Below are 56,332 nucleotides of genomic sequence, written 5' to 3'. Positions count from 1 at the left end.
GGCCGAGGGTGATCGCCGGGTGTTTTTCCAGCGCCGGGTAGAACTTCAGCACTGGATCGTCGAGTTTGAACCGGCCTTCGCCGTAGGCCACGCCGAGGACGGCGGCCAGCAGGCTTTTGCTGATCGACCAGGTCAGGTGCGGGGTCTGTTCGGTGGTCGGAGCGGCGTAGCGTTCGTAGATGATCTGGCCGTCGTGGATGATCAGCAAGGCGTCGGTGCGGATGCCTTCGCGGGTGGCGTCGTTGCGGGGTGCGAAGGCGTAGCTTTCCAGCGCTTCGACAGCCGGGCCGCTGATTGGCGAGCCGATCGGCCACTGCTCGCCGGGCCATTGTTCGGCGCGGACGGTGAGGCTGATCAGCAGCAGGAACAGGGACAGGCCTTTGAACATGGTGGGGGCTCTGGGAATGAACCTGTCGAGACTAGTCGGGGTTTATGACAGATGTATGGTGATTTTGAGGCCGCCTTCGCGAGCAGGCTCGCTCCCACATTTCGACAGACGAAACACGATCTTTCTGTGGGAGCGAGCCTGCTCGCGAAGGGGCCGCTCAGATCACCGCCAAAGCCTTGGCCAAGCGCTTGGCCCTCGCCCCTGCCGCCAACTGCATCACGCCCTTGTCCCGCTGCCACATCTGCGCCCACTCCGCCGGGCCATTGCCCAGCGCCTCATCTACCTCCCGCCCCAGCGCTTCAAATTGCGCAAACAACCCGCCCAGCAGCACATGCCCGGCCGGACTGTTCGGCGCCTGCCGACTGGCCTCGGCGCACCCGGCCAGCAGCGCCAGCAAACGCAGTTGCAGGGTCTGCGGCCAGTCGCTGTCCTGGCCGACGCCATACAGCCATGCGGTCATGGCGCTCAAGACATAGACATCTTCAAGGCTGCGGAACGGTTTGACGTATGCGTCCCAGCCATCGCCAGCGAGCAGTTCGCACAGGGCGCCGTCGAGGTGCAGGCGACCGTGGCTGATGTCCGGCATCAACGGCAACGCCGGCAGTTTTTCCACCTTCACGCCGGGCTCACCGGGATAAATCACCGCCAGACTCAAACGCGGCGTTTCCCCGGGTTCCTCACTGCGTGCCGCCACTAGCAGCCAGTCGGCGGCGTCGCCTGCGGTGACGAAATCCTTGCGCCCACTCAAGCGCAAATCGCGCAGCCGCGTTTGCATATCGGCCGGGCGCGGGCTGCGTTGTTCGGTCGCGCACAAGGCGCCGAGGCTCAGCGGCGCGCTCGGCCACAACATGCGCAGCGCCGCCTGATAACCGACCAGAAATGCCAACCCCGGCGTGGCCATCCGCCGCCCGCCGGCCACCGCCAACTCGAACGGCGTGGCGTTGCCCAGCGTCTGCAATAGCGTCGCGAAACCCTCGGCCAGATCAGCAGCGGCGGGCAAGCGTTCACGGCGGTGCAGCAGTTCTAACCAGGGCATGGGCGCCTCCTTGTGGGCTGTCATATAAGCATCACCGAACGTTCATGGCGATGACACCGGGGCTACATAGCCTGACTTTGCACAACACGGCTGCATAAAGAAAGTCGATCGGCTGCAACCCACGACGGGTTCAAGGCCCGTACGGAGATTCACATGACGCAAATCGCCCGCATCAGCGACACCGGCAATGAACGCCGCCTGCAAGCCGAACGCCTGATCGGCGCCGAAGCCTTGCAGCAAGCCCAGGCCCTGCGCTTCGCCGTCTTCAGCGGCGAGTTCAACGCCAAACTGAAAGGCGCGGAACTGGGTCTGGACATGGATGACTATGATGTTCACTGCAGCCACATCGGCGTGCGTGATCTGAACACCGGGCGCCTGGTGGCGACCACGCGTCTGCTCGATCACACCGCCGCCAGCAGCCTCGGCAAGTTCTACAGCGAAGAAGAATTCAGCCTGCACGGCCTCGCCCACCTGCAAGGCCCGATCCTGGAAATCGGCCGCACCTGCGTCGATCCGGCGTACCGCAACGGCGGCACCATCGCCGTGCTCTGGGGCGAATTGGCCGAAGTGCTCAATCAGGGCGGCTACAGCTATCTGATGGGTTGCGCGAGCATCCCGATGCAGGACGGCGGCATCCAGGCCCACGCGATCATGCAGCGTCTGCGCGAGCGTTATCTGTGCACCGAACACCTGCGCGCCGAGCCGAAAAATCCGCTGCCGACGCTGGATATCCCGTCCAACGTCATCGCCGAAATGCCGCCGCTGCTCAAGGCCTACATGCGCCTCGGGGCGAAGATCTGCGGCGAGCCGTGCTGGGACGAAGACTTCCAGGTCGCCGACGTGTTCATCCTGCTCAAGCGCGACGAACTCTGCCCGCGCTACGCCAAGCACTTCAAGGCGGCGATGTGATGAGCCGGTTGCGGGTGTACGCGCGAATCGCGCGAGTGCTGCTGGTGGTGACGCTGGGACTGACCATGGCCAGCGTCTTCGGCGTGTTCGAACGCATCGGTCTGGCCCACTCGATGGAGCGGCGCCAGCGCTGGTCGCGCTTCTTCATGGCGCGGCTGAGCAATGCCCTGCCGTTTCGCGTGAGCGTCCAGGGCGAGCTGCCAAAACAGCCAATGCTGTGGGTCAGCAATCACGTGTCGTGGACCGACATTCCGCTGCTGGGCATGCTCACGCCGCTGTCGTTTCTGTCCAAGGCCGAAGTGCGCACCTGGCCGGTGGCCGGCTGGCTCGCGGCCAAGGCCGGCAGCCTGTTCATCCGCCGTGGGTCGGGCGACAGCCAGTTGATCCGCAAGCAGATGACCCGCCATCTGCAAACCGAACATGCGCTGCTGATGTTCCCCGAAGGCACCACCACCGATGGCCGTTCCCTGCGCACCTTTCATGGCCGCCTGCTGTCGGCGGCGATCGATTCCGAGGTGATGCTGCAACCGGTGGCGATCCGTTATCTGCGTGACGGCGAAATCGACACGCTCGCACCGTTCATTGGTGACGATGACCTGCTCTCGCACCTGATGCGCCTGTTCAGCCATGACTGTGGCGATGTAGAGGTGCATCTGCTCAAGCCAATAGAGTGTCAGGGCCGCGAGCGTGCGGCGCTGGCGTTCGAAGCGCAGCAGGCGGTGCAGAAGGTGTTGTTTGGCGAGGTCGCAAAACCTGCCGAACCGCGCCGCACAGGCAACCTGATAGCCGCCTGAGCCAATACAAATCCTCTGTGGGAGCGAGCCTGCTCGCGAAGGCAGCGTGCCATTCAGCATCTATATTGGCTGAGACACCGCATTCGCGAGCAGGCTCGCTCCCACATTCAGATCTTCAGTGGATCAGAGTTTTGCGCAAAATCCTGCAATTGCGGATAAAACAGGCTGAAGTCTTCACTCAGCGGCTCATACAACCGCCGCAACTCCGCCATGGCCCCGGCCAATTCCTCCGGCCTGGTCAGGCGCCGCGAGATCCCGCGCAGCACCTGTTCCAGCACCTCAAATTCGCGATACGAGCCCAGCCAGTCGTTGGCGACCATGTGCGGGGCGATCTTAGCCAGCCGTTCCGGCAACTGTCGTTCGCGGGACAGCACGTGATAGACGTCTGCGGTGAACTGCTCCAGCGGTCGGTCGGCATACAGCGTCCAGTCCCGCGCCAGGCAATGATCGAAAAACACATCAAGGACTATCCCCGCATAGCGCCGCCGCGTCTCGGTAAAGCGCCCCAAAGCAATGTCGACCAGTGGATGGCGATCGGTGAAGACGTCGATGCGCCGATGCAGCGCAATCGCCGCCTCCACTTCCGGGTCGAACTGGCCTTGCAGCCGACCTTTGACGAAGTCGCCATACAGGCTGCCGAGTAACTGACCGGGGCGCTGACCGCCGAGATGCAAATGCGCGAGATAGTTCATGAGCGCAGCTTAGCACTGCGTTCGCTGCTCCAGCACCCTCGTATCGTTATAACCCGATATAGCGATTTATGCGTTCGTCAGACCGAATTCATATTGGTATATCGCGATCCAACGATTTAAAGTTCGCTCCATCGCGATATATCGCCACTGCCACCACGAGCCCAAGCCATGAACCTCGACCTCGACGAAATAATAAAAGCCCTGGCGCACCCAGTACGGCGAGACATCCTCAACTGGCTGAAGGACCCGAAAGGCGAATTCCCCGAGCAGTTGCACAACCACGAGTACGGCATCTGTGCCGGGCAGATAGATCAGCGTTGCGGCCTGTCGCAATCGACCGTTTCCGCGCATCTGGCGACCCTGCAACGGGCCGGGCTGATCAGCAGCCAGAAGGCCGGGCAGTGGCATTTTTTCAAACGTAACGAGGACGTCATCCAGGCGTTTCTCAGCACCCTCAGTAAAGAGCTCTGACCCTTAACGTCAGCCAGCCGACAAGGAAACCTGCATGCCCCTTTCGCTTCTCATCCTCGCCCTGAGCGCTTTCGCCATCGGCACCACCGAGTTCGTCATCATGGGCCTGCTGCCCGACGTGGCGGCGGACCTCGGCGTGTCGATTCCCGGCGCCGGCTGGCTGGTCACCGGTTACGCCTTGGGCGTGGCCATCGGTGCGCCGTTCATGGCGCTGGCCACCGCCAGGCTGCCGCGCAAGGCCGCGCTGGTGGCGTTGATGGGCATCTTTATTGTCGGCAACCTGCTCTGCGCCATCGCCAGCGACTACAACGTGCTGATGTTTGCCCGGGTGGTCACGGCGCTGTGTCACGGTGCGTTCTTCGGCATCGGCTCGGTGGTGGCGGCCAATCTGGTCGCGCCGAACAAACGTGCCTCGGCGGTGGCGTTGATGTTCACCGGTCTGACCCTGGCCAACGTGCTTGGCGTGCCACTGGGCACCGCATTGGGTCAGGAAGCCGGCTGGCGTTCGACCTTCTGGGCCGTGACCGTCATCGGTGTGATCGCGCTGATCGGCCTGATCCGCTTCCTGCCGGCCAAGCGTGACGAAGAGAAACTCGACATGCGCGCCGAACTGGCCGCTCTCAAAGGTGCCGGCATCTGGCTGTCGCTGAGCATGACCGCGCTGTTCGCCGCTTCGGTGTTCACCCTGTTCACCTACGTTGCGCCGCTGCTCGGCGAAGTCACTGGCGTGTCGCCGCGTGGGGTGACCTGGACACTGATGCTCATCGGCCTCGGTCTGACAGTCGGCAATATCATCGGCGGCAAACTCGCCGACAAAGGCATGGCCGCCACGCTCATCGGCGTGTTCATCGCCATGGCCGTGGTTTCCACGGTGCTGAGCTGGACCAGCGTTGCGCTGATCCCGACCGAGATCACCCTGTTCCTCTGGGCCACCGCGTGTTTCGCCGCTGTGCCGGCGCTGCAAGTCAACGTGGTGACCTTCGGCAAGGCTGCGCCGAACCTGGTTTCGACCCTGAACATCGGCGCCTTCAACGTTGGCAACGCCCTCGGCGCCTGGGTCGGTGGCAGCGTCATCGCCCACGGCTACGGCCTGACCAGCGTGCCACTGGCTGCCGCCGCGCTGGCCGTGCTTGCCCTGCTGGTGACCCTGATTACTTTCCGCCAGAACGGCAATGCCGAGCTGGCGCCTGCTTCCAACTGATCAACTTCCTTAATTAAAGCGAGGCTTTTAGACATGGCGACTATTTTCGACCCGATCAAACTCGGCGACATCGAGCTGAACAACCGCATCATCATGGCCCCGCTCACCCGCTGCCGCGCCGACGAAGGTCGTGTGCCGAACGCGCTGATGGCCGAATACTACGTACAACGCGCCTCGGCCGGCCTGATCCTCAGTGAAGCCACTTCGGTAACGCCGATGGGCGTCGGCTACCCGGACACCCCGGGCATCTGGTCCAACGATCAAGTGCGTGGCTGGGCCAACGTCACCAAGGCGATTCACGGCGCCGGCGGCAAGATCTTCCTGCAACTGTGGCACGTTGGCCGCATTTCCCACCCTTCGTACCTGAACGGTGAAGCACCGGTCGCGCCAAGCGCCATCCAGCCCAAGGGTCACGTCAGCCTGGTGCGCCCACTGGCCGACTATCCAACGCCGCGCGCTCTGGAAACCGCTGAAATCGCCGACATCGTCGACGCCTACCGCACCGGCGCCGAGAACGCCAAGGCCGCCGGTTTCGACGGCGTGGAAATCCACGGCGCCAACGGTTACCTGCTCGACCAGTTCCTGCAAAGCAGCACCAACCAGCGCACCGACCAGTACGGCGGCTCGCTGGAAAACCGTGCGCGCCTGCTGCTGGAAGTGACCGACGCCGCGATCGAAGTCTGGGGCGCCGGCCGCGTGGGTGTGCACCTGGCACCGCGTGCAGATTCCCACGACATGGGCGATGACAACCTTGCCGAGACCTTCACCTACGTCGCCCGTGAACTGGGCAAGCGTGGCATCGCGTTCATCTGCTCGCGCGAAAAAGAAGGCGCCGACAGCCTCGGCCCGCAACTGAAAGAAGCGTTCGGTGGCCCATACATTGCCAACGAGAAGTTCACCAAGGAAAGCGCCAACGAGTGGCTGGCCAGCGGTAAGGCAGACGCCGTAGCGTTCGGCGTGCCGTTCATTGCCAACCCGGACCTGCCGGCACGTTTGCAGGCCGATGCGCCGTTGAACGAGCCGCATCCGGAAACTTTCTACGGCAAGGGTCCGGTCGGCTATATCGACTATCCGACCTTGTAATCACGCTGTAGCGCAGAAATGAAAAAGCCCCTGACTTGTGAGAGTCAGGGGCTTTTTGCTGTTGGCGCAGGGTAAGAGCCAGCGAACACCGTTTCACAACAGCGACACAATTTCCCTACAAAATCCACGGCTGGCTACGTTTAAACTCCCCACCGCAATAATCGGCCATAGCGGCTGATTGACATCCTGCCGGGCAATTGCGCATTTTGTTTCATTTGCGCAGGCTTGGGCTCAGGCGCAGCATGTCCAGCCCGGTGTCGACCCAGCGTTCAGCCTCGGCGTGCAGTTCGAAGCTGTCCGGGGCCAGCAGCCAGCCGTACAGTAGGCCGTCGATGTAGGCATGAATGCTGATGGCCGCGCGGGCAGTGTCGAGGTCTTCCGGCAACTGGCCGCGATTCACCGCGTTACGCAGGGTCAGGCCGATGCGCACGTTGCAATCGAGACTGGCCGTCCGGCGCTGCTGGCGCAGATCGCACATTTCATCGGTGAACTCGCACTTATGAAACAGAATTTCGTTGATGCGCCGGGTTTTCGGGTCCAGTGCAACTTGATGAAACAAATGAATCAGCAACTGCCGCATGCAGCCCAGCGGGTCCGGTTCGTCCTCGCTTTCGCTGGCCTTGGCCAGTTCATCCAGCGGTTCGTGCAGGCTGTCGAGCATGGCCTGGACCAGGTCGGCCTTGTTGCTGAAATGCCAGTAGATGGCGCCACGCGTCACGCCGGCGAGGGTCGCGATGTCCGCCAGGGTGGTGCGGGCAACCCCCCTTTCATAGAAGGCTTTCTCGGCCGCTTCCAGAATCTGGCTGCGGGTTTCCTGAGCTTCCTCTTTGGTACGACGGACCATGGCAGTAAAACCTCAAACAGGATGTTTCAGGGATGGCTGAATATCCGCTGAATAAAGAGGGGGCGATCTCTCGCGAATCGACTCCCCGGCCTACAATTTCAAACCTTGCGACGACTTTTGTATCAGGGTGGGTACACGGCGCAGGTGTTTACAAACAACCATGAACGTAAGTATATTACTTAGCAAGCTACTTATCCACCCGGTGCCCGATTTTTACTCTTTCACACTTCTTGTGCGCTTCTTGCGCGCCTGACCCGAGGATCTTCATGCAATTCAAGCCAGCTGTTACCGCTCTGGTCACTGCCGTCGCCCTGGCATCGCTGCTCAGCGGATGTAAAAAGGAAGAAGCGGCCCCAGCCGCTCCGCCTCCTCAGGTCGGCGTCGTCACCCTGCAACCACAAGCCTTTACCCTCACATCCGAGCTGCCGGGCCGCACCAGTGCGTTCCGCATCGCTGAAGTTCGCCCGCAGGTCAACGGCATCATTCTCAAGCGTCTGTTCAAGGAAGGTGCCGACGTCAAAGCCGGCCAGCAGCTGTATCAGATCGATCCGTCGGTCTATGAAGCTACGCTGAAAAGCGCCGAAGCCGAGCTGCGTTCGACCAAGTCGATTTCCGACCGCTACAAGCAACTGGTCGACGAACAGGCCGTGAGCCGTCAGGAATACGACACCGCACTGGCCAACCGCCTGCAATCGGAAGCATCGTTGCAGAGCGCGCAGATCAACGTGCGCTACACCAAAGTCTACGCGCCGATTTCCGGCCGTATCGGCCGCTCTTCGGTCACCGAAGGCGCACTGGTCAGCAATGGCCAGGCCGATGCAATGGCAGTGATTCAGCAGCTCGACCCGATCTACGTCGACGTGACCCAGTCGTCGGTGGAACTGCTGGAATTGCGCCGCGAACTGGAAAGCGGCCGTCTGCAGAAGGCCGGCGACAACGCCGCTGCGGTCAAGCTGACCCTGGAAGACGGCAGCCAGTACAAGCTCGACGGCAAGCTGGAATTCTCCGAAGTTTCGGTTGACCAGACCACCGGCTCGGTGACCCTGCGCGCGGTGTTCCCGAACCCGGATCACACCCTGCTGCCAGGCATGTTCGTTCACGCCCAGCTGCAAGCCGGCGTCAACAGCGCAGCGATCCTCGCGCCGCAACAAGGCGTGACCCGCGACCTCAAAGGCACCCCGACCGCACTGGTCGTCGGCGCCGACAACAAGGTCGAACTGCGTCAGCTCAAGGCCAGCCGCACCGTCGGCAGCCAGTGGCTGATCGAAGACGGCCTGAAAGCCGGCGATCGTCTGATCACCGAAGGGCTGCAGTACGTCAAACCGGGCGTCGAGGTCAAAGCGACCGAGGCGACTAACGTCGGCACCAAGAACCCGGCCCCCGCACAGGCAGCTGACAAAGCCGCCGGCGGCAAAGGGGAGTAACCCATGTCAAAATTCTTCATCGACCGTCCGATTTTCGCCTGGGTAATCGCCCTGGTGATCATGCTGGTCGGGGCACTTTCGATCCTGAAATTGCCGATCAACCAATACCCGAGCATTGCGCCACCGGCCATTGCGATTCAGGTGACCTACCCAGGCGCGTCCGCACAAACCGTGCAGGACACCGTGGTGCAGGTCATCGAGCAACAGCTCAACGGTATCGACAACCTGCGTTATGTGTCGTCGGAAAGTAACTCCGACGGCAGCATGACCATCACCGCGACCTTCGAGCAAGGCACCAACTCCGACACCGCGCAGGTCCAGGTCCAGAACAAGCTGAACCTGGCCACCCCGCTGCTGCCGCAGGAAGTGCAGCAACAGGGTATCCGCGTGACCAAGGCAGTGAAGAACTTCCTGCTGGTGATCGGCGTGGTGTCGCGCGACGGCAGCATGACCAAGGACGACCTGTCCAACTACATCGTGTCGAACATGCAGGACCCGATCTCGCGGACCGCCGGTGTCGGTGACTTCCAGGTCTTCGGTGCGCAGTACGCGATGCGTATCTGGCTCGACCCGGCCAAGTTGAACAACTTCAACCTGACCCCGGTCGACGTGAAGAATGCGATTGCCGCGCAGAACGTCCAGGTGTCGTCCGGTCAGCTCGGTGGCTTGCCTGCCGTGCAGGGCCAGCAACTGAACGCGACGATCATCGGCAAGACCCGTCTGCAGACTGCTGAGCAGTTCAAGGAAATCCTGCTCAAGGTCAACAAGGACGGTTCGCAGGTTCGCCTCAAAGACGTGGCTGAAGTCGGCCTCGGCGGCGAGAACTACGCGATCAGTGCCCAGTTCAACGGCAGCCCGGCGTCCGGTCTGGCGGTGAAACTGGCCAACGGCGCCAACGCCCTCGATACCGCCAAAGCGCTGCGCAACACCATCGACAGCCTCAAGCCGTTCTTCCCGCAAGGCATGGAAGTGGTGTTCCCGTACGACACCACTCCGGTGGTGACCGAGTCGATCAAAGGCGTGGTGCACACCCTGGTCGAAGCGATCGCGCTGGTGTTCCTGGTGATGTTCCTGTTCCTGCAGAACTTCCGCGCCACCGTCATCACCACGATGACCGTGCCGGTGGTACTGCTCGGTACGTTCGGCATCCTCGCCGCCGCCGGTTTCAGCATCAACACCCTGACCATGTTCGGCATGGTGCTGGCCATCGGTCTGCTGGTGGACGACGCCATCGTCGTGGTGGAAAACGTCGAGCGGGTGATGAGCGAAGAAGGCTTGTCACCGAAGGAAGCGACAAAGAAATCCATGGGCCAGATCCAGGGTGCACTGGTCGGTATCGCCCTCGTGCTCTCGGCGGTACTGCTGCCGATGGCGTTCTTCAGCGGCTCCACGGGTGTGATCTACAAGCAGTTCTCGATCACCATCGTGTCGGCCATGGCCCTGTCGGTACTGGTTGCCCTGATCTTCACCCCGGCGCTGTGCGCGACCATGCTCAAGCCGATTCCGAAAGGCGAGCACGGTACCCCGAAGAAAGGTTTCTTCGGCTGGTTCAACCGTAACTTCGACCGTGGTGTACGCAGCTACGAGCGCGGCGTCGGCAACATGCTGACCCGCAAGGCGCCGTACCTGCTGGCGTACCTGCTGATCGTCGTCGGCATGATCTGGCTGTTCACCCGCATCCCGACCGCGTTCCTCCCGGAAGAAGACCAGGGCGTACTGTTCGCTCAGGTGCAGACCCCGGCCGGTTCCAGTGCCCAGCGCACGCAGGTGGTGGTGGATGAAATGCGTGAGTACCTGCTGCGTCCGAACAAGGACGGCGGTGAGGCGGACGCGGTGGCTTCGGTGTTCACCGTGACCGGCTTCAACTTCGCCGGCCGTGGTCAGAGTTCGGGTATGGCGTTCATCATGCTCAAGCCGTGGGGCGAACGTAACGCCGACAACAGCGTGTTCAACCTCGCTGCGCGTGCCCAGCAACACTTCTTCAGCTTCCGCGACGCGATGGTGTTTGCCTTCGCCCCGCCAGCGGTTCTGGAATTGGGTAACGCCACCGGTTTCGACGTGTTCCTGCAGGACCGCGCCGGTATCGGTCACGAAAAACTGATGGAAGCGCGCAACCAGTTCCTCGGCATGGCGGCGCAAAGCAAGGTGCTGACCCAGGTGCGTCCGAACGGCCTGAACGATGAGCCGCAGTTCCAGCTGGAAATCGACGACGAGAAGGCCAGTGCCCTCGGCATCACCATCAGCGACATCAACAACACCCTGTCGATCGCGTTGGGCAGTAGCTACGTCAACGACTTCATCGACCGTGGTCGAGTGAAGAAAGTCTACGTGCAGGGCCAGCCGGACTCGCGTATGAGCCCCGAAGACCTGAAGAAGTGGTACGTGCGCAACGCCGAAGGCACCATGGTTCCGTTCTCGGCGTTCGCCAAGGGCGAGTGGGTCTACGGTTCGCCGAAGCTGGCGCGCTATAACGGTGTGGAAGCGGTCGAGGTCCTCGGGGCTCCGGCGCCGGGCTACTCCACCGGTGAAGCGATGGCTGAAGTCGAAGCGATTGCCAAGAAGCTGCCGTCCGGTGTCGGTATCTCCTGGACCGGTCTGTCCTACGAGGAACGTCTGTCCGGCTCGCAAGCACCAGCGCTGTACGCCCTGTCGCTGCTGATGGTGTTCCTGTGTCTGGCGGCGCTGTATGAAAGCTGGTCGATTCCGATCGCGGTCATGCTCGTGGTACCACTGGGGATCATCGGTGCACTGATGGCTACCAGCCTGCGCGGTCTGTCCAACGACGTGTACTTCCAGGTGGGCTTGTTGACGACCATCGGTCTGGCGGCTAAAAACGCCATTCTGATCGTCGAATTCGCCAAGGAACTGCACGAACAGGGACGCACCCTGCGTGAAGCGGCAATCGAAGCCTGCCGCATGCGTCTGCGCCCGATCATCATGACCTCGCTGGCCTTCGTTCTCGGTGTTGTGCCGCTGGCGATTTCCACCGGCGCCGGTTCAGGCAGTCAGCACGCGATCGGTACCGGCGTGATTGGCGGTATGCTCACGGCCACGATCCTGGCGATCTTCTGGGTCCCACTGTTCTTCGTTACTGTGTCGTCCATCGGTCAGCGCAAAAAGACCGACGCGGATGAGACTACTGAAACTCCTAAAGAGGCTGGCCAATGAGCAAGTCGCTACTCTCCATCGCAGTCGCCGCCTTCGTGCTGAGCGGTTGCTCGCTGATACCTGACTATCAGCAGCCTGAGGCTCCGGTCGCAGGCCAGTACCCGCAGGGGCCGGCATATTCGCCGGCCCAGGCTCCGGCGCAAGCCGCTGCCGAACAGGGCTGGAAGCAGTTTTTCCATGACCCTGCCCTGCAACAGCTGATCCAGGTCGCCCTGGAAAACAACCGCGACCTGCGTGTCGCGGCGCTGAACATCGACGCTTACGCGGCGCAGTACCGCATCCAGCGCGCCGACCTGTTCCCGGCGGTGTCGGCCAATGCCGCCGGCAGCCGCCAGCGTCTGCCGGCCCGTGCCTCGCAGACCGGCGAGTCGATGATCAGCAGTTCGTATTCCGCCACCGTCGGCGTCAGCGCCTACGAACTCGACCTGTTCGGTCGGGTGCGCAGCCTGAGCGAGCAAGCGCTGCAACAGTACTTCGCTACTGAAGAAGCACGCCGCAGTACGCAGATCAGTCTGGTCGCCAACGTCGCCAACGCCTACCTGACCTGGCAGGCGGACAAGGAATTGCTCAAGCTGACGCAGGACACCCTCGGTGCCTTCGAAGAAAGCTACAAGCTGACCAGCCGCAGCAACGAAGTCGGTGTGGCTTCGGCGCTGGATCTGGCGCAGTCGCGCACTTCCGTGGAAAACGCCCGGGCGCAACTGGCGCGTTATACCCGCCAGGTCGCACAGGACGAAAACAGCCTGACCCTGCTGCTCGGCACCGGTATTCCCGCCAACCTGCAAACGGCCAAACCGCTGTCCGATGATCTGCTCAGCGATGTGCCGGCCGGTCTGCCTTCGGACCTGCTGCAACGTCGTCCGGACATCCTCCAGGCCGAGTACAACCTGAAGGCGGCTAACGCCAACATCGGCGCGGCGCGTGCAGCGTTCTTCCCGAGCATCAGCCTGACCGCCAACGCGGGCAGCCTGAGCCCGGATCTGTCCGGTCTGTTCAAGGGTGGTTCGGGGACGTGGCTGTTCCAGCCGCAGATCAACCTGCCGATCTTCAACGCCGGCAGCCTGCGCGCCAGCCTCGACTACGCCAAGATCCAGAAGGACATTGGCGTGGCGAACTACGAGAAGTCCATCCAGACCGCCTTCCAAGAAGTCGCCGACGGCCTCGCCGCCCGCCAGACCTACACCGACCAGCTGCAAGCGCAGCGTGACTTCGTTCAGGCCAACCAGGATTACTACCGCCTGGCCGAACGTCGCTACCGCATCGGCGTCGACAGCAACCTGACCTTCCTCGATGCCCAGCGTCAGTTGTTCAGCGCACAACAAGCGCTGATCACCGACCGCCTCGCGCAGCTGACCAGTGCGGTCAACCTGTACAAGGCACTGGGCGGTGGCTGGAATGCGCAGACCGCGCAGAACGAAGCGCTGAAAGAAGAAGCGCCGAAGATGAAGCTGTTCTGATCATCGGCTGACTACAAGGAGCCCACCGATTGGTGGGCTTTTTGTTGCCTGTCTGAAAGGTGTGTTGTTCGGGCTGCCCCCTTCGCGAGCAGGCTCGCTCCCACATTTGAAATGCGCCCACCTGTGGGAGCGAGCCTGCTCGCGAAGAGGCCCGCACATCCGCCCAAAAAACCCGGCTCAATCTTGCGTGCGATAACCGCCCAGAACCCGCTTTCAGCAATTGAACCCGAACACACAGGCCCTTCACCATTCAAACCAGAAAACCAATAACAACAAGGTTCGACACCATGCTCCTGCGCCCTGCCCCGCCCGGCTGACCGCCACCGCTGCATCTCATAACTGCATCACTTCGCCCTGCGCCGCACCCGCCGCGACAGCGCAGCCGTTCGCCCTAAAAAAAACAAGAGAGACCCAAGTCCATGACAGTTTTCCCTGTGCCTTACGCATTGCCCGCTGTGATCGCCCTGGCCATCGCCGGTCTGGCCCTGCCGGCAAGCGCCGAAGAAGGCGGTTTTGTCGAAGACGCCAAGGTCAACCTTAACCTGCGCAACTTCTACATCAACCGCAACTTCACCAACCCGACCAAGACCCAGGGCAAGGCTGAGGAGTGGACGCAGAGTTTCATTCTCGACGCCAAATCCGGCTTTACCCAAGGCACCGTCGGTTTCGGCATGGACGTACTCGGGCTGTATTCGGTCAAACTCGATGGCGGTAAGGGCACGGGCGGTACGCAGTTGTTGCCGCTGGACCATGACGGCCGCCCGGCGGACAACTTCGGTCGCACCAACGTCGCTTTCAAGGCCAGACTTTCCCAGACCGAGGTCAAGGTCGGCGAATGGATGCCGGTATTGCCGATTCTGCGTTCGGACGACGGTCGCTCGCTGCCGCAAACCTTCCGTGGCGGCCAGATAACCTCCAAGGAAATCGCCGGCCTGACCCTCTATGGCGGCCAGTTCCGCGCAAACAGCCCGCGCGACGACAGCAGCATGAGCGACATGTCGATGACCGGCAAAGCCGCGTTCACCTCTGATCGTTTCAACTTCCAGGGCGGCGAATACCTGTTCAACGACAAGCGCACGCAGATCGGCCTGTGGAACGCGCAGCTCAAGGACATCTACAGCCAGCAGTACTTCAACGTGCTGCACAGCCAGCCGCTCGGCGACTGGACGCTGGGCGCCAACCTCGGATTTTTCTACGGCAAGGAAGATGGCAGCGCGCGTGCCGGCGATCTGGACAACAAAACCTGGTACGGCATGTTTTCGGCCAAGTACGGCGGCAACACGTTCTACCTCGGCCTGCAGAAACTCACCGGCGACAGCGCGTGGATGCGCGTCAACGGCACCAGCGGCGGCACCTTGGCCAACGACAGCTACAACGCCAGTTATGACAACGCTCAGGAACGCTCCTGGCAACTGCGCCACGACTACAACTTCGCCGCCATGGGCATCCCCGGCCTGACCCTGATGAACCGCTACATCAGCGGCGACAACGTGCACACCGGGACGATCACCGACGGCAAGGAATGGGGTCGCGAATCGGAACTGGGTTACACGGTGCAGAGCGGCACTTTGAAGGATTTGAACGTCAGATGGCGCAACTCGACCATGCGCCGCGACTTCAGCAACAACGAGTTCGATGAAAATCGCCTGATCGTCAGCTACCCGATCAGCCTGCTTTAACCACCGATCAAAATTGTAGGAGTGAGCCTGCTCGCGAAAGCGCTACTTCAGTCGACATCTCTGTCGAATGTGAAATGGCCTTCGCGAGCAGGCTCGCTCCCACATTTGATTCCCATCACAGATGCATGCCATTTGTCAGGCCATGTAGCGCTTTTGCGGGCGGCGGTTACAGTGAGCAAACCTGAAGGACTCAGGTGCTCCAACCCTTCACGCTTCCGTTTCGTAGTCGGTCTCCAGCTGTGCACCAGGTTGTCATCGGAAGACACCATTTGATCACCGGAGGATCACCTTATGATCACGCGCCGCACCACTGCACCCGATTGGGACGCCAAGGCGTACCAACAGTTTTTCCGTCTCAGACAACGTCCGGTCAACGAATTGCTCGACCGTATCGAACTGCAAAACCCCCAACGCATTTACGATCTGGGCTGCGGCACCGGCATCGCTACGCAGTTGCTGGCCAAGCGTTGGCCGCGTGCGCATTTGCAGGGCATCGACAGCTCGGCGCAGATGCTCAACGAGGCCCGAAGCCTGCCGATCAAGGCCTTGTGGAAACAATCTGATCTGCTGGACTGGCAGCCTGAGCAACCGGCGGATCTGCTGTTCGCCGCCGCTGTGCTGCATTTTCTCGATGACCACGAAACCTTGCTGCCGCGCCTGCTCGGCTATCTGAATCCTGGCGGCTGCCTCGCAGCGCACATGCCGGATTGGCGCGATGCGTTGTGGTATCGGTTAATGCTGCAAACGTTGGATGACGCCGGTCCCGGGGGCGCACCGTTGGGCACGCCAGAACTGCGCCGGCGCATGGCTGCGCGGCCGCTAGTGGCGCTGGAGGATTACTACCGTTTGCTCGCACCAATAACCGCGTCGCTGGACATTTGGGAGACCGAACAGCTGCAAGTGGTCAACGGCAAATCGCCGGTGTATGACTGGGTCAAGGTCTCGGCGTTAAGGCCAGTGATGCAGGCGCTGGATTCAGCGCAGCAGGCGCGATTCATCTATCACTACCTGATGCGGGTGCAGGCGCATTATCCGCAGGAGGAGGATGGGCATACGTTGTTTGCGTTCAAGCGGATATTCATTGTCGCCAGGGTTTGAGTGCATGTGCTGATTAACACATCACGGCGTCTGCCGCTTTCGCGAGCAAGCTCGCTCCCACATTTGTTTTGTGATCGACACAACTCCAAGGTGGGAGCGAGCCTGCTCGCGAAAGCGGCAGACCGGCCGCCATTATTCTCGAGATTCGACGCCCAGCTCATCCCACACCGACTCGGCCAGATGAAACGTCGCATTCGCCGCCGGGATGCCGCAGTAAATTGCGCTCTGCATGATCACTTCCTTGATCTCGCCACGGCTCACGCCGTTGTTGGCCGCTGCGCGCAGGTGCAGTTTCAGTTCGCCCTCGCGGTTCATGCCGATCAGCATGGCGATGGTGATCAGGCTGCGGGTATGACGGGGCAGGCCCGGGCGGGTCCAGATGTCGCCCCAGGCGTGCCGGGTGATCATCTCCTGGAATTCCGAGTTGAACTCGGTCAGCGTGGTCAGGCTGCGATCGACGTGGGCATCGCCCAGCACCGCGCGGCGGACTTGCATGCCTTCGTCGTAACGTTGTTTCTCGTCCACAAAATCTTCCTCACTGAGCCTGCAAAAACGTCAGCACACGGTCGCTGAAAGCGGCACCGGCCTGCACGTTGGACAAATGCGCCGCATGGAACTCGGCGTACTCGGCACCGCGCACGTGGTCGCGAATGAAGTGCCCGCCGGACGGCGGCGTCACCGCATCTTCGCTGCCGGCAATGACCAGCAACGGCACGTTGATCGAAGCCAGTTGTTCACGAAAATCAGCATCGCGTACTGCCGCGCAGTTGGCCGCATAACCTTGTGGATTGGTCGCGGCAAGCATGTCGGTAATCTTCTTCGCCTCCTCGGGATGGGCCGCCGAAAAGTCAGGGGTAAACCAGCGCGCAATCGAGGCATCACGCAGTGCGACCATCGCCGCCGGGCCGTCACGCAGTACGGTTTCGATGCGCGGATTCCACACCGACGGGTCGCCGATTTTCGCCGCCGTATTGCACACGATCAGTTTGTGCAGACGATGGCCGGCATTGATCCCCAGCCACTGACCGATCAGCCCGCCCATCGACAGTCCGCAGAAATGCGCGCGCTCGATATGCAGCGCATCGAGCAGACCGAGCACGTCGCGACCGAGTTGTTCGATGCTGTACGGCCCCTCGGTGACCAGCGATTGCCCATGGCCGCGCGTGTCGAAACGCAGCACGCGGAAATGCTCGGTGAACGCCGGCATTTGCGCGTCCCACATGTGCAGGTCGGTGCCCAGCGAGTTGGACAGCACCAGCACCGGCGCCTCCGCCGGGCCCTCAATTTGATAGTGCAGTTCGCCATCGGCGAGTTGAACGAAAGCCACAGCCCTCTCCTTCAGACAGTCAAAGCGTTGTGTTCAGCCACCGCACGCTCGACCCAGACTTGCGCCTGGCCGAGGTAATGCGCGGGGTTCAGAAGATCACCGAGTTCAGCGCCACTGAATTCGGCGGTGACTTGCGGCTCGTCAGCGAGCACCGCACGCAAATGGCGTTGCTCGGCCACGGCGCGTTTGCAGCATTGTTCGAGCAGGTGATGCGCGGTGTCGCGGCCGACGCGTTGGGCGAGGACGATGCTCACCGCTTCGGCCAGCACCAGGCCTTGGGTCAATTCGAGGTTGCGGGCCATGCGCGCCGCGTCGACTTCCAGACCCTCGGCCAACAAGCGCGCCTGTTGCAGCGAACCGGACACCAGGCAGCAGATTTCCGGCAGGGTTTCCCATTCGGCATGCCACAAACCGAGGCTGCGTTCGTGCTCCTGCGGCATCGCGCTGAACAGCGCCGACACCAGCCCCGGCACCCGCGTGGCCGCGCCGATCAGCACCGCCGCGCCGACCGGATTGCGTTTGTGCGGCATGGTCGACGAACCGCCCTTGCCCGGTGCCGCAGGCTCGAATACTTCCGCTGCTTCGGTCTGCATCAACAGGCTGATGTCGCGGCCGAATTTGCCGAGGCTCCCGGCGATCAGGCCAAGCACCGCTGCGAATTCGACGATGCGATCACGCTGGGTGTGCCACGGTTGCTCGGGCAGGGTCAGTTGCAGTTCCTCGGCCAAGGCTTCGGCAATCGGCAACGCCTGCTCACCTAACGCAGCTAGCGTTCCGGAAGCGCCACCGAATTGCAGCACCAGCAGTCGTGGCTTGAGTTGTTGCAGACGCTGACGGCTGCGCGTGACGGCGCCGAGCCATCCAGCGATTTTCATACCGAGGGTCACTGGCGTCGCGTGTTGCAGCCAGGTGCGCCCGGCCAGTGGCGTGGTGGCGAAGCGTTGGGCCTGAACAGCAAGTGAGTCGGCCAGTTGCGCCAGTTCGCTTTCGATCAACGCCAGCGCCTGGCGCAATTGCAGGACCAGCCCGGAATCCATCACGTCCTGACTGGTCGCGCCCAGATGCACATAGCGCTCGGCCTCGGCATCGCTCGCGGCAATCTGCTTGCCCAGGGCCTTGACCAGTGGAATCGCCGAATTGCCGGCTGTGGCAATCGCCTCGCCCAGCGCTGCGAAGTCATACAGACCGGCGTCGCACGCTGCGGCAATCGGTGCCACGGCCGATGAAGGAATCAGCCCGACCCGCGCCTCGGCCCGGGCCAGCGCCGCTTCGAAATCGAGCATCGCCTGCACCCGGCCCTGATCGCAGAACACTTCGCGCATATCGCGGGCGGTGAAGTAGGCATCGAACAATTGATTGCCCGGTCGCTGAGTCATAAACAGTCCTTGCCGGCGCGGGCCTCGCAGCCCGCGCACATGGGTTTACAGATCGTGGTGCAGATACTTCGCCTGCTTGGGCAAACGCAGGCTGAACAGGAAAGCCACCGCCATCATCGCCGTGACGTACCAGTAGAAGGCGTTTTCCATGCCGCCGGCCTTGAGGCTCAGGGCCACAAACTCTGCCGAACCGCCGAAGATTGCATTCGCCACCGCGTAAGCCAGGCCGACACCGAGGGCGCGCACTTCCGGCGGGAACATCTCGGCTTTCACCAGACCGCTGATGGAGGTGTAGAAACTGACGATCGCCAGCGCCACGGTGATCAGCACAAAGGCGAGGAACGGGCTGCTGACGCTTTTCAGGCTGAGCAGAATCGGCACGGTGAACAGCGTGCCGAGGGCGCCGAACCAGAGCATCGAGTTACGCCGGCCGATCTTGTCGGCGAGCATGCCGAACAGCGGCTGCATGCACATATACAGGAACAGCGCGCCGGTCATGATGTAGCTGGCGCTCTTGGCGTGCATGCCGGCGGTATTCACCAGGTATTTCTGCATGTAGGTGGTGAAGGTGTAGAAAATCAGCGAGCCGCCAGCGGTGTAACCGAGCACAGTGATGAACGCCGCTTTGTGATCGCGAAACAGTGCAGTGATGCTGCCGGCGTCTTTGTGTGCGCGGGTTTCCTCGTTGGTGGTTTCCTTCAGCGAACGACGCAGGAACAGCGAAATCAGCGCCGCCACCGCACCGACCACGAACGGAATCCGCCAGCCGTAGGCACGCAAGTCTTCTTCAGTGAGGAACTGTTGCAGCACCACCACCAGCGACACCGCCAGCAGTTGTCCGCCAATCAGCGTCACGTACTGGAACGAGGCGAAGAATCCGCGCTGGCCCTTGAGCGCAACTTCACTCATGTAGGTCGCGGTGGTGCCGTACTCGCCGCCCACCGACAGACCTTGCAGCAAACGCGCGAACAGCAACAGCACTGGCGCCCAGACGCCGATGTCCTTGTAGGTCGGCAGGCAGGCAATCAGCAGCGAGCCGAAGCACATCATCAGAATCGAGATGAGCATCGAGTTCTTGCGCCCGTGCTTGTCAGCGACCCGGCCGAAGATCCAGCCACCAATCGGCCGCATCAGGAACCCGGCAGCGAACACGCCAGCGGTGTTGACCAGTTGCACAGTCGGGTTATCGGAGGGGAAAAACGCCGGGGCGAAATAGATCGCACAAAAGGCGTAGACGTAGAAGTCGAACCACTCGACTAGATTGCCGGAGGAAGCGCCGACGATGGCGAAGATGCGCTTGCTGCGCTCTTCGCCGGTGTAGTGGGAGGTAGTGGTTGTCATTGTTTTTTCACTCGATAGGGACAGTCACAGTCTAGACGTACTTTGCAACAGTCCCGTTCCACATTGGCCCATCATCCAAGCCGGATCAGCCTTTGTGGTGAGGGGATTCTGTCCTGCAGGGGATTTGGGGTGTTCTCTCAATAATCGAAGAACACCGTCTCGGCATCGGTGCCCTGCAGAACTACATTCCACTGGTACACACCCGACGCATCCGCCTTGGCCAGCAACGTCTGGCGACGCTCCGCCGGCACACACTCGAGCAACGGGTCAGCAACGTTCGCCGGTTCACCTTCAAAATAAATCCGCGTCAGCAAATGCTTGACCAGACCACGGGCAAACACCAGCACCACCAGATGCGGCGCCTGGGTCGAGCCTTTCAACCCCGGCACGGTGCCCGGTTTGATCGTGGTAAAACGGAAGCGCCCTTCGGCGTCCACCGGCACCCGGCCGAAGCCTTCGAAATTCGGGTCGAGCGGTTTGTCCTGGTGATCTTCCGGGTGGTCGTACTTGCCGGCGGCATTGGCCTGCCAGACTTCAAGCATGGCGTCGTTGACGACATCGCCATTGCCATCCACAACCTGGCCGCTGATCGCCACGCGCTCGCCAAGGGTCAGCTCGTTGGCCAGGGTTTCGCGGTTCAGCCAGGTCAGGCCGATGTGGTAATACGGCCCGACGGTGTGGGAAGTGGTCGCATAGAGCGTCATCTTATTTCTCCATCGGCGTGGCTTCACGGCCGCGCAGTACGATGTCCCAGCGGTAACCGAGGGCGTAGGACGGAATGGTTTTTTCCAGATCGAAAGCAGCGATCAGGCGTTCCTTGGCCGAAGTGTCCGGCACGCAGTTGTAGATCGGGTCATACGCCAGCAACGGGTCGCCGGGGAAATACATTTGCGTGACCAGTCGGGTGAGGATGCTCGGCCCGAACAGGGAAAAGTGGATGTGCGCCGGGCGCCAGGCGTTGTGGTGGTTGCCCCACGGATAGGCGCCGGGCTTGATGGTCTGGAACTGGTACCAGCCATCGGCATCGGTGACGGTGCGGCCGGTGCCGGTGAAGTTCGGGTCCAGCGGCGCGTCGTGCAGGTCACGGGCATGGTTGTAGCGGCCGGCGGCATTGGCCTGCCAGATCTCCACCAGAATCCCCGGCACCGGCAGGCCGTCTTCGTCGAGCACGCGGCCGTGAATGATGATGCGCTCGCCCAACGGCTCGCCTTCGTGCTGGGCGGTCAGGTCATTGTCCTTCTCGGCAACGTGTTCGGCGCCGATGGTCGGCCCGGTGATTTCCGACAGCGAGTGCGGCAGGTGCACCAACGGCTTGGACGGCGAGCGCAGGTTGGTGGATTGATACGTCGGGTGCAGGTAGTCAGGCTGAGTGCCTGCCTGTGGGCGACGGTAACCAGGCTTGTCAGTCATTTCGCTTTCCTCAGTTCTTGTAAGTGCCGCAGCGCGTCAGACACGTTCGATGGCCAGGGCCAGACCCTGGCCAACACCGACGCACATGGTCGCCAGACCTTTCTTGCCGCCAGTCTTTTCCAGATGATGCAGGGCGGTCAGCACCAGCCGCGCACCGCTCATGCCCAATGGGTGACCGAGGGCAATCGCGCCGCCATTCGGGTTGACCTGCGGCGCATCGTCGGCCAGGCCCAACTCGCGCAATACCGCGAGGCCCTGGCTGGCAAACGCTTCGTTGAGTTCGATCACGTCGAAATCGCTGAGCGCCACGCCGAGGCGCTCGGTCAGTTTGCGCACCGCTGGCACCGGGCCGATGCCCATCACCCGAGGTGCGACACCGGCGCTGGCCATGCCGAGCACTTTTGCGCGGGCGGTCAGGCCGTGTTTTTTCACCGCTTCGGCTGACGCCAGAATCAGCGCAGCAGCACCATCGTTGACCCCGGAGGCATTGCCGGCGGTGACGGTTTTGTCCGCGCCATTGACCGGTTTCAGTTTCGCCAGCGCTTCAATCGTAGTGTCGGCGCGCGGATGTTCGTCCTCGCTGACCACGGTTTCGCCCTTTTTGTGGGCGATGCGCACTTCGACAATTTCTTCAGCAAAGTAACCGGCAGCCTGCGCGGCGGCGGTACGTTGCTGACTGCGCAGAGCAAAGGCGTCCTGATCTGCGCGCGAGACTTTATAGTCGTCGGCGACGTTATCAGCGGTCTGCGGCATGGCATCGACGCCGTACTGCGCCTTCATCAGCGGGTTGATGAAACGCCAGCCGATGGTGGTGTCTTCCAGTTTCATGTTGCGCGAGAACGCCGCGTCGGCCTTGCCCATCACGAACGGTGCGCGGGACATCGACTCGACGCCGCCGGCAATCGCCAGCTCCATCTCACCGCTGGCAATCGCACGGAATGCGGTGCCGATCGCGTCCATGCCCGAAGCGCAGAGACGATTGAGGGTCACGCCCGGCACGCTGTCCGGCAGGCCGGCGAGCAGCAGCGCCATGCGCGCGACGTTGCGGTTGTCCTCGCCAGCCTGGTTGGCGCAGCCGAGGAACACCTCATCGACGGCGTTCCAGTCCACCGATGGATTGCGCTCCATCAAGGCCTTGATCGGCACGGCGGCCAGGTCATCGGCGCGCACGGCGGACAGTGCGCCACCGAAACGGCCGATGGGGGTGCGAATCGCGTCGCAGATATACACGTCACGCATCATGCTTCTCCCGGTGCCTGGCCATGGGCGGCAGCGGTGCGCGCTTCCAGATCACGCAGCGCCGTCAGCTCGACTTCGGTCGGCTCAGCGGTGGTTTCAACGGAGTCGGCAAAACGAATCGCCCAACCGGTGGCGGCGACCACTTGCTCGCGGCTCACGCCCGGATGCAGCGCGGTGACCACGAATTCGTGGGTGCCCTCCTCCGGTTCCATGATGCACAGGTCGGTGATGATGCCCACCGGCCCGGCGCCCGGCAGGCCCAGACGTTTACGCGAATCGCCGCCCTCGCCGTGACCGACCGAGGTGATGAAGTCGAGCTTGTCGACAAACGAACGCGCCGACTGTTTAAGGATGATCAACACGCTTTTCGCCGAACCGGCAATCTCCGGCGCGCCACCGGCACCCGGCAGACGCACTTTCGGCGCGTGGTAGTCGCCGACCACGGTGGTGTTGATGTTGCCGAAACGGTCGACCTGCGCGGCGCCGAGGAAACCGACGTCGATGCGCCCGCCCTGCAGCCAGTAGCGAAAAATCTCACCGGTCGGCACCACGGTGTCGGCGGTCTCGGCCAACTCGCCGTCACCGATCGACAGAGGCAGTACGCTCGGCTTGGCGCCAATCGGGCCGGATTCGTAGATCAGCACCACGTCCGGCGATGAAGTCAGGCGCGCGAGGTTGGCGGCTTTCGATGGCAGGCCGATGCCGACGAAGCATACCGAGCCGTTCTTCAGGCGCCGGGCCGCCGCGACGGTCATCATTTCATTGGTGGTGTAAGTCATTACTTGGCCTCCGAAGCAGCGGCCAATTTGGCCTGGAATTCGCTGAAGTCAGCGCAGCCATGGATGTATTCGTTGATCCACGCGGTAAACGTCTCACGGTCGCGAGCGATCGGATCCCACGCCTGATAGAAACGATTGTCACGCTCGGTGTAACCATGGGCGTAGGACGGATGCGCGCCGCCCGGCACGTGACAGACCGCACTCAAGGCCCAGGTCGGCAGTACGCAAGCGTTCATCGGTGCGTTGAGGTCGTCGACGATTTCTTCCACGGTGACGATGCAGCGTTTGGCGGCCAGCGCGGCTTCTTTCTGCACACCGAGAATGCCCCAGAGCAACACGTTGCCCTTGCGGTCGGCCTTCTGCGCGTGAATCACGGTGACGTCCGGGCGTACCGATGGCACTGCCGCCAGCACTTCGCCGGTGAACGGGCAGGTCACGGTTTTGATCAGCGGATTGACCTTCGGCAGGTCGGAGCCGGCGTAGGCACGCAGCACCGCGAAGGGCAGGCCGGACGCGCCGGCGACGTAGGCGTTGGCGAGGTCGGCGTGGCTGTGTTCTTCAATTTCCAGCGCGTGCGGCCACTGCTTTTCGACCGCGTCACGCAGACGGTGCAGCGAACCCACGCCCGGGTTGCCGCCCCAGGAGAAAATCAGTTTGCGCGCGCAACCGGCGCCGATCAGTTGGTCGTAGATCAGATCAGGCGTCATCCGCACCAGCGTCAGATCTTTCTTGCCTTGACGAATGATTTCATGACCCGCTGCCGTAGGGATCAGGTGAGTGAAGCCTTCGAGGGCGACGGTATCGCCGTCGTTGACGAATTGCTTCACCGCGTCGTGCAGCGAAAGGATCTCAGCCATGGAGCGGGCTCCTGTTCTTGTAAGGAATCGCCAGTGATAAAAAGGCGCGAGGTTCAGCGCCGGAGTCACTGAAGATTAAGCTCGGGAAATTCGCCAAACAATCCGATAATCGACTGAGTGTTCGTTTATCGAACGGATTGTTATTCAGCTAACAATCAGATCAACAGCTTCGCGAGCAGGCTCGCTCCCACCTTGGAATGCATTTCAGAATGTGGGAGCGAGCCTGCTCGCGAAGGGGCCAGCCTGTTCAATAACGATCTGCGCCCGACTCAGGTCGCATCCGCATGACTGACCATGCCTTTGATCAACACCGCCGCCGTCGCCAACCCAGCCGGGATCACCAGAGCGGTCAGCACTTGCTCGAAATTCCAGCCCAGGCCAAGCAAGGTTGCGCCCATCCACGCGCCAAGAATCGCGCCGAAGCGGCCGATGCCGAGCATCCACGACACACCGGTCGCGCGGCCTTGAGTCGGGTAGAAGCGCGCGGCCAATGACGGCATCGCCGATTGCGCGCCGTTAACGCACATGCCCGCCACCAGTACCAGCGTCGCCAGCAAGGTGATGTTGCCCAGGCTCTGCCCCACGGCGTAGGCAAACACCCCGGCCAGCAGGTAGAAAATGCCGATGACCTTGTGCGGATTGAAGCGGTCCATCGCCCAGCCCACCCCGACCGCGCTCAACACGCCGCCAAACTGGAACAACGCGCCGATGAACGCGGCCTGCTCCATGCTCGCGCCGCTGTCGCGCATCAGCGTCGGCAGCCAACTGGTCAGCAGGTACACAATCACCAGCCCCATGAAATAAGTCAGCCACAACAGCAGCGTGCCGGTGCTGTACGTACCGGAGAAAATCACCGCAAAGACGTTGCGCGCCTTGACGGTTTTCTGCTCCGGCACGCTGAAGCTCGCAGCCTGGGCGACGGTGACCGGGTCGATCGGCGCGAGGGTCTTGCGCACTTTGTCGGTGCCACGGTTGCGCACCACCAGATAGCGCGCCGATTCCGGCAGCCAGAACACCAATACCACGGCGAGGATCAGCGGCAGGATCCCGCCGATCATCAGCAGAGCATGCCAGCCGAACGCCGGGATCAGCTTCGCGGAGATGAAACCGCCGCCGGCCATGCCGAGGTTGAAGCCGCAGAACATGCTGGTCACCAGCAGCGACTTCTTGCGCTCCGGGGTGTATTCCGAGAGCAGGGTCGTGGCGTTGGGCATGCCCGCGCCGAGACCGAGGCCGGTCAGAAAGCGCAACACCAGCAGTTGTTCGACGTTGGTGCTGTACGCCGAGGCCAGGCTGAAGCCGCCGAACAGAATCACCGCACCGACGAGGACGACTTTGCGCCCGAAGCGGTCAGCCAAAGGGCCGGAGCCGAGCGCGCCGAAGACCATGCCGATCAGCGCAGCACTCATCACCGGGCCGAGGCTGGCGCGGTCAATGCCCCAGTCTTGCGACAGCGCTGGGGCGATGAAGCCCATGGCGGCGGTGTCGAGGCCGTCGAGAAATACGATCAGGAAACACAGGATCACCACCCGCCACTGATAGCGCGAGATCGGTTGGGCGTTGATGAAGGTCTGCACATCGAGGCAGTTACCCACAGCGGACTGAGGCTGGTTCATTATTTTTATTCCACGCAAAAAACGCAGTCGAACGGCGGCCGGCCAAAGCAAGGCACGGTCACAAGAATAGAAGGTTGTAATCAGGCGTTGCGGTGAACCCGGCAACAACGGGTGGGATACAGACAGTCGGGGAGCGAGCGCATGGTGAATTGCCTCTTGTCATTATTATGGGGTCGACAGTCCGGCGAGCTCATTCACATCAGCGCCGGATGACGCTGCCGCGACATTAATGATCCGAGGGTTTTAGCGTCAATTCGATAAACGCAACACTGTGCGTTTATCGAACAGCTTCCTCAGGCGAACAGCTGCGCACTGAGGTCGCGACTGGCGCTGAGCAGGCCGGGCAAGAAGCGCTGCTCCAGCTCGGCGCGACTGACCCGCCCGGCGTGGGTGCTGACATTCAGCGCGGCGACCACTTGCCCCGAGGCGTCGTACACCGGCACGGCGATCGAGCGCAGTCCCTGTTCCAGTTCCTGATCGACAATGCACCAGCCCTGCTGCCGCACCTGCTGCAAACATTCGAGCAACGCGTCCGGGGTATGAATGGTGCGGCTGGTCTTGGCCACCAGTTCGGCGTGGTCGAGGTATTCGCCCAGGGAGGTGTCGTCCAGCGCGGCCAACAGAATGCGCCCCATCGACGTGCAATACGCCGGCAACCGCCCTCCGACGGAAAGGTCGACCGAGATCAATCGCTGAGTGGTCGCCGAACGCGCGATATAGAGAATGTCATCGCCCTCCAGCGTCGCCATGTTGCAGGCTTCGTGCAGCTGCTCGCTCATGCGATCCAGATACGGTTGGGCGGAGACGGCCAGCGGTGTCGAGGACAGATAGGCGTGGCCGAGGGTCAGCACTTTCGGCAGCAGCGAATAGGTGCGCCCGTCGGTGGTGGCGTAGCCGAGCTTGATCAGCGTGTGCAGGCAACGGCGCACGGCGGCGCGGGGGATTTCCGTGCGGTGGCTGATCTGCGCGATGGTCAGGTGGCGTTTGCGTTCTTGAAACGCTTGCACCACCGCCAGACCGCGAGCCAGGGAAGTCATGAAATCCGGATCACCGGTCAGCGCCTGAATGCGCTTGGCCGGCGAGGCGACGATGGGCGGCGCCACCGAGGTGAAGGAGTTGCGCATTTGATCGTTCATTTCTTGTCCTTGTCCGGCACGCATCGATGCCTAGTCAAACGGCTCGCCGCGCGATGCACAAGCACCGGGGCGCCAACATTGGGCGATTATCGAACCGCCGACCGATAATCGCAATCCAGCCCCCCGCCCTCCTCTTCATGCTAGAAGCAGCTTTAGCGATTCTGCCCGCAACTTAGTTGTGCTAGTTAATGGCGCCAAAAACAGAACGCCTGTTCTATAACGCTGTCTTTACACTTAACTAGCGGCAAAAGTTGCCAGCAACAAAACCATCACACATTCAGAACCGTTTTTAACTTGGCAAAGATAGTCATTCCCGAATCGGCCGCTATAATGCACCCTGGTCGCGGCGCTTTAATCAAAGGCCCGCGACTTGCTGAAGCGAGGTCCTTCGTCTCAGCTCCGGCCAGCGCCCGGCGCCCATCACACATGCAACGCCAGCGCTCGCTGAAACAGGAAACTGATGCTGCGTCAGTTTTTATCTGGTGCCGTAGCCGCCTGTAACACGGAAGTCTTGATCGCCTCTGCAATGTCTCCGCGCCCGATCGGGCTGTGGATGACTGGCGGGGGCGCGCAATTGACTCGTTGCAGTGTGTTTCACCGGATATTCAATTCAACTCATACAGGTAGCACCGTGACAAAAGACGAACTGCGCGCGGAACTAGAGCGCCAGGAACAACGTTACAAGGAAGTTTACGGCGGGGAAGTCACCACCTACGCCGCTCAGCCGGAACCGGAACGCAAGGCATGGCGCAAGCGCCCTACCGTTCAGGATCAGGTGTTCAAGCAGGAAATCGAAAAGATCGAAAAGGAACTCAAAGCCGAAGAGCCATGAGCCACGGCGGTTGAGCATTCGAAAGTCGGCGTCCGCCTGAGCCACAGCGCGGTGGAAGACGACACCTCGCGCGCCCGCTAACCGCGGGCAGCGGCTGCATCGCTGTTTTGCGTCTTATGAACGAGCGTCCCACAGGTTTCAGAGATATTTCAGACAAGCGTTTGAGCCTTTGCGATGTCTGAAAAAACGGCTCGAAAATATAGTTTATTCAATAAAATCAATTAGTTGAAAAACCCTGCGTGCTGCTTGGTTTTCACGCCCTGCAACAAATTAAATCGAAGAAGGGTGTGACCAGTGAGCAGACGGGGCATCGATTTCCTGTCTTTTCTGGCATAATCGCGCCCCCTTACGACCGGGTCAGAAAACCTTCATGATCGATTTATTCAGCGGACTGGATGCTTGGGTGCTTGTGAGCCTCTTGCTCGCCCTGACGTTTGTCCTCGCCTTCGAGTTCATCAATGGATTTCATGACACCGCTAACGCGGTAGCCACTGTTATCTACACCAAAGCCATGCCGCCACACCTGGCGGTGTTCTTTTCCGGTGTGTTCAATTTCCTCGGCGTGCTGCTGGGCGGCGTTGGCGTGGCGTATGCCATCGTCCACCTGCTGCCGGTTGAGCTGCTGATCAATGTGAACACCGGCCATGGCCTGGCGATGGTGTTCTCGTTGCTCGCCGCGGCAATCGCCTGGAACCTGGGCACCTGGTACTTCGGTATCCCGGCTTCCAGCTCGCACACCCTGATCGGCTCGATCCTCGGTGTCGGCCTGGCCAACGCGCTGATCAACGACATTCCGTTGAGAGATGGCGTGAACTGGCAGAAAGCGATCGACATCGGCGCCTCGCTGGTGTTCTCGCCGATGGCCGGCTTCCTCATCGCCGCGCTGGTGCTGATCGGCCTGAAATGGTGGCGCCCGCTGTCGAAGATGCACAAGACACCGGAACAGCGCCGCAAGATCGACGACAAAAAGCACCCGCCGTTCTGGAACCGTCTGGTCCTGGTGATCTCGGCCATGGCCGTGAGCTTCGTGCACGGTTCCAACGATGGCCAGAAAGGCATCGGCCTGATCATGCTGGTGCTGATCGGTATCGTCCCGGCACAGTTCGTACTCGACCTGAACAGCACCACCTACCAGATCGAACGCACCCGCGATGCGACCCTGCACCTGAGCCAGTTCTACCAGCGCAACGCCGATTCGCTGGGCGAGTTCCTGGCGCTGGGCAAGAGCGTGGAAGGCGACCTGCCGGAGAAATTCCGCTGCAATCCGCAGCAGACCGAACCGACCATCACCGCCCTGCTGCACACCCTCAAAGGTGTAGCGGACTACCATTCGCTGTCGTCGGACAGCCGCATCGAAGTGCGTCGCTACCTGCTCTGCCTGGACGACACGGCGAAGAAAGTCGGCAAGCTGCCAGGCCTCGAAGCCCGTGAAAAGGCTGACCTCGACAAGCTGCGCAAAGACCTGACCACCACCACTGAATACGCGCCATTCTGGGTGATTCTGGCGGTCGCCCTGGCACTGGGCCTGGGCACCATGGTCGGCTGGAAGCGTGTGGTGCTGACCATTGGCGAGAAGATCGGCAAGCAGGGCATGACCTATTCCCAGGGCATGTCGGCACAGATCACCACAGCCAGCCTGATCGGCATGGCCAACATCTTCAGCCTGCCGGTGTCGACCACTCATGTGTTGTCTTCGGGTGTTGCCGGGACCATGGTTGCCAATAAAAGCGGCCTGCAGGGTGGCACGGTCAAGACCATTTTGCTGGCCTGGGTGCTGACCCTGCCAGCGACTGTGGCGCTGTCGGCCGGGTTGTTCTGGTTGGCTTCGAAGGCTTTGGGTAGTTGATCGTTAGCTGTTGATTGGAAAAGGCGTGATTCGTGAGGATCACGCCTTTTTTGTTATTGGGGGTAAGAAGTCTGCCGAAGGGGCAAAAGATCAAGAGCCGAAGAAAAAGCCAGATCAAGAGCCCCTCACCCTAGCCCTCTCCCGGAGGGAGAGGGAACTGACCGAGGTGTTTGGGCGGGGTACGCCGACTTGCGATACCGAGTCGAATGCAGGTTTTGAACACCACATAAATCGGCCCCTCTCCCTGGGGAGAGGGCTGGGGTGAGGGGCAGCAACAACGCAAGTCAAAAGCCGGACACCCACGCTTTTCACCACTCAATAGGCCGAGTGTCAGCTCGCCTGCTCTTGATCTTGATCCACCGGCGACGTCGGAAGGCTGAGCGGAGGGATTGATCCGGGCGTGGGAGCGCAGCGACCGTCTGGCGCAGCCAGACACAGCGGAAGGAGGTGCNGGCGTTTGAAAAAGGTGACCCGCCGTAAGGGCGGAACCGTAATCAGCAACACCCGAAGCAACGGATATTCACCCAAAACCCCAACAGCCTGGTCGGCCCACAGGCCGCCAAGGCACAAAAAAAAGGGGCAACCGAAGTCGCCCCAAAATGCCTTGCGTGCCCATCAATCCAGAAGAACTCACTTGCGCCGCTTATGCGCATCCTTCCAGATAAAAAATCCAAACCCTGCAAAAAACAGCACCATGAGCCCCACCGTGAGAACCCCGGCAAACACCACGTTATCGAAAAACATGACTGACCTCCCGGCCCTGCTTTGCTTTGCTGCGATGGATTCAAATTAACAAACACACAGGCGCACATATTGACCAGGATCAATATCCGCAACGTTGAGAAATAAAGGAGGGGAAATAACTGACCTGCATCAACCAATGCAGCGGGAGATCAACGCTTTTTCGGCTTGTTCTTCGACTTTTTCTTGGCTTTTCCCAACGGCATCGCCTGCTCGAAAGCCTGGCGCACTTCGTTCAGGCGCTTCTCGTTGAGGTCATGCACACGCTTGGCGCGTTCAGTGCTGAGGTCGATCAGTTTGTCGTCTTGGCTCATGGCGTCCGGCACATCGCAAAAGAGATCACAGCTGCCGTCACCGACAGGATTGCGCCAATCATGCCGCTTGGCGCAGGCGCTGACCAGTCACTGCTCAAATCTCGATATCGACCCACAGCCCCTGACGCGGCTGATCGTCTATCAACGGCACCACCGGCACGGTGTTGTCGGCGTTCAACTCGGTACCCGGCACGGCCAGATGCTCTTCAGGATCTTCATCCGCCTCGCGGCGTCGGCGGTCACGTTCCTGCTGGCGACGCTGTTCTTCGCGCGCCAGCAGACGATCCTCTTCCGGATCACGCTTCTGCAGATCGATCGTGCTTTCGTTGGAGCTTTCCTGCACCGGCACCACTGGCGGGATGTCCGGCCGCTGGCGGATCGGATCCTGCTGGGAAGTGATCGGCACGGCGCTCAAGGGGAGCATCGGTGGCAACATATAAAGGTCTCCTGTCTGCAGGCTATCGGCTGGGGTGCAGGCGCCTTGAGCCGCCTGTCGCAAACTTGTGATGCGCTTGGCACCTGTTGGAGCTGCCGAAGGCTGCGATCTCTTATGGGACAACGCAAAACCCAAGTGTTCCCGCAGATCAAAAGATCGCAGCCTGCGGCAGCTCCTACCCCAGTATTTCTTTGGCCTCAGGGTCGCATTCCGTTAAGATAGCCCGCTTTTTCAAGGTGGGAGTCAGGCAGCATGGCGCAGCAGTATCAACCGGGGCAACGCTGGATCAGTGACAGCGAAGCAGAGCTTGGTTTAGGCACCGTTCTGGCACAGGACGGCCGCTTGTTGACCGTGCTTTACCCGGCCACTGGCGAGACCCGCCAGTACGCGCTACGGAATGCGCCCCTGACCCGCGTGCGGTTCTCGCCCGGCGACTCCATCACCCATTTCGAAGGCTGGAAGATGACTGTGCAGCAGGTCGACGACGTCGACGGGCTGATGGTCTATCACGGCCTCAACGGGCAGAACGAAGTCGTCACCCTGCCGGAAACCCAGCTGTCGAACTTCATTCAGTTCCGCCTCGCCAGTGATCGTCTGTTCGCCGGGCAGATCGACCCGCTGCCGTGGTTCTCACTGCGCTACAACACCCTTGAACACACCAGCCGCCAGTTGCAGTCCTCGCTGTGGGGCCTGGGTGGCGTGCGTGCGCAACCGATCGCGCACCAGTTGCACATCGCCCGGGAAGTCGCCGACCGTATCGCCCCGCGCGTACTGCTGGCGGACGAAGTGGGTCTGGGTAAAACCATCGAAGCCGGTCTGGTCATCCATCGCCAACTGCTTTCGGGCCGCGCCAACCGCGTGCTGATCCTGGTGCCGGAAAACCTTCAGCACCAATGGCTGGTGGAAATGCGCCGCCGCTTCAACCTGCAGGTCGCGCTGTTCGACGAAGAACGTTTCATCGAAAGCGATGCCACCAACCCATTCGAAGACACCCAATTGGCGCTGGTCGCGCTGGAGTGGCTGGTCGACGACGAGAAAGCCCAGGACGCCTTGTTCGCCGCCGGTTGGGACCTGATGGTGGTCGACGAAGCGCACCACCTGGTCTGGCATGAAGACAAAGCCAGTGCGGAATATTCGCTGGTCGAGCAACTGGCCGAAGTCATCCCCGGCGTGCTGCTGCTCACCGCCACCCCGGAACAACTCGGTCAGGACAGCCACTTCGCCCGTCTGCGCCTGCTCGACCCGAACCGCTTCCACAACCTGGCCGCGTTCCGCGCCGAGAGCGACAACTATCGCCCGGTCGCCGAAGCTGTGCAGGAACTGCTCGACAAGGGCCGTCTCTCCGCCGAGGCGCACAAGACCATTCACGGTTTCCTCGGCAACGAAGGCGAAGCCCTGCTCACCGCCGTCAACGATGGTGATACTGAAGCCAGCGCCCGCCTCGTGCGTGAACTGCTCGATCGCCACGGCACCGGCCGCGTGCTGTTCCGTAATACCCGCGCCGCTGTGCAGGGTTTCCCGGAGCGCAAACTGCATCCGTATCCGCTACCGTGCCCCGACGAATACCTCGAACTGCCGCTGGGCGAACACGCCGAGCTGTACCCGGAAGTCAGCTTCCAGGCCCAGCCGGAAACCAGTGAAGAAGAGCGCTGGTGGAAATTCGATCCGCGCGTGGAGTGGCTGATCGATCAGCTGAAAATGCTCAAGCGCACCAAAGTGCTGGTGATCTGCGCCCACGCCGAAACCGCGATGGACCTGGAAGACGCCCTGCGCGTGCGCTCCGGCATCCCGGCCACGGTGTTCCACGAAGGCATGAACATCCTTGAGCGTGACCGCGCCGCCGCCTACTTCGCTGATGAAGAATTCGGCGCGCAGGTGCTGATCTGCTCGGAGATCGGCAGTGAGGGTCGCAACTTCCAGTTCGCTCACCACCTGGTGCTGTTCGATCTGCCGTCGCACCCGGACCTGCTCGAGCAGCGTATCGGTCGTCTTGACCGGATCGGCCAGAAGCACATCATCGAATTGCACGTGCCGTACCTGGAAACCAGCCCGCAACAGCGTCTGTTCCAGTGGTACCACGAAGCACTTAATGCTTTCCTCAACACCTGCCCGACCGGCAACGCCTTGCAGCACCAGTTCGGCCCGCGCCTGCTGCCGCTACTTGAAGAAGCCGATGACGGCGAATGGCAAGCGCTGATCGACGAAGCACGCGCCGAGCGTGAACGTCTCGAAGCCGAGCTGCACACCGGTCGCGACCGTCTGCTGGAACTCAACTCCGGTGGCGCTGGCGAGGGTGAAGCGCTGGTAGAAGCGATCCTTGAGCAGGACGATCAGTTCGCCCTGCCGATCTACATGGAAACCCTGTTCGACGCGTTCGGCATAGACAGCGAAGACCACTCGGAAAACGCCCTGATCCTCAAGCCGAGCGAGAAGATGCTCGACGCCAGTTTCCCGCTGGGCGACGACGAAGGCGTGACCATCACCTACGACCGCAATCAGGCGCTGTCGCGCGAAGACATGCAGTTCATCACCTGGGAACACCCGATGGTGCAGGGCGGCATGGATCTGGTGCTGTCCGGTTCGATGGGCAACACCGCCGTCGCGCTGATCAAGAACAAGGCGTTGAAGCCGGGCACCGTGTTGCTCGAATTGCTCTACGTCAGCGAAGTGGTCGCACCGCGCTCGCTGCAACTGGGTCGCTACCTGCCACCGGCGGCGCTGCGTTGCCTGCTCGATGCCAATGGCAACGACTTGTCACCACGGGTGTCGTTCGAAACCCTCAACGATCAGCTGGAAAGCGTGCCACGGGCCAGCGCCAACAAGTTCATCCAGGCCCAGCGCGATCAGCTGACGCCACGGATCAACGCCGGCGAAGAAAAGATCGCCCCGCGTCACGCCGAGCGTGTGGCCGAAGCGCGCCGTCGTCTGGCCGCCGACACCGACGAAGAACTGGCGCGCCTGACCGCGTTGCAAGCGGTCAACCCGACCGTGCGCGACAGCGAACTGGAGGCGTTGCGCACTCAGCGTGAGCAGGGTCTGGCGATGCTCGACAAAGCGGCGTTGCGCCTGGAAGCGATTCGGGTGCTGGTAGCGGGTTAAACCGCCCTGCTCCACCGCTGAAAACCAAGAGGCCCGCAGTGATGCGGGCCTTTTTTATTTCAGAAGCAAAAAGCAAAAGATCGCAGCCTTCGGCAGCTCCTACAGGGAGAATGCGTTCCTCCTGTAGGAGCTGCCGAAGGCTGCGATCTTTTGATCTTAAGCAGTCGCCGCAGAAATTTCTGGCTCAACCACCGCCACCAACCCCTCCTTCATCCGCTGCGCATCGCGGACAAAACAGCGCGACGCGAGAAACAGAAAGACCATGGTCAGGAACAGCGCCACCGGGATCAGGTACATCGCGTCGTGCAGGCCAACAGCCTTGAACGCTTCGGTCATCTGCTCAGCCCCCGCCGCCAGCATCGCCGTGTGCGCGAAGTGATCCGACAGCCCACCGACGACCACTGGCCCCAACCCGCCGCCGAGCAGATACAGACCGGCGAAGAACAACGCCATCGCCGTCGCCCGCAGGCGTGGTTCGACGACGTCCTGAATCGCCGTGTACACGCAGGTATAGAAGTTGTACGCGAACAGCCAGCCGACGCTGAACACCGCGACGAACACACCGATCTCGATGCGCCCGGCATGCAGCGCCCACGCTGTGCACAGGGTCGAAATGATCAGACTGAACGCGGCAAACAGCAGCCGCCCACTGGCGAAACGCTGATGAATCTTGTCGGCGATCCAGCCGCCGAGAGTCAGCCCGACCAGTCCGGTGACGCCGACGATCACGCCGGTGGCCACCGCCGCCTCCTGCAACGGCATGAGGAAATAGCGCTGCAACATCGGCACCAGGAACGAGTTGCAGGCATAGGTCGCGAAGTTGAAGCACAGCCCGGCCATCACCAGCCAGAGGAAGGTCGGCACGGCGAGGACGCGGCGGATCGGCTTGTCGACTTTCTCTTGCGAGACCTGCACGGATTCCGCGGCACCGCGCTTGGGCTCTTTGATAAAGAACATGAAGATCGCGAGGATCAGCCCCGGCACGGCGGCAATGAAGAACGGCGCGCGCCAGCTGTCGAACGCCTTGACCATCGCGCCGATGGTGAAGAACGCCAGCAGCAGCCCCAGCGGCAGGCCGAGCATGAAAATGCCCATCGCCCGCGCCCGACGGTGTGCCGGAAACAGATCGCCGATCAGCGAGTTGGCTGCTGGTGCGTAACTGGCTTCGCCGATGCCGATGCCCATGCGCACGATCAAAAAGCTCCAGAAACTGCCGACCATGCCGTTGACCGCAGTCAGCGCACTCCAGGTCGCCAGGCCCCAGCCCATCAGCTTGCTGCGTGAACCGGTGTCGGCCATGCGCCCGAGTGGCAGGCCGGCAATCGCGTAAACGATAGTGAACGCAGTGCCGATGATGCCCAGCTGAAAGTCGCTGAGGTGCCATTCCATGCGGATCGGTTCGATGATGATCGCCGGGATGGTGCGGTCGAAGAAATTGAACAGGTTGGCGAGGAACAGCAGGAACAGAATGCGCCAGGCATTCGCCGCTTGGGTCGAGTTCTGCATGGGTCCGTCTCTTTATTGTTATGAGGGCTTCACTGCCAGCGCGTCGAGCCCGGAACCTGCAATCTAGTCAGCCGCGCGGGGGCTGTCTGTCATCATTCGTCAGCCTGATATCGAACCATCGCACTGTAACGAAACGTAAGCCCTTGATAACTCTGGAATCCCCCGCCCTACGGGGCTTTCGCGGCAAAATCCGGCGACAAAAAAATAGTTTCGCGCCCCCCTTCCCAACGGCATGGCAAAGCCTAGAATGGCCGCCGGATCCGTCCGGATCTTCCGATCAATCCCTTTGATACCTCCGCCCATGTCCGAAGCCAGTCCGTGTCTGAATTGCGGTGCCTGCTGTGCCCATTTTCGCGTGTCTTTTTTCTGGGGTGAATGCTCATCCTCCGGCGGGACGGTCCCCGATGAATTGGTCGCGCAGATCACCCCGAGCCGAGTGGCGATGATCGGCACCGACCGCAAACCGGCGCGTTGCATGTCTCTGGCGGGTGAGGTCGGCAGCGCTGTGGCCTGCACGATCTACGACAAGCGCTCGAGCACCTGCCGCGAGTTTGAAGCATCGTGGGAGAACGGCGAGCACAACCCGGACTGCGACAAGGCCCGCGCCGCGCACGGCCTGCCACCCTTGCCACCACACTGGAACGACCTGCCGCTGGAGCGCATTGCCTGAGTCTTAGCGCGAATCGCTATGAGGCTAATGGCAAAATCATTACCACCAATATGCCACTACGCCTTCGAGCCTGAAAACCGCCTCTATACTCCTCCCATTCGCCTGCGCTGACTGACGCACGGCCTTATGAATCCGAGACGGGGCACGCTATGGAGTGGCTTGGTTTGCAGTTTGTTGCCGAGCTGCCGGCGAGCGGGCAGATTCTCCTCGATTGCAGTCACAATCCCTTGCTGGTGCTGGTGGCCTATCTGGTCGCCTGCGCGGCCAGTTTCGCCACGCTCGATATGGCCGAGCGCGTCGTGCATGCCGAAGATCCAGGGTCGCGGCGAATCTGGCGCTGGATCGGCGCGACCTGCCTGGCCGGCGGCATCTGGGCCATGCACTTCATCAGCATGCTGGCTTTCCAGACACCGATCGACATTCAGTACGACCTCGGCGTCACCCTCTTCTCGTTACTGATCGCCCTGCTCGCCTCGTGGCTGGCCATGCACACTCTCAGTGAGGTGCAGCCGAGCGCGTTGCATTGCCTGAAAACCGCGTGTGTCATTGGCTTGGGCATCGCGGGCATGCATTACGTCGGCATGGCGGCGATGAAGTCGAGCGCCACCGCCTACTATCAGCCGGGGCTCTTCGCGTTGTCGGTGCTGATTGCCATCGGCGCCAGTTTCGCCGCGCTGTGGGTGGCGCGCTATCTGAGCGAAGGCAGCGGCGTGGCGCATCAATTGCTCAAGTACAGCGCTGCGCTGATTCTCGGTGCCGGCATCATCAGCATGCACTTCACTGGTATGGCTGCGCTGGACCTGGTGCTTCCCGAAGGCGCTCTGGCAGCAAGCGGCGGCGACACCGGGCATCTGCAACTGGGCCTGACCGTAGCGCTGATCATCCTGCTGATCCTCGGCAGTGCGATCAGCGCCGCCCTCGCCGACAAGAAACTGCAGAACAAGGAAAACGATCTGCGCCGGGTCAACGCCCTGCTCAGTCAGCTCGATCAGGCGCGCATGTCCTTGCAACAAGCGGCCAATTACGACGCGCTGACCAACCTGACCAACCGCCGTGGCTTCAACCAGCTGTTCGCCGAGAAGCTCAGCCAGAAAACCAGCGAGGGCGGCATGCTCGCGGTGATGTTTCTCGACATCGACCACTTCAAGCGCATCAACGACAGCCTCGGCCATGATGCCGGCGATGCGCTGCTCAAAGTCATCGCCCAGCACATCAAGAGTTCGGTGCGCAGCCATGAAGACGTGGTCGCGCGGTTCGGCGGCGACGAATTCTGCATCCTTATCAGCCTGCGCGATCGTGAAGAGGCGCGCGGCATGGCGCAGCGCATCATGCACAAGATGAAAGAGCCGATCGAACTGGCCGGCCGGCGCATGGTGATGACCACCAGCATCGGCATCAGCCTGTTTCCCGAAGACGGCACCACTTGCGAAGAGCTGCTCAAACACGCCGACCTGGCCTTGTACCAATCCAAGGGCGCCGGGCGCAACGGTCTGCACTTCTTCAATTCCAGCCTGAAGACCCGCGCCAGTTTCGAGCTGCAACTGGAAGAAGAACTGCGCAGTGCGCTACGGCAAGACCACGCGCTGATGCTCTACTATCAGCCGATCTTCGAACTGAAAACCGGGCGCGTGACCAAGCTCGAAGCACTGATTCGCTGGCAGCATCCGGTTCACGGTTTGCTTACACCGGATCGCTTCATCGGTATCGCCGAAAACAACGGTTTGATCGCCGAACTGGACAATTGGGTGCTGCGCCGCGCCTGCAGGGATCTCGGCGAGCTGTCGCGGCATGGTTGTGCCGAATTGAAAATCGCCTGGAACTGCTCGCCGCTGAATCTGGCGCGCGAAGAGCTGGCCGAGGAGATCGAGCACGCCTTGCACACAGCAGGCGTGGCACCGGAACGCCTGGAATTGGAAGTCACCGAAAACGCCTTGATGGGCAACATCGCCAACACTCTGGTGCTGTTGCGGCAGATCCGCGCCCTCGGTGTGTCGCTGTCGATCGATGATTTCGGCACCGGCTACTCGTCGCTGGCCTACCTCAAGCGCCTGCCGCTGAACACCCTGAAGATCGACCGCTCGTTCATCCTCGACATCCCCACCGCCACGGCGGACATGGAGATCGTCCAGGCGATCATCGTCATGGCCCACACCCTGCATCTGCAGGTAGTCACCGAGGGCGTCGAGAGTCTGGAACAATACGAGTTTCTCGAGCGTTCGGGCTGCGACTTCATTCAGGGTTATCTGCTCAGCCGCCCGGTGCCGCTGGACGAATTGCGCGCGGTGCTCGATGAAATCAACCAGCGCAAACCCGTGCTCGGGGTCAATCCGTTGAGTCTGGCGCGCGATACATTTGCACCAGCGTCGCTGGATCCTTCGCTGAAAAGCCTTGCGCCCCATGCAGGCGCATCAATTGTGCGGCCAATCCGCTGATTGGCGTCGCCGAGCCCTGCTCGCGGGAAAATTTCACCGCCGTGTCGAGATCCTTGAGCAGCGTGCGCACGTGCCACTTGATCGGCTCGAAACGGCTCTCGGCCATTTGCGGGGCAAGGATCTGCAAAGGCTTGGAATCTGCAAAACCACCGGCCAACGCCTCGGCGATCAGACTGGCATCGACGCCGGCCTGCTCGGCCAACGCCACCACTTCGGCGATCACCAGCGCATTGCAGGCGACAATCATCTGGTTGCACGCCTTGGTCACTTGCCCCGCACCGATGCCGCCCATGTGCGTGACGCGCTGGCCGAGAGTGAGCAGCACCGGGCGCACGCGCTGAAGATCTGCCGCTGCACCACCAACCATGATCGCCAGGCTGCCGGCCTCGGCGCCGACTACGCCGCCGGACACCGGGGAGTCAAGCCAGCCCATGCCGCTTTTCTCGGCCAGCTCTGCGGCCATCTCGCGAGTCGCGGTCGGTTCAAGACTGGAGAAATCCACCAATAGCTGGCCGTTCTTCGCACCTTCGGCAACGCCGCCAGCGCCAAACACCACCTCACGCACCACGGCAGTGTCGGCCAGGCACAGCATGACGATGTCGGCGTGTGCGCACAGTTCGGCGGGGCTCGTCACTTGTCGGGCGCCGGCCGCAACCAGTGGCGCGCACTTGTCCGGGTTGCGGTTCCACACCGTCAGCGGGTGACCCGCCGCCAGCAGACGCTGGCACATCGGCAGACCCATCAGGCCGATTCCGGCAAACCCCAACGAAGGTAGCGTTGACATCATTTCGCCTCTTTTCGATTAAAGAACACCGAATCATGGCCGATTCATCAACGATCAGGAAAGGATTCCGCCCGGCGATCAGACCAGCCAGCACTACGACGCCCGGGCCGTATTCGCGCACACAAGACGCGAGATCTTATTCCGTGAGGTTCGCCGGCAATGTTCGGCGGGCCAACCCAGTCCAGGTAAATGGCGCACCATGACCTCCAAAAACAACCCCGCCAGTGCAACAGCCGATCTGACCCTGAGCCCCGCCGCGAACAGCGCGTCATTATCGAAACCCGCGCCGCCTTCGCGCCCGCTGTCGACCCAGCAATACCTGTACTTCACCGAAACCAACACTGACCGCATCCTCGATAACCTCGACGGCCTGCGCGATTCGGTGTTCCCGCGCCCGGCGCATCAGGAAGGCGACAACGAACAGCACAACGACCAGGAATTCCCCTCGGTGTGCCTGATCGGCCTCGGTCGCTGCGGCTCCAACATCGCCCTCGACGTGGCGGAGCTGGTGTACAACGCGCGCAAGTTCTACCTCAACGAATTCAACAACGAAGACCGCCCGACCGACCGGCGTCTGGCCGACAAGGGCTACAGCCCGGCGCAGTGGATCAAGAACAACCTGCGCATCGGTACCAGCAAATCGACCAAACCGGTGTTTCTGGTCGAACCGCTGGTGATGCTCGGCGACCTCGACAAGGACATTGCCGGGCGCATCCGTTTCTCGCGCAAGGGCGAGAAAAGCGGCTTCCTGCGCGACTACAGCAAAATGAAGATCATGGACTTGTCCGAAGTCCACGCCGGTGGCGCCGGTAACGCGCCGATCCTCGGCCAGTACCTGGCGAAGATCATCCTCAACAAGGACACCCAGCGCTTCTCCAGCCCCGACTGGAAAATGATCCACTCGTACCTGATCGACAGCTGCGGGATCAAGGCCAACCAGTCGCGCCTGTATTTCTCGATTTTCAGTGCCGGCGGCGGTACCGGTTCGGGCATGGCCTCGGAGTTCGGTCTGGCCCAGCAGCACTCGTACATGAACAAGACCTTCGACACCAAGCCGATGGACGAGCATGACGGCAAGAGCGGTCATTCGTTTGTCTTTGAGCCGATCTTCACCAGTGGCATCTGCGTGCTGCCGAACATTTCCGACCACCGCAGCGAAATGTCCGAGGCGCTGCACATCAACGCCGGGCGCCTGCTGTGCAAATACCTGTCGGAGGAATGGGATTTCTCCTACAACTTCGCCAACGAAGACAGCAGCGAAGCCAGCGTGATGGGGCGTATCCGCCCGTGGAACGCGATGATGCTGATCTCCAACGACATCATGCGTTACGCCGAAGAAAGCGATGACGGCAATATCCAGAACATTGATGTCAATGCCATGGAGAAGCACGCCAACCAATACATCTCGCAGCAGATCTTCAACATTCTGACGGCGCAGGCAGTCACCACTGACTACGACCAGAACTACTTCCGCCGCGCCGGCATCGACATCGGCGAAACCATCCGCCTGGACGCCAACGACCTGTTCATGAGTCTGGCCGGGCCGGTGGCGATTGCCTACGCCGAATCGGTGGTGCCGGAAACCCCGCCGCCGAGCAGCGACAAGTTCAAGGTCTTCGATAAAGAGCCGCAGCGCCTGAACATCGACGACCTGTTCTTCCGTTCGATCGACCTGCCGCACTTCAACAAGGTCACTCAGGCCATCGAAGGCATCAGCCTGCTGCCGATCGAATCCAAGCGTTATCGCGCTTCGCTTGAGCAGTACAAGAATTCCGGCTACGACGCCGCCGCGCTGCACGACCTGCACTTCTTCAAGAATTGCTCGTCGGTGGTCTCGATCGTCTCGCTGCCGAAAGACTACAAACTGTCGTACATGGACCTGAACCGGTTGAAGACCCACCTCAACAGCCTGTTCCCCAACACCACGCTCAAGCGCTACGCGCTGGTGATCGGCGCTTCGGCCAACCTGTCGCTGACGACCCTGATCGCCAAGAGCCCGTGCCTGTCGGACGACTTCCTCACGCTGATCGTGGCGTTCATCAAGCGCTGCTTTGCGAAGAATCCGTACCGTTTCGACGAGACGCTGGATAACTCGATTCTCGACTTCATCATTCAGGAAGACTTCGACGAAGAGCGGATCGACGACCTGCTCAACGAATTCGAAAACCCGGCGAAGATCCTCGATACCAACTGGTACGCGATCAAACCGATGTACGAGAAGAAGTACCGCGAGTTGATCAACGACAAGGACAAGTTCGTCTCGATCAATGACATTCGCCTGTCGCGCGATTGCGTGAAGAAGTCGATCAAGTACCTGCGCGAGATCTACCGCCACCGGATTGGCAAGACCAAGGTGATTTCGCTGAATAACCATACCGGGAAGACTTACTCGGTCTGATCCAGTACCGAGTCGCCCCATTCGCGAGCAGGCTCGCTCCCACAGGAAAGTGCATTCCAAGGTGGGAGCGAGCCTGCTCGCGAAGGCGCCCTCGACTTCACCGACAAATTCAGCTTTACGAACATCCAGAAACAATTAAGCGACCCTCAGGCCGCTCCATAAACTGTTCCCGTTACGTTTACGTCACCGTGAGGCGTGGCATTTCTCCACGGCAAGGTGCCATCACGCTACTCCGCTACACACTTGCGGCGCGGCAATCGAGGCACCAAAAGAGTGCGAGCAATTAAACGGCCGCCCTTTCCTGGATCAGAATCCACGGCGAAACCACCACTGCCCACAGCTGTGGATCTCGCTCGAAAATATCCAGCGCCCGCGTTTCAGACAGCTTGGCGACCTTGTCGTCGGCCAGCCAGGCCGCGACTTTCTCGCCTTCATCCGAGGCCACGGCCTCGGCGGCGGCGATCAAATCCAGGTCAGGGTCGACCCACAATAGGGCACCCTTGGCGAAGAACGGCTCCAGCTCTTTCCAGGTAATAGATGCCGTTTCACCAAGCAGCTTGGCATAGAGGGTGCTAGGTTCTTGATTCATGGGAGCTGTCCGGAAAAGAAATCGACGCGAATGATAACGTCGGTGGTCCGGCAGAAAAACCCGGTTGCAAATCGCTGCACCGAACGAAAAGAGCAGGAACGCCAGGGAATGCTGCCTTTTGGGATATATGCCCCCGATTGCCCCGCCGCAATTCTGTCTCTTTCATTCAAAAATGCGACACCCCCAAGTTTTGCCCCGTGGCGCCCGCTTCCCAGTTGATCAAGCGGCGCTCTACACTGTACCGGTACAGTTGCCGGGGCATTTTCCGGAGGGTATCGCAAAGATATCTGACCCGGTTCTGCTGCTACGGCGCCAGAACTCTAAAAAATACAACAGTAAGAGTGGAGCACTATGACTAAGGCTACTAAGCAGATTTCCAAACTGTTTGCCGCTATGGTTCTGGCCGGGGTTGCCAGCCATTCGTTCGCAGCTGACACCATCAAAATCGGTATCGCCGGTCCTAAAACCGGTCCAGTAGCCCAGTACGGCGACATGCAGTTCAGTGGCGCGAAAATGGCCATCGAGCAGATCAACGCCAAGGGCGGCGTCGACGGCAAGAAACTCGAAGCCGTTGAATACGACGATGCCTGCGATCCGAAACAAGCGGTAGCGGTAGCGAACAAGGTCGTCAACGACGGCGTCAAGTTCGTGGTCGGTCACCTGTGCTCCAGCTCCACCCAGCCAGCTTCGGACATCTACGAAGACGAAGGCGTGATCATGATCACCCCGGCTGCCACCAGCCCGGACATCACCGCCCGTGGCTACAAAATGATCTTCCGCACCATCGGTCTCGACAGCGCCCAGGGCCCTGCCGCCGGCAACTACATCGCCGATCACGTGAAACCGAAAGTGGTTGGCGTGCTGCACGACAAACAGCAGTACGGTGAAGGCATCGCCACCGCCGTGAAATCGACCCTCGAGAAGAAAGGCACCAAGGTTGCCGTCTTCGAAGGCGTCAACGCCGGCGACAAAGACTTCTCTGCAATCATCGCCAAGCTCAAGCAAGCCAACGTCGACTTCGTCTACTACGGCGGCTACCACCCGGAGCTGGGTCTGATCCTGCGTCAGGCTCAGGAAAAAGGCCTGAAAGCCCGCTTCATGGGTCCGGAAGGCGTGGGTAACGACTCGATCACCCAGATCGCCAAGGACGCGTCCGAAGGCCTGCTGGTGACCCTGCCGAAATCCTTCGACCAGGATCCGGCCAACGTTGCCCTGGCTGACGCGTTCAAAGCCAAGAAGGAAGATCCGAGCGGTCCGTTCGTGTTCCCGTCCTACTCGGCAGTGACCGTGATTGCCGAAGGCATCAAGGCGGCCAAGTCCGAAGACGCGACCAAAGTGGCTGAAGCCATCCACGCCGGTTCGTTCAAGACCCCTACCGGCGACCTGAGCTTCGACGACAAGGGCGACCTGAAGGACTTCAAATTTGTCGTGTACGAGTGGCACAACGGCAAACCTAAAACCGAAGTTTCGCCTCAGTAAGGCCTTGCCCGACTGACTGCCAATAAAGCCCACGGCGTGCCGTGGGCTTTGTTTTGCGAATGTATGGGCCGCGCTGGCGTGATCCGCCAGTCGGCCCACCTGAAAATCTCAAAACCGTCATCAGCGGTTCGCTGGCAAAACCCGGATTCGAAGTGGATAGAGATCCACGGGGCCGGGCGGGAAAATGACTCCACCAGTGAAATGCGTACAGGTTTTTAGGAGCGCTGTAATGCCTGACCTCTATCACTTCTTCCAACAGCTGGTTAACGGCCTCAACGTTGGCAGCATGTATGCCCTGATCGCCATCGGCTACACGATGGTCTACGGCATCATTGGAATGATCAACTTCGCCCACGGCGAGGTGTACATGATCGGTTCCTACGTGGCCTTCATCGCCATCGCCGGGCTGACCATGATGGGACTCGACAGTGTCCCGCTGTTGATGACCGCGGCGTTCATCGCCAGCATCGTCGTCACCAGTTCCTACGGTTACAGCATCGAACGGATCGCCTACCGCCCCCTGCGCGGCAGCAACCGTCTGATCCCGCTGATTTCTGCCATCGGTATGTCGATCTTCCTGCAGAACACCGTTCTGCTGGCGCAAGACTCCAAGGACAAAGCTATCCCCAACCTGATCCCGGGCAACTTCGCCTTCGGTCCGGGTGGCGCACAAGAAGTGCTGATTTCCTACATGCAGATCGTGGTGTTCGTGGTGACCCTGATCGCCATGCTCGGCCTGACCCTGTTCATCTCCCGTTCCCGCCTGGGCCGCGCCTGCCGCGCCTGTGCCGAGGACATCAAGATGGCCAACCTGCTCGGCATCAACACCAACAACATCATCGCCCTGACCTTCGTCATCGGTGCTGCGCTGGCAGCTGTTGCAGCAGTCCTGCTGAGCATGCAATACGGCGTGATCAACCCGAACGCCGGTTTCCTCGTCGGCCTCAAGGCCTTCACCGCTGCGGTACTGGGCGGCATCGGCAGCATCCCCGGGGCCATGCTCGGCGGTCTGGTGCTCGGTGTAGCGGAAGCGTTCGGTGCCGATATCTTCGGCGACCAGTACAAGGACGTCGTTGCGTTCGGCCTGCTGGTTCTGGTGCTGTTGTTCCGTCCGACCGGCATTCTGGGCCGTCCGGAGGTTGAGAAAGTATGACTAGAAATCTTAAACAGGCATTGTTCAGTGCCTTGCTGGTGTGGGCCGTGGCCTACCCGGTATTGGGTCTGAAACTGACCATCGTCGGCATCAATCTGGAAGTGCACAACACCAGCCCTGCGGTACTCGCGACCATCGCGATCTGCTCGGTGCTGATGTTCTTGCGCGTGCTGTTCAACCAGCAGATCAGCAAGGCCTGGCGCTCCTCGCCGGGCATGCCGTTGATCCCGGCCAAGGCCAGCAACTTCCTGACCCTGCCAACCACCCAGCGCTATTTCATCATTGCGCTGATTCTGATCGCCCTGGTCTGGCCGTTCTTCGGCTCCCGTGGCGCGGTGGATATCGCAACGCTGATCCTGATCTACGTGATGCTCGGCCTGGGCCTGAACATCGTTGTCGGTCTGGCCGGTCTGCTTGATCTGGGGTACGTCGGTTTCTACGCCGTCGGCGCCTACAGCTACGCGCTGCTGTCGCATTACTACGGCTTGAGCTTCTGGATCTGCCTGCCGATTGCCGGCCTGATGGCGGCGACGTTCGGCTTCCTGCTGGGCTTCCCGGTGTTGCGTCTGCGCGGCGACTATCTGGCGATCGTGACCTTGGGTTTCGGCGAGATCATCCGTCTGTTCCTGCGTAACCTGACCGACATCACCGGTGGCCCGAACGGCATCAGCAACATCGAGAAACCGACGTTCTTCGGTCTGACCTTCGAGCGCAAAGCCGCCGAAGGCCTGCAGACGTTCCACGAGTATTTCGGCCTGCAATACAACTCGATCAACAAGGTGATCTTCCTTTACCTGGTTGCGCTGTTGCTCGCACTGGCCGCGCTGTTCGTGATCAACCGTCTGCTGCGCATGCCGATCGGTCGTGCGTGGGAAGCGCTGCGTGAAGACGAAATCGCCTGCCGTGCGCTGGGCCTGAACCCGACCGTGATCAAGCTTTCCGCGTTCACCCTCGGTGCTGCGTTCGCCGGTTTCGCCGGCAGCTTCTTCGCCGCGCGTCAGGGCCTGGTGACGCCCGAGTCGTTCACCTTCATCGAGTCGGCGATCATCCTCGCCATCGTCGTATTGGGTGGCATGGGCTCGCAACTGGGCGTGATTCTGGCGGCGATCGTGATGATCCTGTTGCCGGAAATGATGCGTGAGTTCAGCGAATACCGCATGTTGATGTTCGGTGCGCTGATGGTGCTGATGATGATCTGGCGTCCACAAGGTCTGCTGCCGATGCAACGCCCACACATGGAGTTGCGCAAATGAGCCGCGAGATCCTTAAAGTCGAAAATCTGAGCATGCGCTTCGGCGGCTTGCTCGCGGTCAACGGCGTGGCGCTGACCGTCAAGGAAAAACAGGTAGTTGCACTGATCGGCCCGAACGGCGCCGGCAAGACCACCGTGTTCAACTGCCTGACCGGCTTCTATCAGCCTACCGGCGGCAGCATCCTGCTCGACGGCGAGCCGATCCAGGGCCTGCCGGGCCACAAGATCGCCCTCAAAGGCGTGGTGCGTACCTTCCAGAACGTGCGTTTGTTCAAGGACATGACTGCCGTCGAGAACCTGTTGATCGCCCAGCACCGTCACTTGAACACCAACTTCCTGTCCGGCCTGTTCAAGACCCCGGCGTTCCGCAAAAGCGAGCGCGAGGCGATGGAATTTGCCGAGTACTGGCTGGAAAAGGTCAACCTCAAAGAGTTCGCCAACCGCACCGCCGGCACCCTCGCCTACGGCCAGCAACGGCGTCTGGAAATCGCCCGCTGCATGATGACCCGTCCGCGGATTCTCATGCTCGACGAACCAGCCGCCGGCCTGAACCCGAAGGAAACCGAAGACCTCAAGGCGCTGATCGGTGTGTTGCGCGAAGAGCACAACGTCACCGTGCTGCTGATCGAACACGACATGAAACTGGTCATGAGCATTTCCGACCACATCGTCGTGATCAACCAGGGCACACCGTTGGCCGACGGCACGCCGGAACAGATCCGCGACAATCCTGAAGTGATCAAAGCCTACCTGGGGGAAGCGTAAATGCTGCAGTTCGAAAACGTTTCCACCTTCTACGGCAAGATCCAGGCCTTGCACAGCGTCAACGTCGAAGTCCGTCAGGGCGAAATCGTGACGCTGATCGGCGCCAACGGTGCCGGCAAATCCACGCTGCTGATGACGCTGTGCGGTTCGCCGCAGGCCCACAGCGGCAGCATCCGCTACATGGGTGAGGAACTGGTCGGCCAGGACTCGTCGCAGATCATGCGCAAGAGCATCGCCGTGGTCCCGGAAGGGCGTCGGGTGTTTGCCCGTCTGACCGTTGAAGAAAACCTGTCGATGGGCGGATTTTTCACCGACAAGGGCGACTATCAGGAACAGATGGACAAGGTTCTCGGACTTTTCCCACGCTTGAAAGAGCGCTTCAACCAGCGCGGCGGCACCATGTCCGGCGGCGAACAGCAAATGCTCGCCATCGGCCGCGCGCTGATGAGCAAGCCCAAGCTGCTGCTGCTCGACGAGCCATCGCTGGGCCTGGCGCCGATCATCATCCAGCAGATCTTCGACATCATCGAACAGCTGCGCAAGGACGGTGTGACGGTGTTCCTGGTCGAGCAGAACGCCAACCAGGCGCTGAAAATCGCTGACCGCGCCTACGTTCTGGAGAACGGCCGCGTGGTCATGCAAGGCACCGGTGAAGCGCTGCTGACCGATCCGAAAGTACGCGAGGCGTACCTCGGCGGTTGAGTGTTATCGCTGCACAAAAAAACGGCCTTCGGGCCGTTTTTTGTTTCCTGAGCACCACCAAGGTAACCCTGTGGGAGCGAGCCTGCTCGCGAAAGCGCTCTGTCATTCAACATCATGGGTGCCTGACACACCGCCTTCGCGAGCAGGCTCGCTCCCACAGGGATACCGCTGAATCCGAAATTTTTCATAAATTTCTCGCCCCGCCTGTAACGCATCCCCCCACCCGTTCTCTAGAGGGACAAGCAAGCGCAAACCGCTTGCAGAAACCCTGATAAAAACTGGAGAAACATCATGACTGCGACTACCCGTACCCTGTCCGCTACCGCCCTGGTTCTGGCCCTCGGTTCCGCTCTGAGCATCGCCACTGTCTCCACCGCCCATGCCGCCGATGCCAACATGGAAAAATGCTTCGGCGTGGCCATGAAGGGTAAGAACGATTGCGCCGCAGGTGCCGGGACTACCTGCGCCGGCACGGCGAAAATGGACTACCAGGCCAACGCCTGGAAGCTCGTTCCGAAAGGCACCTGCGCCACCACCGAAAGCAAAACCTCGCCGACCGGCTTCGGTCAGCTCGAAGCCTTCAAAGCCAAGTCCTGATCCACGGCCTGCCTGAGTGACGCCCATGTTCAGTCATCACGAACCGTCCCTGCCGCGCACTCAGGCAGCTCGCACCGAGCTCCCTGCCCGCGCCGGGCTGGGGCTCAAGACCGGGCACTTCCTCGAAGTGCTCGGCTCCGTACCGGACCTCGGTTTCTTCGAAGTCCACGCCGAAAACTACATGGTGGCCGGCGGCCCGTTTCATCATTTTCTCGGTCTGATTCGCGAACAGTACCCGCTGTCATTGCACGGCGTGGGCCTGTCGATCGGTGGCGAAGGCGCGCTGGACAGCCAGCACCTCAAACGCCTCGCCGAGCTGATCGAGCGCTATCAACCGCAAGCCTTTTCCGAACATCTGGCATGGTCGAGCCACGGCCCGGTGTTCCTCAATGACCTGCTGCCACTGGCTTACGACACGCCGACGCTGAACCGCGTCTGTGCGCACATCGACCAGGTGCAGAACACTCTGAAACGACCGATGCTGCTGGAGAACCCGGCGACCTATCTGGGATTTGCGCACTCGACGATCGACGAGGCCGAGTTCATCGCCGAAGTGATCCGCCGCAGCGGCTGCGGCTTGTTGCTCGACGTCAATAATGTCTACGTGTCGTGCATAAACCATCAGCGCGATCCTCTGGCCTACCTCGATGCGTTACCGCTGCACGCGGTCGGCGAGATTCATCTGGCCGGCTTCGCTGAAGATTGCGACAACCTCGGCGACCGCTTGCTGATCGACGATCACGGCGCGCCTATTGATCAGGCCGTCTGGGATCTGTACCGGCAAGTGCTGCAACGTATCGGCCCGGTGGCGACGCTGATCGAACGCGATAACCAGGTGCCGGCCTTCGACGTTTTGCTCGCCGAAGCGCAGCAAGCCGAGACGCTTTTGCGCCGCGCGGAGCGTGCGGCATGAGCACGCAAGCGGACTTCGCCGCCGCCCTGCTCAATGCGCAACTGCCGTATCCCAAGGGCCTGTGCAGCCGCAACGGCGCCGATCCGTCGCGACGTTTTGCGGTGTATCGCAACAACGTGCAGAGCTCGTTGATCAATGCCCTGGCCGACAGCTATCCGGTGGTGCTGCAATTGGTCGGCGAGGAGTTCTTCCGCGCCATGGCAGCGATTTTCGTCCAGAGTCAGCCGCCACACAGTCCGTTGATGAGCCGCTATGGCGAAGACTTCGCCGACTTCATCGCAGAGTTTGAACCCATCGCCGGCGTGCCTTATGTCGCTGATGTTGCGCGCCTTGAGCATCTGCGCACTGTCGCCTACCACGCCGCTGATGCGCAGCCGATACGGCCTGAACAAGTCAGTGCCGCGCTGGCCGATCCGCAGTCGCTGACTGAGCTGTGTTTCGAACTGCATCCCTCGCTGCACCTGCTCGACTCAGCCTACGCCGTTGTCGCGATCTGGGCCGCGCATCAGCAGGAGCCAACTCTGGCGGGCATTGGCCTGAATCAAGGCCAGCACGCTCTGGTGCTGCGCAATGGTCTCGACGTTGAGGTGTTTGCGCTTGAACCAGGTGCGAGCGTGTTCCTTCGTCATCTGCTCCAGGGCTCGCCACTGCTCGCGGCGGCAGAAAACAGCCCGCCGTTCGATCTCGCCCAAACCCTCGCCTTACTGATTGCGCATAACGCGATCACGCAGCTGAATTACAAGGAGTTGCTATGAACGCTTTTATCCTGCGCGTCATCGCGCTGTTGGAAAAAATCCCGCACAGCCTGATTGCCTTCATCGCGCGTTTCTCCATTGCCGCGGTGTTCTGGAAATCCGGGCAAACCAAGGTCGAAGGATTGGCCGTCGATTTGATTGACGGCACCTTTGAACTGGGCTGGCCACGTTTGGCCGATTCGACGATTCCGCTGTTTCAGAGCGAGTACAACCTGCCGCTGCTGTCGCCGGAAATTGCCGCGCATCTGGCGGCTTTTGCCGAGCATGTGTTTCCGCTGCTGATCCTGCTCGGCTTCGCCACACGGTTTTCGGCGCTGGCACTGCTGGGCATGACCCTGACCATTCAACTGTTTGTCTACCCGGATGCCTACCCGACCCACGGCACCTGGGCGGCGGTGTTGCTGTACCTGATGGCGACCGGGCCGGGCAAATTGTCGATCGACCAGCTGATTGCCCGCCGTTTCGCAAAATAAGATCCCCCCTGTGGGAGCGAGCCTGCTCGCGAAAGCGGTGTGTCATTCAACATCGGTATCGACTGATACTGACGCATTCGCGAGCAGGCTCGCTCCCACAGGGAAATCACATCAGCGTTGCAGTCGATCCAGCGCCTCGCCACTGCGCTTGAACCAGCCCATCAGATAATCCGCGAGCACCTGCGTGCGCTTGGGCAATCCACCCTGATACGGGTGCACCAGATACATCGGCATGCGTCGGGTCTGGTAATCGCGCAGCAACCAGCGCAAGCGACCGTCCGCCAGTTCCGCTTGCAGCAGATACGACGGCAAACGCGCGATGCCGGCGCCGGACAGCGCTGCTTTCTTCAACAGGCTGTAGTGATTGCTGGCAAACGGACCCGAAACCCGCACCCGCAACAACTCGTGCTGCTGGTGATACAGCCATTCTTCGCGACCGCTGTAATGGCTGTTGAGCAGACAACGATGCTCGGCCAAGGCATGCGGCGTCGCCGGCTCGCCGAAGCGCTCGAGGTAGGCCGGGCTGGCGCAGGTCATTTCGTGCCACGCCAACAGCGGCCTGGCCACCAGCCGATCGTCATTGGCCACTTCGGCACGAATCGCCAGATCAAAGCCATCGCGGGACAGATCGCGATAACTGTTGTTCAGCTCCAACTCGATCTGCACCTGCGGGTATTGCCCGGAAAACTCCAGCAACAAGCCATCGAAGAAGGTCTCGCCGAGCGACACCGGAACGGTCATGCGCACCGGGCCGGCCATGTCGTCCTTCAACCGCGCCAACGCCTGCCGCGCGCGTTCGACCTGGACCACCAGCGCCTGCGCCTGCGGCAGCAGCGCCGCCCCCGCTGCCGTCAGGCTCAAGCGCCGGGTCGTGCGTTGCAGCAACACCACACTGTATTGTGCCTCGAGCTGGCTGATGCGCTTGGATAACTGGCCCTTGCTGCAGCCCAACTGCTGCGCGGCCAGGGTAAAACTGCCGGCCTCGATCAGTACGGCGAAAGCGGCAAGGTCATCCATTTCGCTCATGGATTGTTTCCATTTGAAAACCAAAGGTTGCCTATTAGTGCGCTTATCCGCAGAAAAAACCACTCTAGACTGAAACCTCATTCACACACATGAGGTACAGCTCGATGAAAATTCTGTTGATAGGCGCAGGCGGCACCATCGGTTCGGCGGTGGACAAAGAATTGTCGCAACGCCACGAGGTCATTCGTATCGGTCGTAACAGCGGTGACTTGCAAGTGGATATCAGCGACAGCGCGTCGATCCGCAAGCTGTTCGAACAGACCGGCAAGTTCGATGCCTTGATCTGCGCGGCGGGCAACGTGACGTTTGCAGCGCTGGACGAGATGACTGGGGACAGCTTCGCCCTCGGCCTGAAAGACAAGCTGATGGGCCAGGTCAACCTGCTGCTGATCGGCCGCGAGTTCGCCAATGACGGCGCCTCATTCACCTTTACCACCGGCGTGCTCAGCCACGATCCGATTCGCAGCGGCGCCTCGGCAGCGTTGGTCAACGGCGCCCTCGACAGCTTCGTCCGCGCCGCCGCCATCGAACTGCCACGCGGCCTGCGGGTGAACTCGGTGAGCCCGACCGTGCTGACCGAAGCCCTGGGCAAATACGCACCCTATTTCCGTGGCTTCAAGCCGGTTGCTGCAGCGGAAGTGGCATTGGCCTACGCGAAAAGTGTCGAAGGCCTGCAAACAGGGCAGACGTTTCACGTGGGTTAAGGCCCTTGTGATGAACGGTCAGGCTGCGTAACGTGGCGACACTTGTCTGGAGAGCCAAAGATGCGTGTTGCCCGTTCGTTCGTCCTCGTTGCCCTGCTGCCGATGTTTGCCGCCTGCCAGTTGTTCGACGGCCAGCGTGAAAGTGTGTCCCATGCCGGGCAGACGCGGATGCAGGGGCAACTGACCGCCGCCGACGGCAAACTGGTGTTCCAGCCGTGCCAGGAGCAGCGGCAACTGGTGGTCAACGACATCGGCGGCACCAGCGTCCTGCAAGAAGCCGCCACCCTCGCCGACGAGCAGGGCAAGCTGTTTGCCGATGTGCGCGGCAAGGTTTCCGGCGATCGTCTCGACCTCGGCCAGTTGTATCGCGTCGAGCGCTCGGGCACGGCCTGCGACGATCCGAATTTCAAACTGCTGATCCTGCGCGCCGCCGGTCATGGCCCGGAATGGAACGTCAAGGTCAGCGGCAAAGGCATGGTCATCGAGCGCGACGGCCAGCCGCCGCTGGCCGTGCCGTATGTGGAAGAGCAACTGGGCGACGGCCGCTTCAATCTCAGCAGCGAAGCCAACAACCAGCGCATCGAATTGTGGGTCGCGCCACAGCGCTGCGTCGACAGCAGCACCGGCAGCGTGCAGCACATGAGCGCCGAGTTGCGTATCGACGGTCAGGTGCAGCGCGGCTGCGGCTATTTCGGCGGCGCGCGTAACGACTGATCGTTTTTCCCCCACGGATCCGCTCGCGGCGGCTTATAATCGCCGCCTTCAAACGCCCTGGCGCAGTTGTGCGCCCCGCGAATCCGGATCCCCGCCATGTTACGAATCACTGAACTCAAGCTGCCAATCGACCATCCCGAAGAAGACCTGCGCGTCGCCATCGTGCAACGCCTGGGCATCGCCAGCGATGATCTGCTCGATTTCACCTTGTTCAAGCGCAGCTATGACGCGCGCAAAAAGTCCTCCGAGCTGTGCTTCATCTACACCATCGACCTCAACGTACGCGACGAGGCCAGAGTGTTGGGCAAGTTCGCCGACGACCGTAACGTCAACGTGGCGCCGGATGTCAGCTACAAATTCGTCGGCCAGGCACCGAGCGATCTCGGCCAGCGGCCGATCGTCGTCGGTTTCGGCCCGTGCGGCATCTTCGCCGGCCTGCTGCTGGCGCAGATGGGCTTCAAACCGATCATTCTCGAACGCGGCACCGAAGTCCGTCAGCGCACCAAGGACACCTGGGGCCTGTGGCGCAAAAGCGTGCTCAATCCCGAGTCCAACGTACAGTTTGGCGAAGGCGGCGCGGGCACGTTCTCCGACGGCAAGCTGTACAGCCAGATCAAGGACCCGAAATTCCTCGGCCGCAAAGTCCTGCACGAGTTCGTCAAGGCCGGCGCGCCGGAAGAAATTCTCTACGTCAGCAAGCCGCACATCGGTACGTTCCGCCTCACCGGTATGGTCGAAAACATGCGCGAGCAGATCCGCGAACTGGGCGGTGAAGTGCGCTTCGGGGAGCGCGTCAGCGACGTGCTGATCGAAGACGGCCAACTGGTCGGCGTACAACTGGCCAGCGGCGAAACCCTGCATTCGAAGCATGTGGTTCTGGCCCTCGGCCACAGTGCCCGCGACACCTTCCGCATGCTCCACAGCCGTGGCGTGTTCATGGAGGCCAAGCCGTTCTCGGTGGGCTTCCGCATCGAGCACCCGCAATCGCTGATCGACCGTGCGCGTCTGGGCAAATACGCCGGCCACCCGAAACTCGGCGCTGCCGATTACAAACTGGTGCACCACGCCAAGAACGGGCGTTCGGTGTACAGCTTCTGCATGTGCCCGGGCGGCACCGTGGTCGCTGCGACGTCGGAACCGAATCGCGTGGTCACCAATGGCATGAGCCAGTACTCGCGTAACGAGCGTAATGCCAACTCCGGCATCGTCGTCGGCATCACCCCGGAAGTCGATTATCCGGGCGGCCCGCTCGCCGGTATCGAGTTGCAGGAGCGCCTGGAATCCCACGCGTTCATCCTTGGCGGCAGCGACTACAAGGCCCCGGCGCAACTGGTTGGCGACTTCATCAACGGCAAGCCGTCGACCGAACTGGGCGAAGTCGAGCCTTCGTACAAACCAGGCGTGACGCTGGGCGATCTGGCCTTGGCGCTGCCGGATTTTGCCATTGAGGCGATCCGTGAAGCCTTGCCCGCGTTCGAGAAGCAGATTCGCGGTTATTCCCTCCACGACGCCGTGCTGACCGGAATCGAGACCCGCACTTCATCGCCGCTGCGCATCACCCGCAACGAGTCGCTGCAGAGCATGAACGTCAAGGGCCTGTTCCCGGCCGGTGAAGGCGCGGGTTATGCCGGCGGGATTCTTTCGGCGGGTGTCGACGGGATTCGTATTGCCGAAGCAGTGGCTCGCGATATCCTCGGCGTCGACGCCTGATCCGCAAAGTTCGCAACAACGCAAAACCCAGTGGGAGCGAGCCTGCTCGCGAAAGCGGTCTGTCACTCAACGAAGTTGTTGAATGTGACTCCGCCTTCGCGAGCAGGCTCGCTCCCACAGTGGTTTCTGCATTTGGCTTTAGATGTTCGCGCGCAGCACCGAGGTCGGCAGCGCCTCCCCGCGCTCGGCACTCGCCGCCACCGCTGCAATCAAATCACCCAGTTCATACCCTTGCGCTTTCAGCCACTCCTGATCGTAATACGTGTCGGCATAACGCTCGCCGCCATCGCACAGGATCGCCACGATCGACCCCGACTGCCCCGCCGCTTTCATCTGCTGCGCTGCCATCAGCGCACCGATCAAATTGGTCCCGCTCGACCCGCCGACATGCCGCCCCAAACGCTGCGCCAGATAATGCATGGCCGCCAGGGACAGGGCGTCCGGCACCTTGACCATCGCATCGATCACCTTGGGCAGGAACGACGCTTCGACCCGAGGCCGGCCAATGCCTTCTATGCGCGAGCCGCAGTCCAGGCGCAGGCTGGCATCTCCGGTCTGGTAAAAATCGAAGAACACCGAACGCTCGGCATCGGCACACAACACGCGGGTGCAGTGCTGGCGATAGCGCACGTAGCGGCCGAGGGTCGCGGTGGTGCCACCGGTGCCGGGGCTGGAAATCAGCCAGGTCGGCTCAGGGTGTTTTTCGTAGCGCATCTGCTGGAAGATCGACTCGGCGATGTTGTTGTTCGCTCGCCAGTCGGTGGCACGTTCGGCGTAAGTGAACTGGTCGATGAAGTGACCGCCATGCTCGCGGGCCAGGCGCTCGGATTCGGCGTAGATCTGCGTCGGATCCTGCACCAGATGACTCTGGCCACCGTAAAAGGCAATCTGGGCAATCTTCTCTTTCGAGGTGGTCGCGGGCATCACCGCGATAAACGGCAAACCGAGCATGCGCGCGAAATACGCTTCGGAGATCGCCGTCGAGCCGCTGGATGCCTCGATCACTGGCGCGCCGGGTTTCAGCCAGCCGTTACACAGCGCGTAAAGGAACAGCGAACGGGCCAGGCGATGCTTGAGGCTGCCGGTCGGGTGGCTGGATTCGTCCTTGAAATACAAC

At 61.2% G+C, this 56,332-nt stretch carries 51 protein-coding genes (2 of these 51 cut by a window edge); 28 read left to right on the top strand and 23 right to left on the bottom strand.

All coding sequences use genetic code 11. The features are described from left to right. Positions 1-388, bottom strand: partial view of a serine hydrolase gene (locus PspCFBP13508_RS18865; protein WP_137215382.1) — the 5' portion only. The gene continues 692 nt to the left of window position 1, outside the view; 388 of the gene's 1,080 nt are visible here — the first part of the coding sequence; it begins with the start codon at positions 386-388; its stop codon lies off the left edge, out of view. Between the two features lie 157 nt (positions 389-545). Then, the gene (locus PspCFBP13508_RS18860; RefSeq protein ID WP_137215381.1) at positions 546-1,424 is read right to left on the bottom strand and encodes an acyl-CoA dehydrogenase family protein; all 879 of its coding nucleotides are present in this window, start codon (positions 1,422-1,424) and stop codon (positions 546-548) included. Positions 1,425-1,577: 153 nt separating this feature from the next. Between PspCFBP13508_RS18860 and olsB the strand changes: the two genes are divergently transcribed. Beyond that, complete coding sequence (gene olsB / locus PspCFBP13508_RS18855; RefSeq protein WP_137215380.1) at positions 1,578-2,333, top strand: L-ornithine N(alpha)-acyltransferase; 756 nt, start codon at positions 1,578-1,580, stop codon at positions 2,331-2,333. Beyond that, positions 2,333-3,127 (top strand): lysophospholipid acyltransferase family protein, encoded by a 795-nt coding sequence (locus PspCFBP13508_RS18850; RefSeq protein ID WP_137215379.1) that lies wholly within the window; start codon positions 2,333-2,335, stop codon positions 3,125-3,127. The genes olsB and PspCFBP13508_RS18850 overlap by 1 nt, the downstream gene beginning before the upstream one ends. A gap of 107 nt (positions 3,128-3,234) precedes the next feature. On the opposite strand, the gene PspCFBP13508_RS18840 is transcribed toward PspCFBP13508_RS18850, so the two are convergent. Next, positions 3,235-3,819, bottom strand: a complete 585-nt coding sequence (locus PspCFBP13508_RS18840; RefSeq protein WP_122505777.1) for an ACP phosphodiesterase — start codon at positions 3,817-3,819, stop codon at positions 3,235-3,237. A gap of 168 nt (positions 3,820-3,987) precedes the next feature. Between PspCFBP13508_RS18840 and PspCFBP13508_RS18835 the strand changes: the two genes are divergently transcribed. Genes PspCFBP13508_RS18835 through PspCFBP13508_RS18825 form a run of 3 tightly spaced genes read left to right on the top strand, consistent with a single transcriptional unit; the run spans position 3,988 to position 6,574 of the window. Next, a complete protein-coding gene (locus tag PspCFBP13508_RS18835; protein ID WP_016771327.1) occupies positions 3,988-4,290 on the top strand; it encodes a metalloregulator ArsR/SmtB family transcription factor in 303 nt (100 codons plus the stop codon). Positions 4,291-4,324: 34 nt separating this feature from the next. Next, a complete protein-coding gene (locus tag PspCFBP13508_RS18830; RefSeq protein WP_056783415.1) occupies positions 4,325-5,491 on the top strand; it encodes an MFS transporter in 1,167 nt (388 codons plus the stop codon). A 33-nt stretch (positions 5,492-5,524) separates the two neighbouring features. Next, on the top strand, positions 5,525-6,574 hold the full coding sequence (locus tag PspCFBP13508_RS18825) for an alkene reductase (RefSeq protein WP_016771329.1): 1,050 nt from the start codon (positions 5,525-5,527) through the stop codon (positions 6,572-6,574). A gap of 211 nt (positions 6,575-6,785) precedes the next feature. On the opposite strand, the gene emhR is transcribed toward PspCFBP13508_RS18825, so the two are convergent. Then, a complete protein-coding gene (gene emhR / locus PspCFBP13508_RS18820; RefSeq protein ID WP_024011948.1) occupies positions 6,786-7,418 on the bottom strand; it encodes an efflux system transcriptional repressor EmhR in 633 nt (210 codons plus the stop codon). 266 nt (positions 7,419-7,684) lie between these two features. Here emhR and emhA point away from each other — a divergent pair, with 266 nt between their 5' ends. The 5 genes from emhA (at position 7,685) to PspCFBP13508_RS18795 (ending at position 16,244) form a co-directional block, all read left to right on the top strand. Further along, the gene (emhA, locus tag PspCFBP13508_RS18815) at positions 7,685-8,842 is read left to right on the top strand and encodes an efflux RND transporter periplasmic adaptor subunit EmhA (protein WP_016771331.1); all 1,158 of its coding nucleotides are present in this window, start codon (positions 7,685-7,687) and stop codon (positions 8,840-8,842) included. Positions 8,843-8,845: 3 nt separating this feature from the next. After that, entirely contained in the window at positions 8,846-12,010 is a 3,165-nt protein-coding gene (emhB, locus tag PspCFBP13508_RS18810) for an efflux RND transporter permease subunit EmhB (RefSeq protein WP_039762672.1), read from the top strand. Beyond that, complete coding sequence (emhC, locus tag PspCFBP13508_RS18805) at positions 12,007-13,467, top strand: efflux RND transporter outer membrane subunit EmhC (RefSeq protein ID WP_137215378.1); 1,461 nt, start codon at positions 12,007-12,009, stop codon at positions 13,465-13,467. The genes emhB and emhC overlap by 4 nt, the downstream gene beginning before the upstream one ends. Before the next feature lie 419 nt (positions 13,468-13,886). Next, positions 13,887-15,146 (top strand): OprD family porin, encoded by a 1,260-nt coding sequence (locus PspCFBP13508_RS18800; RefSeq protein WP_137215377.1) that lies wholly within the window; start codon positions 13,887-13,889, stop codon positions 15,144-15,146. A gap of 291 nt (positions 15,147-15,437) precedes the next feature. Continuing rightward, positions 15,438-16,244, top strand: coding sequence for a methyltransferase domain-containing protein (locus PspCFBP13508_RS18795; RefSeq protein ID WP_137215376.1), 807 nt, complete (start codon positions 15,438-15,440; stop codon positions 16,242-16,244). 132 nt (positions 16,245-16,376) lie between these two features. Here the strand turns inward: PspCFBP13508_RS18795 and pcaC are convergent, their stop codons facing one another. The 11 genes from pcaC to pcaR all read right to left on the bottom strand — a co-directional run bounded on the left by pcaC (position 16,377) and on the right by pcaR (position 27,325). Continuing rightward, positions 16,377-16,769: a 4-carboxymuconolactone decarboxylase gene (pcaC, locus tag PspCFBP13508_RS18790; protein ID WP_007917093.1), complete on the bottom strand. Its 393-nt coding sequence runs from the start codon at positions 16,767-16,769 to the stop codon at positions 16,377-16,379. A 10-nt stretch (positions 16,770-16,779) separates the two neighbouring features. Further along, positions 16,780-17,571: a 3-oxoadipate enol-lactonase gene (pcaD, locus tag PspCFBP13508_RS18785; protein WP_137215375.1), complete on the bottom strand. Its 792-nt coding sequence runs from the start codon at positions 17,569-17,571 to the stop codon at positions 16,780-16,782. Positions 17,572-17,582: 11 nt separating this feature from the next. Beyond that, positions 17,583-18,947: a 3-carboxy-cis,cis-muconate cycloisomerase gene (locus PspCFBP13508_RS18780; RefSeq protein ID WP_137215374.1), complete on the bottom strand. Its 1,365-nt coding sequence runs from the start codon at positions 18,945-18,947 to the stop codon at positions 17,583-17,585. 45 nt (positions 18,948-18,992) lie between these two features. Next, the gene (locus PspCFBP13508_RS18775) at positions 18,993-20,288 is read right to left on the bottom strand and encodes an MFS family transporter (RefSeq protein ID WP_137215373.1); all 1,296 of its coding nucleotides are present in this window, start codon (positions 20,286-20,288) and stop codon (positions 18,993-18,995) included. Positions 20,289-20,425: 137 nt separating this feature from the next. Further along, positions 20,426-20,992, bottom strand: a complete 567-nt coding sequence (gene pcaG, locus PspCFBP13508_RS18770; RefSeq protein WP_130912695.1) for a protocatechuate 3,4-dioxygenase subunit alpha — start codon at positions 20,990-20,992, stop codon at positions 20,426-20,428. A 1-nt stretch (position 20,993) separates the two neighbouring features. Further along, positions 20,994-21,698, bottom strand: coding sequence for a protocatechuate 3,4-dioxygenase subunit beta (gene pcaH / locus PspCFBP13508_RS18765; protein ID WP_137215372.1), 705 nt, complete (start codon positions 21,696-21,698; stop codon positions 20,994-20,996). Between the two features lie 36 nt (positions 21,699-21,734). Then, positions 21,735-22,940 carry a 3-oxoadipyl-CoA thiolase gene (gene pcaF / locus PspCFBP13508_RS18760; protein ID WP_178084500.1) on the bottom strand — a complete coding sequence of 402 codons (1,206 nt, stop codon included), beginning with the start codon at positions 22,938-22,940 and terminating at the stop codon, positions 21,735-21,737. Then, complete coding sequence (locus PspCFBP13508_RS18755) at positions 22,937-23,716, bottom strand: CoA-transferase subunit beta (protein WP_071174622.1); 780 nt, start codon at positions 23,714-23,716, stop codon at positions 22,937-22,939. The genes pcaF and PspCFBP13508_RS18755 overlap by 4 nt, the downstream gene beginning before the upstream one ends. After that, positions 23,716-24,573 (bottom strand): CoA transferase subunit A, encoded by an 858-nt coding sequence (locus PspCFBP13508_RS18750; RefSeq protein WP_024011937.1) that lies wholly within the window; start codon positions 24,571-24,573, stop codon positions 23,716-23,718. Before PspCFBP13508_RS18750 ends, PspCFBP13508_RS18755 begins: the two co-directional genes overlap by 1 nt. Positions 24,574-24,842: 269 nt before the next feature. After that, positions 24,843-26,189: an MFS transporter gene (locus PspCFBP13508_RS18745; RefSeq protein ID WP_073475852.1), complete on the bottom strand. Its 1,347-nt coding sequence runs from the start codon at positions 26,187-26,189 to the stop codon at positions 24,843-24,845. A 293-nt stretch (positions 26,190-26,482) separates the two neighbouring features. Next, positions 26,483-27,325 (bottom strand): pca regulon transcriptional regulator PcaR, encoded by an 843-nt coding sequence (gene pcaR, locus PspCFBP13508_RS18740; protein ID WP_016771343.1) that lies wholly within the window; start codon positions 27,323-27,325, stop codon positions 26,483-26,485. Positions 27,326-27,956: 631 nt separating this feature from the next. Here pcaR and PspCFBP13508_RS18735 point away from each other — a divergent pair. Together PspCFBP13508_RS18735 and PspCFBP13508_RS18730 are read left to right on the top strand one after the other, a co-directional pair. Then, on the top strand, positions 27,957-28,157 hold the full coding sequence (locus PspCFBP13508_RS18735) for a hypothetical protein (RefSeq protein ID WP_008080067.1): 201 nt from the start codon (positions 27,957-27,959) through the stop codon (positions 28,155-28,157). A gap of 370 nt (positions 28,158-28,527) precedes the next feature. Beyond that, positions 28,528-30,003 carry an inorganic phosphate transporter gene (locus PspCFBP13508_RS18730; RefSeq protein WP_016771345.1) on the top strand — a complete coding sequence of 492 codons (1,476 nt, stop codon included), beginning with the start codon at positions 28,528-28,530 and terminating at the stop codon, positions 30,001-30,003. A gap of 630 nt (positions 30,004-30,633) precedes the next feature. Here the strand turns inward: PspCFBP13508_RS18730 and ccoM are convergent. The 3 genes from ccoM to PspCFBP13508_RS18725 form a co-directional block, all read right to left on the bottom strand. Then, the gene (ccoM, locus tag PspCFBP13508_RS27825) at positions 30,634-30,747 is read right to left on the bottom strand and encodes a cytochrome c oxidase subunit CcoM (protein WP_016771346.1); all 114 of its coding nucleotides are present in this window, start codon (positions 30,745-30,747) and stop codon (positions 30,634-30,636) included. Positions 30,748-30,896: 149 nt separating this feature from the next. After that, positions 30,897-31,058 carry a hypothetical protein gene (locus PspCFBP13508_RS27460; protein ID WP_016771347.1) on the bottom strand — a complete coding sequence of 54 codons (162 nt, stop codon included), beginning with the start codon at positions 31,056-31,058 and terminating at the stop codon, positions 30,897-30,899. 94 nt (positions 31,059-31,152) lie between these two features. Next, positions 31,153-31,494 carry a hypothetical protein gene (locus PspCFBP13508_RS18725; RefSeq protein ID WP_024011931.1) on the bottom strand — a complete coding sequence of 114 codons (342 nt, stop codon included), beginning with the start codon at positions 31,492-31,494 and terminating at the stop codon, positions 31,153-31,155. 252 nt (positions 31,495-31,746) lie between these two features. On the opposite strand from PspCFBP13508_RS18725, the gene rapA reads away from it, so the two are divergent. Beyond that, positions 31,747-34,593, top strand: a complete 2,847-nt coding sequence (gene rapA, locus PspCFBP13508_RS18720; protein ID WP_130911950.1) for an RNA polymerase-associated protein RapA — start codon at positions 31,747-31,749, stop codon at positions 34,591-34,593. A gap of 156 nt (positions 34,594-34,749) precedes the next feature. Here the strand turns inward: rapA and PspCFBP13508_RS18715 are convergent, their stop codons facing one another. After that, positions 34,750-36,099 carry an MFS transporter gene (locus PspCFBP13508_RS18715; protein WP_130911951.1) on the bottom strand — a complete coding sequence of 450 codons (1,350 nt, stop codon included), beginning with the start codon at positions 36,097-36,099 and terminating at the stop codon, positions 34,750-34,752. Positions 36,100-36,400: 301 nt separating this feature from the next. Between PspCFBP13508_RS18715 and PspCFBP13508_RS18705 the strand changes: the two genes are divergently transcribed. After that, positions 36,401-36,769, top strand: coding sequence for a YkgJ family cysteine cluster protein (locus PspCFBP13508_RS18705; protein WP_137215369.1), 369 nt, complete (start codon positions 36,401-36,403; stop codon positions 36,767-36,769). Between the two features lie 149 nt (positions 36,770-36,918). Then, entirely contained in the window at positions 36,919-39,201 is a 2,283-nt protein-coding gene (locus PspCFBP13508_RS18700) for an EAL domain-containing protein (protein ID WP_130911952.1), read from the top strand. Here PspCFBP13508_RS18700 and PspCFBP13508_RS18695 read toward each other — a convergent pair. Then, entirely contained in the window at positions 39,092-39,988 is an 897-nt protein-coding gene (locus tag PspCFBP13508_RS18695) for an NAD(P)-dependent oxidoreductase (RefSeq protein WP_161984086.1), read from the bottom strand. The genes PspCFBP13508_RS18700 and PspCFBP13508_RS18695 overlap by 110 nt on opposite strands. Before the next feature lie 196 nt (positions 39,989-40,184). Between PspCFBP13508_RS18695 and PspCFBP13508_RS18690 the strand changes: the two genes are divergently transcribed. Beyond that, positions 40,185-42,383, top strand: coding sequence for a hypothetical protein (locus PspCFBP13508_RS18690; RefSeq protein WP_137215367.1), 2,199 nt, complete (start codon positions 40,185-40,187; stop codon positions 42,381-42,383). Positions 42,384-42,666: 283 nt separating this feature from the next. Here PspCFBP13508_RS18690 and PspCFBP13508_RS18685 read toward each other — a convergent pair whose 3' ends face one another. Further along, positions 42,667-42,972, bottom strand: a complete 306-nt coding sequence (locus PspCFBP13508_RS18685) for a DUF2288 domain-containing protein (RefSeq protein WP_016771353.1) — start codon at positions 42,970-42,972, stop codon at positions 42,667-42,669. Positions 42,973-43,323: 351 nt separating this feature from the next. Here PspCFBP13508_RS18685 and PspCFBP13508_RS18680 point away from each other — a divergent pair, with 351 nt between their 5' ends. From PspCFBP13508_RS18680 to PspCFBP13508_RS18635, 9 genes are all read left to right on the top strand, one after another. Beyond that, positions 43,324-44,451, top strand: a complete 1,128-nt coding sequence (locus tag PspCFBP13508_RS18680) for a branched-chain amino acid ABC transporter substrate-binding protein (RefSeq protein WP_024011924.1) — start codon at positions 43,324-43,326, stop codon at positions 44,449-44,451. Between the two features lie 229 nt (positions 44,452-44,680). Continuing rightward, on the top strand, positions 44,681-45,604 hold the full coding sequence (livH, locus tag PspCFBP13508_RS18675; protein ID WP_016771355.1) for a high-affinity branched-chain amino acid ABC transporter permease LivH: 924 nt from the start codon (positions 44,681-44,683) through the stop codon (positions 45,602-45,604). Then, positions 45,601-46,857, top strand: a complete 1,257-nt coding sequence (locus PspCFBP13508_RS18670) for a high-affinity branched-chain amino acid ABC transporter permease LivM (protein ID WP_016771356.1) — start codon at positions 45,601-45,603, stop codon at positions 46,855-46,857. Before livH ends, PspCFBP13508_RS18670 begins: the two co-directional genes overlap by 4 nt. Next, complete coding sequence (gene livG / locus PspCFBP13508_RS18665; RefSeq protein ID WP_016771357.1) at positions 46,854-47,621, top strand: high-affinity branched-chain amino acid ABC transporter ATP-binding protein LivG; 768 nt, start codon at positions 46,854-46,856, stop codon at positions 47,619-47,621. Before PspCFBP13508_RS18670 ends, livG begins: the two co-directional genes overlap by 4 nt. Next, positions 47,622-48,323 carry an ABC transporter ATP-binding protein gene (locus PspCFBP13508_RS18660; RefSeq protein ID WP_003222380.1) on the top strand — a complete coding sequence of 234 codons (702 nt, stop codon included), beginning with the start codon at positions 47,622-47,624 and terminating at the stop codon, positions 48,321-48,323. Positions 48,324-48,614: 291 nt separating this feature from the next. Continuing rightward, positions 48,615-48,920, top strand: a complete 306-nt coding sequence (locus tag PspCFBP13508_RS18650; protein ID WP_130901036.1) for a DUF2282 domain-containing protein — start codon at positions 48,615-48,617, stop codon at positions 48,918-48,920. Positions 48,921-48,945: 25 nt separating this feature from the next. Then, entirely contained in the window at positions 48,946-49,833 is an 888-nt protein-coding gene (locus PspCFBP13508_RS18645) for a DUF692 domain-containing protein (protein WP_137215366.1), read from the top strand. Next, on the top strand, positions 49,830-50,588 hold the full coding sequence (locus PspCFBP13508_RS18640) for a DNA-binding domain-containing protein (RefSeq protein ID WP_016771360.1): 759 nt from the start codon (positions 49,830-49,832) through the stop codon (positions 50,586-50,588). The genes PspCFBP13508_RS18645 and PspCFBP13508_RS18640 overlap by 4 nt, the downstream gene beginning before the upstream one ends. Then, positions 50,585-51,061, top strand: a complete 477-nt coding sequence (locus PspCFBP13508_RS18635; RefSeq protein ID WP_137215365.1) for a DoxX family protein — start codon at positions 50,585-50,587, stop codon at positions 51,059-51,061. The genes PspCFBP13508_RS18640 and PspCFBP13508_RS18635 overlap by 4 nt, the downstream gene beginning before the upstream one ends. Before the next feature lie 111 nt (positions 51,062-51,172). Here the strand turns inward: PspCFBP13508_RS18635 and PspCFBP13508_RS18630 are convergent, their stop codons facing one another. Continuing rightward, a complete protein-coding gene (locus PspCFBP13508_RS18630) occupies positions 51,173-52,087 on the bottom strand; it encodes a LysR family transcriptional regulator (RefSeq protein ID WP_137215364.1) in 915 nt (304 codons plus the stop codon). A gap of 104 nt (positions 52,088-52,191) precedes the next feature. Here PspCFBP13508_RS18630 and PspCFBP13508_RS18625 point away from each other — a divergent pair, with 104 nt between their 5' ends. From PspCFBP13508_RS18625 to PspCFBP13508_RS18615, 3 genes are all read left to right on the top strand, one after another. Then, positions 52,192-52,791, top strand: a complete 600-nt coding sequence (locus tag PspCFBP13508_RS18625) for a short chain dehydrogenase (RefSeq protein WP_110600024.1) — start codon at positions 52,192-52,194, stop codon at positions 52,789-52,791. Positions 52,792-52,851: 60 nt separating this feature from the next. Further along, positions 52,852-53,505 carry a hypothetical protein gene (locus PspCFBP13508_RS18620; RefSeq protein ID WP_110645952.1) on the top strand — a complete coding sequence of 218 codons (654 nt, stop codon included), beginning with the start codon at positions 52,852-52,854 and terminating at the stop codon, positions 53,503-53,505. Between the two features lie 96 nt (positions 53,506-53,601). Then, positions 53,602-55,215 carry an NAD(P)/FAD-dependent oxidoreductase gene (locus PspCFBP13508_RS18615; protein ID WP_137215363.1) on the top strand — a complete coding sequence of 538 codons (1,614 nt, stop codon included), beginning with the start codon at positions 53,602-53,604 and terminating at the stop codon, positions 55,213-55,215. A 138-nt stretch (positions 55,216-55,353) separates the two neighbouring features. On the opposite strand, the gene PspCFBP13508_RS18610 is transcribed toward PspCFBP13508_RS18615, so the two are convergent. Continuing rightward, positions 55,354-56,332 carry the 3' portion of a PLP-dependent cysteine synthase family protein gene (locus PspCFBP13508_RS18610; RefSeq protein ID WP_130912012.1) on the bottom strand. 116 nt of this gene lie beyond the right edge of the window, so 979 of the gene's 1,095 nt are visible here — the last part of the coding sequence; its start codon lies off the right edge, out of view; its stop codon occupies positions 55,354-55,356.

The organism is Pseudomonas sp. CFBP13508 (genome assembly GCF_005233515.1).
Classification (GTDB): domain Bacteria; phylum Pseudomonadota; class Gammaproteobacteria; order Pseudomonadales; family Pseudomonadaceae; genus Aquipseudomonas; species Aquipseudomonas mercuritolerans.
This window is presented reverse-complemented; position numbering and strand designations above follow the sequence as displayed.

What these genes read in the sequence shown, in the direction of transcription:
- PspCFBP13508_RS18860 (WP_137215381.1), bottom strand. Translation starts at nt 1,424, where the DNA reads ATGCCCTGGTTAGAACTGCTGCACCGCCGTGAACGCTTGCCCGCCGCT.
- olsB (WP_137215380.1), top strand. Translation starts at nt 1,578, where the DNA reads ATGACGCAAATCGCCCGCATCAGCGACACCGGCAATGAACGCCGCCTG.
- PspCFBP13508_RS18850 (WP_137215379.1), top strand. Translation starts at nt 2,333, where the DNA reads ATGAGCCGGTTGCGGGTGTACGCGCGAATCGCGCGAGTGCTGCTGGTG.
- PspCFBP13508_RS18840 (WP_122505777.1), bottom strand. Translation starts at nt 3,819, where the DNA reads ATGAACTATCTCGCGCATTTGCATCTCGGCGGTCAGCGCCCCGGTCAG.
- PspCFBP13508_RS18835 (WP_016771327.1), top strand. Translation starts at nt 3,988, where the DNA reads ATGAACCTCGACCTCGACGAAATAATAAAAGCCCTGGCGCACCCAGTA.
- PspCFBP13508_RS18830 (WP_056783415.1), top strand. Translation starts at nt 4,325, where the DNA reads ATGCCCCTTTCGCTTCTCATCCTCGCCCTGAGCGCTTTCGCCATCGGC.
- PspCFBP13508_RS18825 (WP_016771329.1), top strand. Translation starts at nt 5,525, where the DNA reads ATGGCGACTATTTTCGACCCGATCAAACTCGGCGACATCGAGCTGAAC.
- emhR (WP_024011948.1), bottom strand. Translation starts at nt 7,418, where the DNA reads ATGGTCCGTCGTACCAAAGAGGAAGCTCAGGAAACCCGCAGCCAGATT.
- emhA (WP_016771331.1), top strand. Translation starts at nt 7,685, where the DNA reads ATGCAATTCAAGCCAGCTGTTACCGCTCTGGTCACTGCCGTCGCCCTG.
- emhB (WP_039762672.1), top strand. Translation starts at nt 8,846, where the DNA reads ATGTCAAAATTCTTCATCGACCGTCCGATTTTCGCCTGGGTAATCGCC.
- emhC (WP_137215378.1), top strand. Translation starts at nt 12,007, where the DNA reads ATGAGCAAGTCGCTACTCTCCATCGCAGTCGCCGCCTTCGTGCTGAGC.
- PspCFBP13508_RS18800 (WP_137215377.1), top strand. Translation starts at nt 13,887, where the DNA reads ATGACAGTTTTCCCTGTGCCTTACGCATTGCCCGCTGTGATCGCCCTG.
- PspCFBP13508_RS18795 (WP_137215376.1), top strand. Translation starts at nt 15,438, where the DNA reads ATGATCACGCGCCGCACCACTGCACCCGATTGGGACGCCAAGGCGTAC.
- PspCFBP13508_RS18780 (WP_137215374.1), bottom strand. Translation starts at nt 18,947, where the DNA reads ATGACTCAGCGACCGGGCAATCAATTGTTCGATGCCTACTTCACCGCC.
- PspCFBP13508_RS18775 (WP_137215373.1), bottom strand. Translation starts at nt 20,288, where the DNA reads ATGACAACCACTACCTCCCACTACACCGGCGAAGAGCGCAGCAAGCGC.
- pcaG (WP_130912695.1), bottom strand. Translation starts at nt 20,992, where the DNA reads ATGACGCTCTATGCGACCACTTCCCACACCGTCGGGCCGTATTACCAC.
- pcaH (WP_137215372.1), bottom strand. Translation starts at nt 21,698, where the DNA reads ATGACTGACAAGCCTGGTTACCGTCGCCCACAGGCAGGCACTCAGCCT.
- pcaF (WP_178084500.1), bottom strand. Translation starts at nt 22,940, where the DNA reads ATGATGCGTGACGTGTATATCTGCGACGCGATTCGCACCCCCATCGGC.
- PspCFBP13508_RS18755 (WP_071174622.1), bottom strand. Translation starts at nt 23,716, where the DNA reads ATGACTTACACCACCAATGAAATGATGACCGTCGCGGCGGCCCGGCGC.
- PspCFBP13508_RS18750 (WP_024011937.1), bottom strand. Translation starts at nt 24,573, where the DNA reads ATGGCTGAGATCCTTTCGCTGCACGACGCGGTGAAGCAATTCGTCAAC.
- PspCFBP13508_RS18745 (WP_073475852.1), bottom strand. Translation starts at nt 26,189, where the DNA reads ATGAACCAGCCTCAGTCCGCTGTGGGTAACTGCCTCGATGTGCAGACC.
- pcaR (WP_016771343.1), bottom strand. Translation starts at nt 27,325, where the DNA reads ATGAACGATCAAATGCGCAACTCCTTCACCTCGGTGGCGCCGCCCATC.
- PspCFBP13508_RS18730 (WP_016771345.1), top strand. Translation starts at nt 28,528, where the DNA reads ATGATCGATTTATTCAGCGGACTGGATGCTTGGGTGCTTGTGAGCCTC.
- ccoM (WP_016771346.1), bottom strand. Translation starts at nt 30,747, where the DNA reads ATGTTTTTCGATAACGTGGTGTTTGCCGGGGTTCTCACGGTGGGGCTC.
- PspCFBP13508_RS27460 (WP_016771347.1), bottom strand. Translation starts at nt 31,058, where the DNA reads ATGAGCCAAGACGACAAACTGATCGACCTCAGCACTGAACGCGCCAAG.
- PspCFBP13508_RS18725 (WP_024011931.1), bottom strand. Translation starts at nt 31,494, where the DNA reads ATGTTGCCACCGATGCTCCCCTTGAGCGCCGTGCCGATCACTTCCCAG.
- rapA (WP_130911950.1), top strand. Translation starts at nt 31,747, where the DNA reads ATGGCGCAGCAGTATCAACCGGGGCAACGCTGGATCAGTGACAGCGAA.
- PspCFBP13508_RS18715 (WP_130911951.1), bottom strand. Translation starts at nt 36,099, where the DNA reads ATGCAGAACTCGACCCAAGCGGCGAATGCCTGGCGCATTCTGTTCCTG.
- PspCFBP13508_RS18705 (WP_137215369.1), top strand. Translation starts at nt 36,401, where the DNA reads ATGTCCGAAGCCAGTCCGTGTCTGAATTGCGGTGCCTGCTGTGCCCAT.
- PspCFBP13508_RS18700 (WP_130911952.1), top strand. Translation starts at nt 36,919, where the DNA reads ATGGAGTGGCTTGGTTTGCAGTTTGTTGCCGAGCTGCCGGCGAGCGGG.
- PspCFBP13508_RS18695 (WP_161984086.1), bottom strand. Translation starts at nt 39,988, where the DNA reads ATGATGTCAACGCTACCTTCGTTGGGGTTTGCCGGAATCGGCCTGATG.
- PspCFBP13508_RS18690 (WP_137215367.1), top strand. Translation starts at nt 40,185, where the DNA reads ATGACCTCCAAAAACAACCCCGCCAGTGCAACAGCCGATCTGACCCTG.
- PspCFBP13508_RS18685 (WP_016771353.1), bottom strand. Translation starts at nt 42,972, where the DNA reads ATGAATCAAGAACCTAGCACCCTCTATGCCAAGCTGCTTGGTGAAACG.
- PspCFBP13508_RS18680 (WP_024011924.1), top strand. Translation starts at nt 43,324, where the DNA reads ATGACTAAGGCTACTAAGCAGATTTCCAAACTGTTTGCCGCTATGGTT.
- livH (WP_016771355.1), top strand. Translation starts at nt 44,681, where the DNA reads ATGCCTGACCTCTATCACTTCTTCCAACAGCTGGTTAACGGCCTCAAC.
- PspCFBP13508_RS18670 (WP_016771356.1), top strand. Translation starts at nt 45,601, where the DNA reads ATGACTAGAAATCTTAAACAGGCATTGTTCAGTGCCTTGCTGGTGTGG.
- livG (WP_016771357.1), top strand. Translation starts at nt 46,854, where the DNA reads ATGAGCCGCGAGATCCTTAAAGTCGAAAATCTGAGCATGCGCTTCGGC.
- PspCFBP13508_RS18660 (WP_003222380.1), top strand. Translation starts at nt 47,622, where the DNA reads ATGCTGCAGTTCGAAAACGTTTCCACCTTCTACGGCAAGATCCAGGCC.
- PspCFBP13508_RS18650 (WP_130901036.1), top strand. Translation starts at nt 48,615, where the DNA reads ATGACTGCGACTACCCGTACCCTGTCCGCTACCGCCCTGGTTCTGGCC.
- PspCFBP13508_RS18645 (WP_137215366.1), top strand. Translation starts at nt 48,946, where the DNA reads ATGTTCAGTCATCACGAACCGTCCCTGCCGCGCACTCAGGCAGCTCGC.
- PspCFBP13508_RS18640 (WP_016771360.1), top strand. Translation starts at nt 49,830, where the DNA reads ATGAGCACGCAAGCGGACTTCGCCGCCGCCCTGCTCAATGCGCAACTG.
- PspCFBP13508_RS18635 (WP_137215365.1), top strand. Translation starts at nt 50,585, where the DNA reads ATGAACGCTTTTATCCTGCGCGTCATCGCGCTGTTGGAAAAAATCCCG.
- PspCFBP13508_RS18630 (WP_137215364.1), bottom strand. Translation starts at nt 52,087, where the DNA reads ATGAGCGAAATGGATGACCTTGCCGCTTTCGCCGTACTGATCGAGGCC.
- PspCFBP13508_RS18625 (WP_110600024.1), top strand. Translation starts at nt 52,192, where the DNA reads ATGAAAATTCTGTTGATAGGCGCAGGCGGCACCATCGGTTCGGCGGTG.
- PspCFBP13508_RS18620 (WP_110645952.1), top strand. Translation starts at nt 52,852, where the DNA reads ATGCGTGTTGCCCGTTCGTTCGTCCTCGTTGCCCTGCTGCCGATGTTT.
- PspCFBP13508_RS18615 (WP_137215363.1), top strand. Translation starts at nt 53,602, where the DNA reads ATGTTACGAATCACTGAACTCAAGCTGCCAATCGACCATCCCGAAGAA.